At 47.4% G+C, this 57,671-nt stretch carries 46 protein-coding genes, 1 pseudogene and 2 riboswitches (2 of these 49 cut by a window edge); of the genes and pseudogenes, 37 read left to right on the top strand and 10 right to left on the bottom strand.

What is annotated here, in order from left to right; translation table 11 throughout:
- The 8 genes from ruvX to NKT06_RS24340 all read left to right on the top strand — a co-directional run.
- Positions 1-280 carry the 3' portion of a Holliday junction resolvase RuvX gene (gene ruvX / locus NKT06_RS24375; RefSeq protein ID WP_036616953.1) on the top strand. Its footprint begins 137 nt before the window's first position, so the window shows 280 of its 417 coding nt (coding positions 138-417); its start codon lies beyond the left edge, outside the window; the stop codon is at positions 278-280.
- A 12-nt stretch (positions 281-292) separates the two neighbouring features.
- Positions 293-592 (top strand): DUF1292 domain-containing protein, encoded by a 300-nt coding sequence (locus NKT06_RS24370; protein WP_017686820.1) that lies wholly within the window; start codon positions 293-295, stop codon positions 590-592.
- On the top strand, positions 593-907 hold the full coding sequence (locus tag NKT06_RS24365; protein WP_253440164.1) for a DUF1292 domain-containing protein: 315 nt from the start codon (positions 593-595) through the stop codon (positions 905-907). It begins immediately after the preceding gene.
- A gap of 75 nt (positions 908-982) precedes the next feature.
- The gene (mltG, locus tag NKT06_RS24360; RefSeq protein WP_253440162.1) at positions 983-2,023 is read left to right on the top strand and encodes an endolytic transglycosylase MltG; all 1,041 of its coding nucleotides are present in this window, start codon (positions 983-985) and stop codon (positions 2,021-2,023) included.
- Positions 2,024-2,037: 14 nt separating this feature from the next.
- The gene (locus NKT06_RS24355) at positions 2,038-2,967 is read left to right on the top strand and encodes a peptidase U32 family protein (RefSeq protein ID WP_253440159.1); all 930 of its coding nucleotides are present in this window, start codon (positions 2,038-2,040) and stop codon (positions 2,965-2,967) included.
- 17 nt (positions 2,968-2,984) lie between these two features.
- Positions 2,985-4,313 carry a peptidase U32 family protein gene (locus tag NKT06_RS24350; protein WP_253440157.1) on the top strand — a complete coding sequence of 443 codons (1,329 nt, stop codon included), beginning with the start codon at positions 2,985-2,987 and terminating at the stop codon, positions 4,311-4,313.
- A gap of 235 nt (positions 4,314-4,548) precedes the next feature.
- The gene (locus tag NKT06_RS24345) at positions 4,549-6,837 is read left to right on the top strand and encodes a methyl-accepting chemotaxis protein (protein ID WP_483311595.1); all 2,289 of its coding nucleotides are present in this window, start codon (positions 4,549-4,551) and stop codon (positions 6,835-6,837) included.
- A 236-nt stretch (positions 6,838-7,073) separates the two neighbouring features.
- Complete coding sequence (locus tag NKT06_RS24340; protein WP_253440153.1) at positions 7,074-8,771, top strand: peptidoglycan D,D-transpeptidase FtsI family protein; 1,698 nt, start codon at positions 7,074-7,076, stop codon at positions 8,769-8,771.
- On the opposite strand, the gene NKT06_RS24335 is transcribed toward NKT06_RS24340, so the two are convergent.
- Positions 8,750-9,946, bottom strand: coding sequence for an AI-2E family transporter (locus NKT06_RS24335; protein ID WP_253440151.1), 1,197 nt, complete (start codon positions 9,944-9,946; stop codon positions 8,750-8,752). The genes NKT06_RS24340 and NKT06_RS24335 overlap by 22 nt on opposite strands.
- 175 nt (positions 9,947-10,121) lie before the next feature.
- Here NKT06_RS24335 and NKT06_RS24330 point away from each other — a divergent pair, with 175 nt between their 5' ends.
- Positions 10,122-11,525, top strand: a complete 1,404-nt coding sequence (locus tag NKT06_RS24330) for a polysaccharide deacetylase family protein (RefSeq protein ID WP_253440149.1) — start codon at positions 10,122-10,124, stop codon at positions 11,523-11,525.
- 117 nt (positions 11,526-11,642) lie between these two features.
- On the opposite strand, the gene ilvD is transcribed toward NKT06_RS24330, so the two are convergent.
- The 3 genes and pseudogenes from ilvD to NKT06_RS24315 form a co-directional block, all read right to left on the bottom strand.
- Positions 11,643-13,328, bottom strand: a complete 1,686-nt coding sequence (ilvD, locus tag NKT06_RS24325) for a dihydroxy-acid dehydratase (protein WP_074096200.1) — start codon at positions 13,326-13,328, stop codon at positions 11,643-11,645.
- 316 nt (positions 13,329-13,644) lie between these two features.
- A pseudogene (locus tag NKT06_RS24320) lies at positions 13,645-13,887 on the bottom strand (KGG domain-containing protein); the annotation flags it as partial.
- A gap of 123 nt (positions 13,888-14,010) precedes the next feature.
- Positions 14,011-15,051 (bottom strand): acyltransferase family protein, encoded by a 1,041-nt coding sequence (locus NKT06_RS24315; protein WP_253440148.1) that lies wholly within the window; start codon positions 15,049-15,051, stop codon positions 14,011-14,013.
- A gap of 222 nt (positions 15,052-15,273) precedes the next feature.
- Here NKT06_RS24315 and NKT06_RS24310 point away from each other — a divergent pair, with 222 nt between their 5' ends.
- From NKT06_RS24310 to mgrA, 6 genes are all read left to right on the top strand, one after another.
- Entirely contained in the window at positions 15,274-16,239 is a 966-nt protein-coding gene (locus NKT06_RS24310; RefSeq protein WP_253440146.1) for a sugar kinase, read from the top strand.
- A gap of 90 nt (positions 16,240-16,329) precedes the next feature.
- Positions 16,330-16,995, top strand: coding sequence for a bifunctional 2-keto-4-hydroxyglutarate aldolase/2-keto-3-deoxy-6-phosphogluconate aldolase (locus NKT06_RS24305; RefSeq protein WP_017686833.1), 666 nt, complete (start codon positions 16,330-16,332; stop codon positions 16,993-16,995).
- Positions 16,996-17,089: 94 nt separating this feature from the next.
- Positions 17,090-17,854, top strand: coding sequence for an alpha/beta fold hydrolase (locus NKT06_RS24300; protein WP_253440144.1), 765 nt, complete (start codon positions 17,090-17,092; stop codon positions 17,852-17,854).
- 64 nt (positions 17,855-17,918) lie between these two features.
- Complete coding sequence (locus NKT06_RS24295; RefSeq protein WP_253440141.1) at positions 17,919-18,686, top strand: HAD family hydrolase; 768 nt, start codon at positions 17,919-17,921, stop codon at positions 18,684-18,686.
- A gap of 42 nt (positions 18,687-18,728) precedes the next feature.
- Positions 18,729-19,469 carry an NAD-dependent protein deacylase gene (locus NKT06_RS24290; RefSeq protein ID WP_253440138.1) on the top strand — a complete coding sequence of 247 codons (741 nt, stop codon included), beginning with the start codon at positions 18,729-18,731 and terminating at the stop codon, positions 19,467-19,469.
- 77 nt (positions 19,470-19,546) lie between these two features.
- Positions 19,547-20,554 carry an L-glyceraldehyde 3-phosphate reductase gene (mgrA, locus tag NKT06_RS24285; protein WP_253442772.1) on the top strand — a complete coding sequence of 336 codons (1,008 nt, stop codon included), beginning with the start codon at positions 19,547-19,549 and terminating at the stop codon, positions 20,552-20,554.
- A gap of 80 nt (positions 20,555-20,634) precedes the next feature.
- Here the strand turns inward: mgrA and NKT06_RS24280 are convergent, their stop codons facing one another.
- Positions 20,635-21,609 carry an AraC family transcriptional regulator gene (locus tag NKT06_RS24280; RefSeq protein ID WP_253440136.1) on the bottom strand — a complete coding sequence of 325 codons (975 nt, stop codon included), beginning with the start codon at positions 21,607-21,609 and terminating at the stop codon, positions 20,635-20,637.
- A 153-nt stretch (positions 21,610-21,762) separates the two neighbouring features.
- Between NKT06_RS24280 and NKT06_RS24275 the strand changes: the two genes are divergently transcribed.
- From NKT06_RS24275 to ptsP, 11 genes are all read left to right on the top strand, one after another.
- A complete protein-coding gene (locus NKT06_RS24275) occupies positions 21,763-22,944 on the top strand; it encodes a galactokinase (protein WP_253440133.1) in 1,182 nt (393 codons plus the stop codon).
- A 1-nt stretch (position 22,945) separates the two neighbouring features.
- Positions 22,946-23,935 (top strand): UDP-glucose 4-epimerase GalE, encoded by a 990-nt coding sequence (galE, locus tag NKT06_RS24270; protein ID WP_091020409.1) that lies wholly within the window; start codon positions 22,946-22,948, stop codon positions 23,933-23,935.
- A gap of 14 nt (positions 23,936-23,949) precedes the next feature.
- The gene (locus tag NKT06_RS24265) at positions 23,950-25,548 is read left to right on the top strand and encodes a UDP-glucose--hexose-1-phosphate uridylyltransferase (protein WP_253440130.1); all 1,599 of its coding nucleotides are present in this window, start codon (positions 23,950-23,952) and stop codon (positions 25,546-25,548) included.
- A 149-nt stretch (positions 25,549-25,697) separates the two neighbouring features.
- Entirely contained in the window at positions 25,698-26,285 is a 588-nt protein-coding gene (locus tag NKT06_RS24260) for an MSMEG_1061 family FMN-dependent PPOX-type flavoprotein (RefSeq protein WP_253440126.1), read from the top strand.
- 93 nt (positions 26,286-26,378) lie between these two features.
- Entirely contained in the window at positions 26,379-27,542 is a 1,164-nt protein-coding gene (locus NKT06_RS24255; protein ID WP_253440123.1) for an iron-containing alcohol dehydrogenase, read from the top strand.
- Between the two features lie 280 nt (positions 27,543-27,822).
- Positions 27,823-28,359, top strand: a complete 537-nt coding sequence (locus NKT06_RS24250) for an NfeD family membrane protein (RefSeq protein ID WP_017686844.1) — start codon at positions 27,823-27,825, stop codon at positions 28,357-28,359.
- Between the two features lie 63 nt (positions 28,360-28,422).
- Positions 28,423-29,970, top strand: coding sequence for a flotillin lipid rafts scaffold protein FloT (locus NKT06_RS24245; protein WP_253440120.1), 1,548 nt, complete (start codon positions 28,423-28,425; stop codon positions 29,968-29,970).
- 166 nt (positions 29,971-30,136) lie between these two features.
- Positions 30,137-30,991, top strand: coding sequence for a glucose PTS transporter transcription antiterminator GlcT (gene glcT / locus NKT06_RS24240; protein WP_253440117.1), 855 nt, complete (start codon positions 30,137-30,139; stop codon positions 30,989-30,991).
- Between the two features lie 286 nt (positions 30,992-31,277).
- Positions 31,278-33,329, top strand: a complete 2,052-nt coding sequence (ptsG, locus tag NKT06_RS24235; RefSeq protein WP_253440114.1) for a glucose-specific PTS transporter subunit IIBC — start codon at positions 31,278-31,280, stop codon at positions 33,327-33,329.
- A 77-nt stretch (positions 33,330-33,406) separates the two neighbouring features.
- On the top strand, positions 33,407-33,682 hold the full coding sequence (locus tag NKT06_RS24230; RefSeq protein WP_036617010.1) for an HPr family phosphocarrier protein: 276 nt from the start codon (positions 33,407-33,409) through the stop codon (positions 33,680-33,682).
- Positions 33,675-35,387: a phosphoenolpyruvate--protein phosphotransferase gene (gene ptsP, locus NKT06_RS24225; RefSeq protein ID WP_047844045.1), complete on the top strand. Its 1,713-nt coding sequence runs from the start codon at positions 33,675-33,677 to the stop codon at positions 35,385-35,387. Before NKT06_RS24230 ends, ptsP begins: the two co-directional genes overlap by 8 nt.
- 835 nt (positions 35,388-36,222) lie before the next feature.
- Here the strand turns inward: ptsP and gcvPB are convergent.
- The 3 genes from gcvPB to gcvT form a co-directional block, all read right to left on the bottom strand.
- Positions 36,223-37,662 (bottom strand): aminomethyl-transferring glycine dehydrogenase subunit GcvPB, encoded by a 1,440-nt coding sequence (gcvPB, locus tag NKT06_RS24220; RefSeq protein ID WP_253442769.1) that lies wholly within the window; start codon positions 37,660-37,662, stop codon positions 36,223-36,225.
- 140 nt (positions 37,663-37,802) lie between these two features.
- Positions 37,803-39,158 carry an aminomethyl-transferring glycine dehydrogenase subunit GcvPA gene (gcvPA, locus tag NKT06_RS24215; RefSeq protein ID WP_253440112.1) on the bottom strand — a complete coding sequence of 452 codons (1,356 nt, stop codon included), beginning with the start codon at positions 39,156-39,158 and terminating at the stop codon, positions 37,803-37,805.
- Positions 39,155-40,291, bottom strand: a complete 1,137-nt coding sequence (gene gcvT / locus NKT06_RS24210) for a glycine cleavage system aminomethyltransferase GcvT (protein WP_253440109.1) — start codon at positions 40,289-40,291, stop codon at positions 39,155-39,157. Before gcvT ends, gcvPA begins: the two co-directional genes overlap by 4 nt.
- 217 nt (positions 40,292-40,508) lie before the next feature.
- Positions 40,509-40,609: riboswitch (glycine riboswitch) on the bottom strand.
- A 3-nt stretch (positions 40,610-40,612) separates the two neighbouring features.
- Positions 40,613-40,735, bottom strand: a riboswitch (glycine riboswitch).
- A 344-nt stretch (positions 40,736-41,079) separates the two neighbouring features.
- Here gcvT and gcvH point away from each other — a divergent pair.
- The 5 genes from gcvH (at position 41,080) to NKT06_RS24185 (ending at position 47,060) form a co-directional block, all read left to right on the top strand.
- Positions 41,080-41,472: a glycine cleavage system protein GcvH gene (gene gcvH / locus NKT06_RS24205; RefSeq protein ID WP_253440106.1), complete on the top strand. Its 393-nt coding sequence runs from the start codon at positions 41,080-41,082 to the stop codon at positions 41,470-41,472.
- A gap of 419 nt (positions 41,473-41,891) precedes the next feature.
- Positions 41,892-43,346, top strand: a complete 1,455-nt coding sequence (locus tag NKT06_RS24200; protein ID WP_253440103.1) for a PTS mannitol transporter subunit IIBC — start codon at positions 41,892-41,894, stop codon at positions 43,344-43,346.
- 38 nt (positions 43,347-43,384) lie between these two features.
- Positions 43,385-45,487 (top strand): BglG family transcription antiterminator, encoded by a 2,103-nt coding sequence (locus NKT06_RS24195; protein ID WP_253440100.1) that lies wholly within the window; start codon positions 43,385-43,387, stop codon positions 45,485-45,487.
- A complete protein-coding gene (locus NKT06_RS24190) occupies positions 45,484-45,918 on the top strand; it encodes a PTS mannitol transporter subunit IIA (protein ID WP_017686856.1) in 435 nt (144 codons plus the stop codon). Before NKT06_RS24195 ends, NKT06_RS24190 begins: the two co-directional genes overlap by 4 nt.
- Positions 45,915-47,060, top strand: a complete 1,146-nt coding sequence (locus NKT06_RS24185; RefSeq protein WP_253440098.1) for a mannitol-1-phosphate 5-dehydrogenase — start codon at positions 45,915-45,917, stop codon at positions 47,058-47,060. The genes NKT06_RS24190 and NKT06_RS24185 overlap by 4 nt, the downstream gene beginning before the upstream one ends.
- A 60-nt stretch (positions 47,061-47,120) precedes the next feature.
- Here NKT06_RS24185 and NKT06_RS24180 read toward each other — a convergent pair whose 3' ends face one another.
- Positions 47,121-47,372, bottom strand: a complete 252-nt coding sequence (locus NKT06_RS24180; RefSeq protein ID WP_253440095.1) for a cysteine-rich CWC family protein — start codon at positions 47,370-47,372, stop codon at positions 47,121-47,123.
- A 135-nt stretch (positions 47,373-47,507) separates the two neighbouring features.
- On the bottom strand, positions 47,508-49,514 hold the full coding sequence (locus NKT06_RS24175) for an endonuclease MutS2 (protein ID WP_253440093.1): 2,007 nt from the start codon (positions 49,512-49,514) through the stop codon (positions 47,508-47,510).
- A 526-nt stretch (positions 49,515-50,040) separates the two neighbouring features.
- Between NKT06_RS24175 and NKT06_RS24170 the strand changes: the two genes are divergently transcribed.
- The 6 genes from NKT06_RS24170 to NKT06_RS24145 all read left to right on the top strand — a co-directional run.
- Positions 50,041-52,377: a helix-turn-helix domain-containing protein gene (locus NKT06_RS24170; RefSeq protein WP_253440090.1), complete on the top strand. Its 2,337-nt coding sequence runs from the start codon at positions 50,041-50,043 to the stop codon at positions 52,375-52,377.
- A 282-nt stretch (positions 52,378-52,659) separates the two neighbouring features.
- Positions 52,660-53,613, top strand: a complete 954-nt coding sequence (locus tag NKT06_RS24165) for an ABC transporter permease (protein WP_076212382.1) — start codon at positions 52,660-52,662, stop codon at positions 53,611-53,613.
- Positions 53,614-53,658: 45 nt separating this feature from the next.
- A complete protein-coding gene (locus NKT06_RS24160; protein ID WP_062835838.1) occupies positions 53,659-54,531 on the top strand; it encodes a carbohydrate ABC transporter permease in 873 nt (290 codons plus the stop codon).
- A gap of 68 nt (positions 54,532-54,599) precedes the next feature.
- Complete coding sequence (locus tag NKT06_RS24155; protein WP_253440087.1) at positions 54,600-56,099, top strand: extracellular solute-binding protein; 1,500 nt, start codon at positions 54,600-54,602, stop codon at positions 56,097-56,099.
- 24 nt (positions 56,100-56,123) lie between these two features.
- A complete protein-coding gene (locus NKT06_RS24150) occupies positions 56,124-57,227 on the top strand; it encodes a glycoside hydrolase family 88/105 protein (RefSeq protein WP_253440084.1) in 1,104 nt (367 codons plus the stop codon).
- A gap of 108 nt (positions 57,228-57,335) precedes the next feature.
- A protein-coding gene (locus NKT06_RS24145) for an extracellular solute-binding protein (protein WP_253440081.1) crosses the window boundary here: on the top strand, positions 57,336-57,671 show its 5' end (the start). The gene runs 1,176 nt beyond the window's last position; 336 of the gene's 1,512 nt are visible here — the first part of the coding sequence; the start codon lies at positions 57,336-57,338; its stop codon lies off the right edge, out of view.

The raw sequence follows: 57,671 nt of genomic DNA, 5'->3' as shown, positions 1-57,671 counted from the left end.
TGTGCGTGAGCATGAGATTAGTGAGATCGTAGTCGGACTTCCCAAAAACATGAACGGCACCGTAGGACCGCGCGGTGAGATATGCATTGCTTTTGCCGATCGCCTGCGGGATGAACTGAATTTACCTGTTCACCTTTGGGATGAACGACTGACAACCATGGCAGCAGAACGTACGCTGATTGAAGCGGATGTCAGTCGGAAAAAACGCAAACAGGTTGTGGACAAAATGGCCGCAAGCTTGATTTTGCAAAATTATTTGGATGCCAATAGTAGAAGGTGAGGGGGATCAACAATGGCTGAAGATCAACTGGGTATGGAAGAAGAAGCGGAAATCATTTACATTGCGGATGACGAGGGTAATGAAGAGGAATTCGAAGTCATCATGAAGTTTGAAGTAGATGGTTCGGAGGCCAAGTACATGATGGTTGCTCCGGTTGAACCTGAAGATGGCGAAACGGATGTATATGCATTCCGTTATGAAGAAGAGGGCGACGATATCAAACTTTTCGTTATCCAAGATGATGCCGAATGGGATATCGTCGAGGAGACGTTTAATACATTTCTTGCTGAAGATGAAGAGGAAGCGAACTAAATGACGGAATATAGCCGCAAAGACCTGAAATGGACAGATTCACTGCGTCTGGCATTCGGTGCTCATGTTGAGCTCGAGGAAGAGAACGGTAAATCACAACCGTATGACTTGTTGGCTGAGTTCGAAGTGAACGGTCAACAGTACGCGGTGCTCCGCAGTTCGTTGCGACCTTATGACGAGGTTGAACTTCTGCGGGTATCACCTGGAAGTGAAGGCCAGATCATGCCAGAGTTAGTTACGATCGACGATGATGATGAGTGGGAGAACATCTCTGAACTGTATGATGAATGTACACTCCCCATTGACGAAGATTAATCAGCTTCAAATTGAAGAAACCGGGAGGGCGGAGAAGTCCGCTCTTTTTGGTTGTGTAAAGGAGTTGTTTCTTTTTTGAAAGGGAAAGTAATAGTAGTCATACTGCTTATCATTGTAGTTCTTGCCGGAGGCGCAGGCGGTTACGTATGGAGTATGATGCGTCCCGTGGAAGCTTCTACAGAACCGGTCGTATTCGAGATTAAGAGCGGATCGGGAACTTCGAAAATCGCGGATCAGCTTCAAGAAGAAGGCCTCATTCGAAGCGGGTTAACCTTTAAAGGGTATTTAAAGTGGAAAAAACTAGGGTCTAATTTCATGGCGGGTACATATTCTATGAATCCTGGCGTGACATACGATGAGATTGTTAGCAAGCTGAGTAGTGGTGAAGTAGTACCGGAGGAAATGGTGAAATTTACGATTCCGGAGGGTTATACTGTTCTGCAAATGGCGGGTAAACTTTCTTATGAGCATGTTGTCGATCGGGATGAATTCATCAAGCTGGCCAACGATCCTTCGGCCTTCGATGTAGATATCCTCAAAGATATTCCAGTGGATGAAGAACTTCGCTACGTATTGGAAGGGTACCTGTTCCCGGAGACCTACGAGCTGAAAAAGGGAAGTTCCGCGCATGATGTGATGCAACGGATGCTGGAAGAATTCCAGACCAAGATTAATTCCATTCCTGATTTGGAAGCCAAGCTCCAAGAGAAAAATCTTTCACTGCACGAACTGCTGACCATTGCTTCACTGGTGGAGAAAGAAGTTGTAGTGGACGAGGAACGCGCTCTGGTTGCAGGTGTAATCTACAATCGGATCAATCAGGATATGAAGCTGGAGATCGATGCTACCGTGCAATATCTGCTCGACAGGCCAAAGGAGCGATTGTTCTACAAGGATTTGAAGGTGAAAAGTCCTTATAATACGTATCTGAATAAAGGCTTGCCACCAGGTCCAATTGCCAGTCCAAGTCTTCCGTCCATTGAAGCAGCGCTAAATCCGGAAGCTTCGGAGTATCTGTTCTATGTGACGAAAAAGGACGGCTCGTCTGGACATCTATTTGCCAAAACGTATAAGGAACACCAGCAAAATATAGCCAAAAGTAAGGCTGCGCAATAAGCGGAGGGGATTATATGAGTAAGAAACATGAACTGCTCGTTACAGCAGCGAATGTGAAAGAGGCAGAAGTGCTGCTCCAGGCTGGAGCAGATGCTCTTATCATTGGAGATGATCGATTCGGCATGCGTCTTCCAGGTAGCTTCAGCGTGGAGGAGACAGCAGAGGTGGTTGCCATTGCAGCTAAACATCAGGCGCGTGTGTATGTATCCATGACTAATCTGATGTCCAACGAGCTGTTGAAAGAATTGCCTGAGTATGTTCAAGCACTTGGTAGAATCGGTATTGATGGTGTGGAATTTAATGATCCATCCGTATTGGCTGCGATTAAGGAGTACGCTCCACACGTGAAGCTGCACTGGAATGCGGAGATGACTTCAACGAATTATGCAACGGCCAACTATTGGGGAACGAAGGGAGCGAGCCGCGTTGTGCTTGCCCGTGAGTTGAATATGGACGAGTTGACGGAGATGGTTCCTTTTCTGAAGGTGGAAGCGCAGGTTCAGGTGCATGGCATGACGAATATTTATCATTCCAAACGCAGTCTGGTGCAAAGTTATATGGCTCATCAAGGACGGCCAGTCGAGGGACATCTGGGGAAAGAACGTGGATTGTTCCTGATCGAGGCTGAACGCCGGGATGAGAAATTCCCGATCTATGAGGACATGAATGGCACGCACATTATGAGTTCGGAGGATATCTGTATCCTCGAGGATCTTCATCTGTTGATGGAGGCGGGTGTACACAGTTTCAAAATTGAAGGTATCCTAAAATCACTAGCCTACAATGAAGCTGTTGTACGTGCATATCGGACAGCGATTGACAGTTATGTTGCCGATGCTGATGCATATGCGTTCTCTGAAGAGTGGCTCAATGAGGTGCGGGAGTTACAAGACCCTGAACGTGAATTATCGTTTGGATTTTTCTATAAAGAACAAGTGTATTAATAGATGAGGTGAACAGAATGGAAACAGTGGCGGTACAGCGGAAGTTCTCGGGTAAACGTAACCGTCTGGACAAACCGGAGCTGTTAGCTCCGGCGGGTAATCTGGAAAAACTGAAATTTGCAATCCATTACGGTGCAGATGCCGTATATATCGGTGGACAGGCCTATGGACTGCGTTCCAACGCGGATAACTTCAGCTTCGAAGAGATGCGTGAAGGTGTGGAGTTTGCCAAGAAGTATGGAGCCAAAGTGTTCGTAGCGACGAACATCTATGCACATAATGAGGATATTGAGGGTATCGAAACATACCTGCAAAACCTCTATAATGCGGGAATCTCTGCGATCATCGTAGCTGATCCGGCTATTATTGAAGTAGCCCTACGTGCTGTGCCAGGTCTTGAGGTACATCTGAGTACGCAACAATCCACACTCAACTGGCAAGCTGTGAAGTTCTGGAAAGATGAAGGACTTCCACGGGTTGTTCTCGGACGTGAGACCAGCTTCGAAGAGATTGAAGAGATCAAGGCAAATGTGGACATTGAAATTGAAGCCTTTATTCACGGGGCGATGTGTTCCTCCTATTCCGGACGTTGCGTGCTCTCCAACCATTTTACGGATCGGGACTCCAACCGGGGCGGCTGTTGCCAGTCTTGCCGCTGGAAGTATGATTTGTTTGAAGATGTGAGAGAAGATACGGTGTGGGTTAGCGAAGAGGACATGCAGATGAAGGCACCTGCGCCATTCAAACTGGGTGAGAACCAGCTTCCTCTGTTCCAGGAACAGGATAATTCATTTTCGATGGGATCAAAGGATCTGTGCATGATTGGCCATATTCCCGAGTTGATTGATGTGGGTGTGGACAGTTTCAAGATCGAGGGACGTATGAAATCGATTCACTACGTGGCAACCGTGGTTAACGTATACCGTCAAGCCATCGATGCCTATATGGCAGATCCGGAGAATTATGTTCTGAAACCTGAATGGGTTGAAGAAATGAACAAAGCGGCGAATCGCCCGCTGAATACCGGATTTTTCTATGATACACCAGACCATGAAGATCATATCTATGAACCGGAAGAAAAGGCTGTGCCTTTTGACTTCGCTGGATTGGTCATGGGGTATGATGCTGAAACAGGCATGGCAACCATTCAACAGCGCAATCACTTCAAACCAGGACAGGAAATCGAATTTTTTGGTCCGGGTGGTCACTTTTTCAAACAGGTGGTCGGCGAAATACAGGATGAAGAAGGCAATATTCTAGATGCTGCTCGTCACCCTTTGCAACTGGTTAAAATGAAAGTGGATCAGCCGGTTTCCTATTTCGATATGATGAGAAAAAAGAAGTAGGCTCAAATACCTACAATGTGTCAATATTGTATTATGATTTAACAAAATAGTGTTATGAAATCAACATGTAGGGCCTCCGTTTATCGGCATATGGGGGTCTTTTTTTTATAGAAAAATAGGAATAAAGTTGTAAAATATTTCTGGGATATGAAAGGGGAACGAAGAAAACTGTCGAATACTACATATTTATAGGGGAGAGAAAGAAAAATCCAACAAGTAAATAACTGGCAGGTGAATGGGAATGGTTCAAAAGAAGCAGAAAGACAGTGGGGAGCAAGTGACAAAATCCGATCAGGTTAACCCTGAGCAGGTTCAGAAAGTAAAGAAAGAAAAAGAAGGTAAAAGTAAAATTACAGGGAATGGGAAAAAATTACTTAAGTTTGACCGTAGTAAATTAAAGCTGGGCTGGATCAAGACCGATTGGGTAAAAAAACAATTAAAAAACCGGGATTGGAAAAACCTTGGAGGGTCTTCTTTCAAACAAATTAGGAAGGCAAATCCTGTTAAATCCGTAGGGGTTAAACTGTTCTTGATCTTTTTTGCGGGGATCATGATTTTTGTAGTGAGTTTAGGTCTATTATCCTATTCAAAAGCCAAGGGTACGATAGAGAAAAATGCTTCGCGTGCCAATCAGGAGACCATTGATCAGACCAAACAAAAAATGGACATCATTTTGGAGAGATTTGTGGATACATCCACACAGATTTTCTTTGATCCAGAGATGCAGTCCTTGCTACAAAAAATGTCAGATAAGAATTTGACTGCGTATGATACATTCATAAACTCAAGTTCAATCAACAAGCAACTGTCCAATGTTGCATTTACAAATAAATCTATGGAAGCGATTTATTTGGTACCTACGGACGATACAAAGTCCATTATGGGTACAGGTAGCAACAGTTCATCCATGGGCAATATTCGCCAGGAAGCATGGTATAGTGAGTTGATTGAGGCGGGCGGTTATCGCTGGCTTCCAACAGAGGTCAAGGAAGATGGCTCAACGCCAACGTTTAAAATCGCACGTTCAATGAAAAACCTGCAGGGAACGACCCAGTCGTATGTTCTGGTTATTGAACTGAAACTGGAAGTTCTGGAGGAACAATTGAAATCGCTTGATCTGGGTTCAGGAGCTGTTCTTCAACTGATTGCTCCCGATAATAAAGTGGTTGCATCCTCCATCTCGGATCGTACGGGACAAGATACAGAGCTTGCATTTGTCAAAGAGTTGACCGAACCAGCAGGTAGCACGAATACGGAGTATACGGTAGATGGCAAATCTACGGAAATGTTGGCTGTATACAGTACGATGGATACATCCAATTGGAAACTGGTTGGTATGATACCTACCTCTGTTTTGGTTCAGGATGCAAAAGGCATTCTGACCCTGACCCTGTGGATGGCGCTGATTGATGCGGGGATTGCAGTATTGATCGGGGTTTGGATGGTGCGTATGATCGCTCGTCCACTCGGCAAATTGAAAGACCTGATGCAGGAAGGTTCTAAAGGTAATCTTAAAGTTCGTACACCATACAGATCCCAAGATGAAATCGGTCAGCTCTCAACCGCCTTCAATCTGATGATGGAGCAGATCACGAAGCTGGTTGAACAAACGAATCGTTCTGCGCAGGAAGTATTGGATACGGCCTCTGAGCTGAGCAGTGCATCCAAGAAAACGGCTGTATCTGCCTCGGAGATCGCCGTAGCTACAGAAGAGATCGCAGGCGGTGCAGGCAGTTTGGCAACCGAAGCGGAACGTGGTAACGAATTAACTGACAATATCTCTCGTCAGATGCAGAGTGTAATTGCTGCTAATGAACAGATGGGTGATTCTGCTCGTCATGTAGAGAAGTCCAGTCAGACAGGAACACAACATCTGAATCAGTTGATGACCAAAACCCAGAAAACAGAAGAAATGATTGGTGCACTGGTGAATAAAGTTGATTCGCTGAAAGAGAGTACGTCTTCTGTTCTGAAAGTGCTTGAAGTGCTGCAAAACATAACGAAACAGACGAATATCCTTTCCCTGAATGCGACCATTGAAGCAGCACGTGCCGGTGCAGCCGGACGCGGATTCATGGTGGTGGCTGATGAGGTTCGTCAGCTTGCGGCTCAATCCAGACAATCCATTGAGATGGTTGGAGAGATCACTGACAAAATCATGACCGAAATGAATGAGACCGTGGATGCTTTGTCTGCAGCCTATCCGTTATTCAAGGAACAGATGGATGCGGTTAAAGATACCAACGTCATCTTCGCTTCCGTACAGGAACAGATGGGGGCATTTGTGGAACGTTTGGGCATGGTGACAGGTTCTATTGGAGATTTGAACAAATCTCAAGGTACGTTGTCTGAAGCCATGAGCAATGTCAGCGCTGTAGCTGAAGAATCTTCTGCAACGTCTCAAGAAGTAGCTTCCTTGAGCAGTGAACAGCAAAATATCAGTAACCAGCTGGTAAATCTGTCTGGCAAGCTGGAGAATGTATCCACTGAACTGAAAGAAACCTTGTCACGCTTCACGGTGTAACAAGCCAACATTGAAATGAGGAGAACCTGCCCCGTACATGGGACAGGTTTTCTTTTGGTTTACCGGATAATTCCAAGCCTTATCAGCAATAATATGTCAAAACGACAAAAGGTGAGATTTGGATGCATCTCCTTGCGAAACGGCGAATCTATATAACTTGTATTCTTCTAACTCTTGTCTTTGGATTGCTTATATTGCGATTGGGATGGGTCCAGATCGTTCAGGTGAATCAGACCATGCCTGGATTTCAACGAACGGTACGTGAAATGTCCGTATTGCAGCGTGAACGCGGGGTGATGCTTGATACGGGCCGGGGGCAATTTACAGATTACAAGGGTGAGGCGTTGACCGGTAAGCTGCAATGGGGCTTGGTTCTTTTTCCACAGGAAGTGCCTTTAGTGAAACTACGCAAGCAAGGAGCATTAGAAGGCTCAGAGATGACAAAGTTGGCAGCTATATTACATACCGATCTGGATCAATTGAAGAAGGAATGGAATCAGGAAAATGTACCTCATTTCTGGACAGCAGGTGCAACTCAGCCTGTTCATTTGAGCGCTGCTCAGGTGGAGCGGCTGCGTAATTTGCACCTGCAAGGAGCTGGTATCTATCCAATGATGACACGGTATCTTCAGGGGCATACGGGAATGCAGTGGATGGGTTATCTGGCTGAACAGCCTGAGTCCTCCAAAGTTCTAACTGGACATCAGGATGAAGTAAAACAGCCATTTGCCATGAAATCAGGGGCAGCTGGACTGGAGAGGACACTTGAACCCTTGTTAAGGGGAATAGGTCCTACGCTTGTATCACGTATGGTCTCGGGTGGTGGTGAGATTATCCCGAATATTCAGCCGCACGTCATTGCACCGGGCAATAGCCATTATCCTTTACGAGTAGAAACCACTATAGATGCCGGGTTGCAGCGTGGGTTGGAGCAGTTGACAGAAGAATCTGGATTACAAGAAGGGGCCGTGGTTGTGTTAGATGCCGCTAACGCAGATGTTCGCGCCATGATCTCCCGCCCTTTCTATCAGCCACAACATGTAGACCCTAGAGAGTCATCCTGGGGGAATCGTGCAGTACAGGGAGCCGTACCGGGTTCCATTTTCAAAATTGTCACTGCGGCCGCTGCATTGGAATACCATGCGGTTTCGAATGGAGAAGAATTTCATTGTGGTGGTGAGTATGGAAAGTATGGTTTGTCCTGCTGGAAAGAGCATGGGCATGGAAACCTGAATCTGGAACAAGGATTCGCCGAGTCTTGCAACATCGTATTCGCGGAAACGGCGCGCAGGCTTAGTATGGAGCAACTGGAGAATACGGCAGATCGTCTGGGACTGGCGCGTCCTGTTGGTTGGGAGGGGAAACAGATGGCTGGGATGCCCGTCTTACGACACTTTGATCATGAAGATTACGGACGTGTGCGAACAGAGGCTGTGTCTTCTGGTGATGAAGGTGCGAAAATACAGACAGCCATCGGTCAGCGAGACGTCTTGGTCACACCGCTGCAAGCCGCCAATCTGATCGTGACACTGTTACATGATGGAAAGGTTAGTGCCCCACGCCTCGTTGAACGGATCCGATATGCGGATGGTGGCATCATGTTGGAGATGCCCTTGCATGATTCTCCTTCAGCCGCAGGACAGATTGCTCCTGCAACTGCGCATAAACTGTTATCCTGGATGAATAAGGTAGTCCGTGAGGGAACAGGAAAATCCCTGCAGCGTGCGCGGTGGCATGTTGCAGGGAAATCAGGTACAGCTCAGGTACAGAAACATGGGGAGAAGCGTAATCATCAATGGTTCATCGGTTATGGACCGATAGAACAACCCAAGTACGCTGTAGCTGTTCTTGTTCAAAATGTCTCTCCAGGTAGCCAACATCAGGCGACAGCTCTCTTCAGGAAGGTCATGGACTATTTGGCTGGGTCCTCGTGATCCTTCACAGGAACAGGCGTATGCATCGCGGACTCGGCAGAACTCGCTGAGGCCGTGCTAACGGGTGAGTCCATAACCAATGGAGAAGATTCAAATTCATCTTTTGGCAGGTGAATCCACTTTTGCAGGTACCCTTGTTGTAACAGTTCTTTCAGAAGGATCAGAAGCACTGGAGATAACACTACACCAGCCAGGCCGAAGATCGAAAGGGAGATCAGCATGAACGAAAGCATTAAGTACGCCGAAGATACACCAATCGAGTTACCCGATATCTTCGGTTCCAACAATTGTCGTGTCAGCATCGTCACTGCAAGAATCACAATCAGGCCGATGGCCAGGCTACTATTACCTATAATGAACAGGTAGACGATCCATGGAATGAATACAACAGGAACGCCAAGCAATGGTACCAGATCAAAAACCGCACAGACCGCTGCAATGGTAAAGGCGTTAGAGGTTCCCAAAATTAACAAACCTGCATAAATCAATACGAACGTAATGAGCATCATGATCATCTGCGCCTTCAGATACGAACGGATCGTCTTGAACACGTGATTACGCATGAATTCAATAGCTAACTTCAAGGTTTTGGGTGTCTTCGCACGGGCGAACTTGCGCCAGGATTCAATCTCGATACTGAGAAAGAAGGCCAGAATAATCGCAATTCCGAAGTTCGTAATAAACGAAGAGAATGAACTGAGGAAACCTACAATGAATTGCGCTCCGCTCGTTACCCATTTGGATAGGAAGCCGGTCAGTGTTGCAAAATAATCATTCGCTTTACCCATAATCCCATCTGGGAGAGCGTCTGACTTGTCCTGAATGAATAACACCAGATTGGTAAACTCACGCTGTATCATCTCAATGTATACAGGAAAATTATCTTGAAGATTGGATATCTGTGAGATAATAATCAAGCCCACACCAAAAAAGGCTGCGATAATTATCGCGAGAAATAACAGGACGGATATGGTAGCTCCAAGCGTTTTGGGCAGCCCTTTGCGATGTAGAAATTTGGCTAATGGCTCAATCATCCAGTACACAATAAATGAGAGAAAAACCGGTGCAGCGATTTGATATAATTGGCTAAAACTGTACATGATGACGTACACGGTTAATACGAGCAAAGCGATATCAAAGACAGTTCGCCCGTATTTTTTGTAAAGCGGTAGCATGGACATGGCTCCTTTGCAGGCAGATCAGTATAATGTATTTATTGTACACGATAGCTATCTTTTTGGGAAAACAGGATTCAAGAAAAGTCTGAACTATGATAAAATTAAAGGCGGTTTATTTTAGATAGTGCCAGAGCGCACCGTAATTCAGCAGGAGAAGTGGGGAGCATGCAACATGACAACGATACTTCAGAGTATTCTACTGTGGTTATTGTATCTTTCATCTTTTTACGCCTTTATTCCAAGTTTGATCAGCAGGCTTTTCGGTTTTCGTGTATTCCGACGGGGGAGAAGTGATACACAATTTGCATTAACGTTTGATGATGGGCCAGATCCACATTATACGCCGAGATTGCTCGATCTGCTTCGTCAGCATCAAGCAAAAGCAACATTTTTTGTCGTTGGAGAACATGCCGCGAGTCATCCTGAACTCATTCAGCGCATACATGACGAAGGCCATCTTATTGGCATTCATAATTATATTCACAAAACGAATTGGCTCATGCGGCCGCGTACGGTTCGTGACCAGATTCAGCGAACAGGTCAGATTATCCATGAAGTAACCGGCGTGAAGACTTGTTATTATCGTCCACCATGGGGGATTATGAATCTGTTTGATTTTTTCAGCAAGAAAGAACGAAAAATTGTATTGTGGTCTTCCATGTTTGAAGACTGGAGAAGCCGAGTAGGTGCCCAGAGATTGACCGAACGGATGCTGAAGGAGCTAAGAGGCGGAGAGGTTATGCTGCTGCATGATCGAGGAACGACCCTTGGTGCTGATGCACACGCGCCGGAGCAGATGCTTCAGGCGCTGGAAGTCGTATTACAGGAAGCTGAACGTTTGGGTCTGCAAAGCGTACGCGTTGATACGTTGATGGGAGGTGTTACAGTGAGCGAATCTCAGAACAAGAATCAACCACAGACAACGTTGAAGTTATGGAAGCGAATCGTTGTTGCCTTATGGCTGGGCTGGGAGAAGTTGTTCCACTGGGTATATCATCTGCGGACGGCTTCGCCAGAAGATCCAATGTTACACTTTCGATCTCGTGTATATCACGGAGCACGAATGGAGATGAGTGATGGCCATGTCATTCAAAACGGAGATCCGGTCATTGAACTGCATTTTGACAATCAGAAGTTGTTCGAACTTGGGGTGACTTCGCGTTCCAGCATGCATCTGGCTATTCGCATGATTCGGACGATGGAACAGCAATTGCCGGATTTGGCACGCATGGTAGCACTCGAACCTGAGTTACGCTCTGCCAAAGCCATATACGGTGTTAGTATGATTAACAGAGGTCCGGAAAAATTCGGATTTACCATACAAGAATTGCCCCCTGGACCGTTCAGCGCTGCATCCAAAGTATACCTGAAACTGCTCTTAAGTGTGATCCATCCGGCAGGAACCAAACGTCTGAAACAGCGTACAGAACAATTGGTACCCAAGATGATTGCCATGCCGCTGGATATACTGTTGGAGCGTTACGGTCAACATACGACGCAAGTGGCAGCAACGATGGAAGAATCCAGAGATGAATCGTTGTTAATTGATCAAGAGATATTGCCAGAGCGGAACTAAACGGACTAATTATACCATCCAGCAAAAGAAAAGGGTTGCCCTTCGCCAGATTTGGCAGAAGAGCAACCCTTTATTTATTAGATTGTTTCCAATAGCTCCAGTAATGGATAGCGTAAATTAGATACTCAGTACGCCACCGTTGCTTGCATTGGTAACCAGTTTGGAATAACGAGCTAGGTAACCGGTTTTTACTTTCGGTTCAAAGCCTTTCCAACCTGCGCGACGACGTTCAAACTCTTCGTCACTGATGTGCAATTCGATGATACGGTTGTTCAGATCCAGCTCGATGATGTCTCCTTCTTCAACAAAGGCGATTGGACCACCTTCAGCTGCTTCTGGTGAGATATGTCCGATACTGATTCCGCGGGATGCGCCAGAGAAGCGTCCATCGGTGATCAGACCAACTTTGGCACCCAACCCCATACCAACGATTTGGGAAGTAGGGGCTAACATCTCAGGCATACCTGGTCCGCCTTTTGGTCCTTCATAACGGATAACAACAACATGTCCTTCTTTTACTTTGCCGTTAGCAATACCTTCGAGCGCTTGCTCTTGGGAGTCAAAGCAGATGGCAGGACCTTTGTGGTATCCGCCAACTGATGCATCAACCGCACCAACTTTAATGATAGCTCCTTGTGGTGCAAGGTTACCAAACAATACAGCCAGGCCGCCTTTTTCAGAATGCGGGTTATCCAGATGGTGAATGACATTTGTATCCTGGATTTCTTTTCCTTCAACGTTCTCACGGATTGTTTTACCAGTAACCGTAATACAGTCTCCATGAATCGCGCCTGGTTTCTTGAGCAATTCGTTCAGCACTGCGCTTACGCCGCCTGCATTGTGTACGTCTTCGATGTGAAGATCGGAAGCAGGTGCAAGTTTAGCAAGATGCGGAACGCGGTTAGCTACTTCATTGATACGTTCAATTGGGTATTCAATGCCCGCTTCATGAGCCAGTGCCAGCGTATGCAGTACTGTATTTGTAGAGCCGCCCATCGCCATATCCAGTGCAAACGCGTTATCGATCGCTTCTACAGTAACGATATCACGTGGTTTCAGATCCATTTTGATAAGTTCCATCAGTTGTTTAGCAGATTGTTTAACAAACTCACGACGCTCAGGAGCAACAGCCAGGATGGTTCCGTTGCCTGGCATAGCCAGTCCCATCGCTTCAGCCAGACAGTTCATGGAGTTTGCTGTGAACATACCGGAGCATGATCCACAAGTTGGACAACCGAACTGTTCAAGTTCAAGCAAGCTCTTATCATCGATTTTACCTGCTTGGTAAGCGCCCACGCCTTCAAATACGGAAGTCAGGGAAAGAGCTTTACCATTGCTGTCACGACCGGCTTTCATTGGTCCACCGCTGACAAACACGGTAGGGATATTACAGCGGAGTGCACCCATCATCATGCCAGGTGTAATTTTATCGCAGTTTGGGATACATACCATGCCGTCGAACCAGTGAGCAGATACAACGGTTTCCACGGAATCCGCAATAATGTCACGGCTTGGCAGCGAGTAACGCATACCAATGTGTCCCATGGCAATTCCGTCATCTACACCGATGGTGTTGAATTCGAATGGAACGCCACCGGCTTCACGAATAGCATCCTTTACAATTTTACCGAATTCCTGCAGGTGAACGTGGCCGGGTACGATATCGATATAAGAGTTACATACGGCAATAAATGGCTTGCCGAAATCCTCTTCTTTAACGCCCGCTGCGCGGAGCAAACTCCGGTGCGGTGCACGGTCAAAACCTTTTTTGATCATATCGGAACGCATCTTCTTGGCTGACATGGTGTGTTTCCCCCCAAATATATAATATTGAGCAACATGAATGGAAAAGTAAATGGCAGTGCATCTGTCGTTTAATTTCATCCGTACTCTAAAAAAAGATCGGTTTGCCGGTGTCGAGCTCCCCGTAGTTTGTGAAATTCTTTGCTGCTTTAAACCCGTGAACACCCGGTTTTTCTATTGAGTCTATCACAACCGTCGTCATATTTCTACAATCAATAGAAAGAAGCCTCAAACCATTTTCATGGAATTAGACTTCTTGATTTGCGGGAAAGCTATGATCATGTTTCGATGTGGCGAGCGGAATTCATTAGTTGCTTCCGCCTTTGCGTCCAATCTCACGATAGAATTCCTTATTATGGGTTTCCGAGGTTGCTTCGCCGCCCTTGCGACCAATCTGCTTGTAAAAGTCAGTGTCATGGGCATCTGAAGTCGCTTCTCCACCTTTTTTTCCAATCATCTGGTAGAAGCTTCGATCATGGTTCTTGGACGTGGCTCTACCACCTAATCTACCGGCTTCCTCACGGCTCATCTTGCGTTCTGACGTCGGTTGACGTGCCATTACAAATCACTCCTTACAACAATAAGTTGTTTTTTGTAGCGCGTATCCCTAATTTACCACATCATTTCCAGCCTGAAACAACAAACCAGGATAGAATCGATGGCGAAGAGATCCGTCAGAGTGTTAGGCCGACCGTTTAAACACCTCATGCCGATTGAAAGAAAAGCGGGATATATCCGGTTCAATCAAGGGTTTGAACGTGTGACGTACAGCCGGCAGAGCCAGTGTGACTGCGAAGAGTACAGCGATGACAAGTACGACTGGAATATACGCCGAGCTTCCCATATAAGTGTAGACTCCAGACCAGATCGCGAGACGAACGAGAAACCCATGCAGCAGGAATACATAGAGTGTGCGTCGTCCAAGGTCCGTCAGTCTGGAAGTCAAGGATGGTACCCAGGCCAGGAACAGTGCTGCCGATGCGATTTCCAGCAAGTAGACGCCAAGTCGGAAGATGCCGGCATACCATTCGTGGTGGCCCAATTCGGCGTATGTCATGCTGCCGAGTAACCATCCCGATGTAATATTCAAACCGCCATACCCAATCCACACCAGCAGTGCAGCGGAGAGAATTGCTGCGGTTCTTCGCCCCCAACCGGATAATAAACGAGAACGGATGGATGCCCCATAGTCATAACCGATGACAAAGAACGGCAGGAACACAAACGTACGGCTGAAGCTGAGCCAGAATCCGTCGATGGGCAAATACCCGGCAAGTACACCGAGCGCAATCGATCCAATCAGCCGATATATCGGTTTCCATGAAATCGTGAGACGAAGCAACAGTCGCCAACAGAAATGACTCGCGAGAAACCATAACAGCAAGTATGGTGCAAAAAAGGATAGCCGCATATGGGGTGTGTGGAACACGGTAAAGTCCATTAATGCGTATAAGGACTGAAACAGGACATATTGCAAGGCAATCTGTTTCAGGACGTTTCGCCCCGAGGCACCTTGAAGTGAGTGTGTCGCAAAATACCCGGTTACCCATACAAATAGTGGCATGTGAAACGTATATATCCACAGGAACAGAGCTTCTGCTCCTGCAAAGCGTGTGATGAGTGGTTCCAGTGCATTACCGGCAAGGACGCAGACGATAAGCATAAAGCGCAGATTATAAAAGAAAGATTCCTGATCATCCTGGATCAGCGTCTGATTTTTCATGATGTAGCCCCCTTATAGACCCTAGTTGCAAGGTCATTTGCATCTGTAATAAGGGTAATACGGATGTACATTATCTATTGTGATTTAATTCACATTAGTAAGCGTTATCTTTTCTCAAAGCTGTGACAACAAAATGAACGCTCCGGGATTGACAACGGTTGCATAGAGGATGACAATAGTAACAGAAGATGAGGAAATGTAACGATAAGGAGGGAAGAAATCATGTCAACGAGTCCCAATCCAAGCCCGGAAATTATTACGTTTGGGGAGAGTATGGGTTTGCTGACTGCCAAAGATACAAGAGGGCTGGAATATGCAGCCACACTGGACAAGTCGTTTGGGGGTGCCGAGAGCAATCTGGCTATTGGTGTATCCCGGCTCGGGCATACCAGTGGCTGGTTTGGACGTTTGGGCAATGATCCGATCGGCAACATGATTCTGAAAGCCATTCGTGGTGAAGGCGTAGATGTATCACGTGCAAGGTTAAGTGATCACGAGCCCACTGGTTTGATGATTCGTGAGAACGCTTCCGGGAAAGCCTCGGTACATTATTATAGGAAGCTTTCGGCAGCAAGTGCGATTACACCAGATGATCTGGATCCCGCATATATTGCCGGAGCTAAGATATTGCACGTTACAGGTATTACAGCCGCGATTAGTTCGTCTGGACTTGAAACGGTAGAAGCTGCCATACATATTGCCAAACAGGCAGGTGTGAAAGTAAGCTTTGATCCAAATCTGCGTCTCAAACTGTGGTCAGCGGATGAGGCCCGTCCGGTTATACTGCGTCTGGCTGAACTGGCGGACTACTTTTTACCGGGTCTCGACGAGATGAAACTTCTATACAACGAAGAAAATGATCAAAAAGTACTTGAGCGTTTATCTTCCATGAATGCTGTGTGCATCGTGAAGGGTGGCCCTGATTTGACCTACGTATTGGCGAATGGTACCCTAACGGAAGTTCCGTACTTTAAGGCGGAGCATGTTCTGGATACGGTAGGAGCAGGAGATGGATTTTGCGCGGGATTTTTATCGGGTTTGTTAAAAGGATACTCCCCGCAGGAAGCAACCCGTCTCGGCAATTTGACCGGTTCCATGGTTATACAGGCTGTTGGCGATTGGGAAGCGCTCCCGACGTGGGGGCAGGTCGAGGCCAAGCTGAACAACGTTGCCCATGTTGAGCGCTAGTCGCTGCTGAAATCATATATGGCTCATCTTCGTTCTTCAAAATGTAAGGCTTGTACACACAACCACCACATTGACAAGGGAGAGAATGAAATGAAGAAGCTTCAGTTGTTGCAAAAGATTACGGACAATGGGGTTGTGGCAGTTCTGCGTGCAGATTCTGCGGATCAAGTCATTGCCATGGCCGAGCAAGCGATTGCGGGTGGCATTAAAGTTATCGAGATTACGATGACCGTACCCAGTGCACTCAAAGCCATTGAAAAATTAAGCCGTGTATACCATTGGAACACACAAGATCCAGAGAAATTCGCAATTATTGGTGCGGGAACGGTGCTAGAACCGCAAACGGCAAGAGCGGCCATCATGTCGGGTGCCGAGTTTGTTGTCGGACCTTCCCTGAATCCGGATACCGTTCAGATCTGCAACCTGTATCGAATTCCGATTCTGCCCGGTGTGATGACGATTGCTGATGTTCAACGCGCATTGGAACTTGGTGTGGACATCGTGAAGTTGTTCCCGGGTAATCTGTACGATCCTTCAATTATCAAAACAATGAAGGGTCCTATGCCGCAGGCGAATTTTATGCCAACTGGCGGAGTATCTTTATCTAATCTGGGGGATTGGATCAAGGGTGGAGCAGTGGCTGTAGGTATCGGCTCTGACTTGACATCGGAAGCTGTGAAGACGGGTGACCTGAGTCATGTCCGTCGCAAAGCGGAACAATATATGGATGCTTACCGCAAGGCCAAGGCTGAATAATATTTTTTCAATTCGGAGAAGGGGAGCCTGATTAACGAAGGCTCCCAATTCTTTGAGCCGCGGCACCTGCGGAAGTGGAGAAAGGTGATTAACGTTGAGAAATCGGTATAATACAGGGCGCAAGAAGAGGGGCATCGGGAAATTCCTGCTCGTACTTCTGGCGCTCATTGTCATTGGATGTGGATTTGTTGCGTGGAAATTATTCACACCATACGGTCCACAGGAAACAGCTCAAACGGCCATGGAAACAGCCAACCAGGTGACGGTGAGCGAACAAGAGAACTGGATTGATTTTGTGCCAGACAAACCGGTTGGCAAGAGTGTTCTTTTCTACCCTGGCGGACTGGTGAAACCGGAGAGTTATGCACCACTTGCCCATGAGCTGGCTGCTGCCGGTCATCACACGATTATTGCCAAGATGCCAGTTAATCTGGCAGTGCTCAAGCAAAACCTGGCAGATGAGATTCTGGCCGCATATCCAGATGAACAATTCGTCATGGGTGGACATTCTCTCGGTGGGTCCATGGCTGCACGTTATGCAGCATCGCATCCTGATGCACTACAGGGCATCTTCTTCTTGGCATCCTACCCGGATGAAAAAGGAAGCGTAAAGTCACTTGGAATACCTGCTTTATCTATTCTGGGTACCAAAGATGAGGTCGTGAATGCCACGAAATACCAGAGTGGACGGATGTATCTTCCGGAAGACACGGTATATTACACCATTGAAGGTGGTAACCACGCCCAGTTTGGTGATTATGGTCATCAAAAAGGGGATGGCGAGCCGGAAGTGAGTGGAGAAGAACAGCTGAATCAGACCGTCAAGACGGTTCTGGGTTGGTTAAGTACCATTAAGTAGATTTTGATTATTCTGCATTAAGGGCTGTATGCATTTATAGCATAACTTGATGGAGGTGATGCGGATGACCATGCTTCAAGTGAATGGAGCGCAGATCCCATGTAAAGGTATCCTGTTCGATAAAGATGGAACACTGCTGGAATTCCTCCAGTTATGGGGGCCGTGGGCAGAGAGGTTACTGGATCAGTTACAATCACGTATGAACGAACTTGGTGCTTCATTTACGGTTGAACGGGATTACGTTCTGGGCACCACCCATAACTCACAAGGTCATATTGTTGGATATGATCCGCAAGGCCCGCTGGCCATTGCAACTGTGGATGAGTGCACGGGATTGCTTGCCGGGCAGCTATATGCAGCAGGCATGCCGTGGAATGAAGCGATCACAACGATACGCCAATTTTCAAGTGTAGCCATGCGAGAGGTACGAGAGCGCAAATCGGCTGAACCCATGCCAGGATTGCTGGCTTTTTTGCAGAGTTGCCGGGCAGCGAACATACCTCTGGCGGTCGTCACTTCAGACAGTACAGCGGCAGCTGAAACACATTTGAATTGGATGGGGATCCGTTCCTTTTTTACATCCATTGTAGGCTGTGATCGGGTGACCCAGGGCAAACCGGATGGAGAAGCAGCACTCTTGGCTTGCCGCGAATTACATATCGATCCTGCGGAGGCCGTTGTCATTGGAGACAGCAATGGGGATATGCAGATGGGACGGCATGCAGAGGTATCCTATACGCTTGGTTACTGTCCGCAGTTAGATCAAGGATCGCACCTGGTTGATGCCCATGCCATTATTCGTCATTATAATGAGCTAAGCGTGATTATATAAGTCACTCTGGTCAGATTGAACTATATAAAAGGAGGAGAGAGGATGAACGCAACAGAACAACTGGCTGCCTGGATTCAGGAAAGTTCCCGTATTGTTTTTTTCGGAGGGGCCGGGACTTCAACGGAAAGCGGGATTCCCGACTTCCGTTCGGCTGCGGGTCTGTATCAGACGGAGCAGCATTCGCCTTATCCACCGGAAGAGTTGTTAAGTCGGCATTTTTTTGATCAACATGCCGATATTTTTTATGATTTTTATCGAGGCAAAATGCTTCATCCAGATGCGGAACCGAATGGGTGTCATCGACTGTTAGCCCGTCTGGAGCAGGAGGGAAAACTTCAGGCAGTGATCACGCAAAATATCGACGGACTGCATCAGAAGGCAGGCAGCAGCACTGTCTTGGAGCTACATGGCTCAGTTCATCGTAATGCCTGCATGGATTGCAAGCAGTTTTATGCGCTGAATGATATTATACAATCCCAATATACCGTACCTCGCTGTACCACATGCGGTGGTGTTATCAAGCCGGATGTTGTGCTGTACGAGGAGGAGCTGGATCAGACAACATTGTATCGCTCCATTGATGCATTGTCTGCTGCAGATCTGTTACTCGTGGGCGGCACATCACTTACGGTATATCCAGCAGCACAGTTAATTACGTATTTTCAGGGAAAACATACCGTTCTGCTCAATGCTACACCTACCGCTTACGACAGCAGGGCGGATTTGCTGATTACAGAGCCGATTGGTGAGGTAATGAATCATGTGGACCAGCTTCTTGGTTAAACGTATGGACTGAATAACCGCATTCGCCGGTGTTGACCGGATCAGGAGGCGGAACCTGGGGAAAGAAGGGATTCATGATGGTCTACGTAGCAAGCGATACTCGCTATGAAACGATGAAATACAACCGCGTTGGACGTTCAGGTTTGAAACTGCCAGCGATTTCACTGGGGCTGTGGCATAATTTTGGTGGTATCAATAACGCTGAGAATGGCCGTAATATGATCACCCGATCATTTGATCTGGGTATTACCCATTTTGACCTTGCCAATAATTATGGCCCACCGGCAGGTTCGGCAGAGCAGTTGTTTGGACAGGTGCTTGCCCAGGATCTGAAACCTTATCGGGATGAACTTGTGATCTCCACCAAAGCGGGATATTATATGTGGCCCGGGCCGTATGGCGAGTGGGGCTCACGCAAAAATCTGGTATCCAGTCTGAATCAGAGCTTGAAGCGGATGGGCCTGGATTATGTGGATATTTTCTATTCCCACCGTTATGATCCCGAAACGCCTTTGGAAGAAACGATGATGGCACTGGATCATATTGTTCGCTCGGGTAAAGCCCTCTATGTAGGAATCTCCAACTATCCCGCAGACCAGACGAGAGAGGCCGCTGAGATTCTCAAAAGTTTGGGTACGCCGCTGTTGATCCATCAACCGAAATACTCGATGCTGGATCGCTGGATTGAAGATGGTTTGCAGGACGTGCTGGATGAGTATGGAACGGGCAGTATTGCTTTCTGTCCACTGGCACAAGGTGTACTCACGAACAAATACTTGAATGGGATCCCGGAAGACTCACGTGCCAAAGGACCGTCAGTATTTCTGAATGAGAGCAACATCTCTCCAGAGACGCTCCGCAAAGTGCGTGCGCTGAACCAGATTGCAGCAGCCCGTGGTCAGAGCTTGGCCCAATTTGCACTTTCATGGGTTCTGCGTAATGGCAGGGTAACATCTGCGCTGATTGGCGCGAGCCGTCCTTCCCAGATTGAAGAGAATGTGGCTGCACTCAGCCAATTAGACTTCTCTACAGAGGAATTGGAACGGATTGAGTCCATTCTGTCTCCGAAGCCTGATGACAAATAAATAAAGTGCAAAAGGTGCATCTTAGCCATAATGGCGGAATGCACCTTTTTTGTCGTATGTGGTTCTGTCCAATATATTGCTTACCGTTTGTTTGGTTGAGCATTCTTCTGTAACCCCTGATGTCGTGGACGAGAGAGGATTTTCTCTCGATACAAGCTGGGCGCTTCACCGTGAAATCGTTTGAACTGTTTGGAGAAATACAGTGCATCTGGCAGTCCGACCGATGCAGATACCTGTTCGATGGACAGATCTGGGCGTTCTCTTAGGAGTTGGCGCGACTTGTCGATCCGCAGTTTTAGCAGATAAGTGACTGGCGAAAGTCCGGTTTCCTGTTTGAAAATGCGGGAAAGATACGCACGATTATACCCGAGACTCGCAGACATCTGTTCAATGGAGACAGGATAGGCATATTGGGTGGACATATATTGAATCATCTGTTTCACCGTACGTCGGATGGATGATTCACCTGGAATTAAGGTTTGCCCCTGCGAAAGGTGATTCTGTGCTTCAGCTAGAATCATATATAACGTACCCAGTGATGTGAAATGGGAGCTTTCTTTGCGCTCGGCAAAAGCATCCTGCATCACGGATAACCAATCGGATATTCCACAAGAGGGTCCGGCATGAAAAACGGACTTCTCCGGGCGGAATCCTGCCTCCTCGGCATGCTGGGCAGCCTGGCTGCCCGTAAAGGCGATCCAGCGGTATTGCCATGGGTTACGGGCATGTGACTGGTAGCTCACCAGTTGCCCGGGGTGAATGAGGAAACAATCACCTGCGGATAACTCGTAGGTGTGCAGTTCGGTACGGAACGTACCCGCCCCTTTTTCTACATAATGCAGCAGATAATAATCAAACAATTTAGGTCCAAGGGCGTGACCTGGAAGCGTCTGGCTTGCTCCGGCAAACAGGACATGCAGTGCGCCTTGCTCATAATAGACCGGATTGGAGGCAACCGAATAACTGAGTGCTCCACTTTTACCGGAAGGTGATTCCTGTATTTTTTCTATTGAAGATGCAAGCGGGTCTTTCTTGGCGTTGGATTGATCTGCCATAGTTGTTTCCTTCTTTCCGGGATGCTCTGATCATTATACGTCTTAAGGTCACATTTATCCATATGAAACACACATGGTTGCATTACATGAGGCACCGCTTTCTTATATAATAACATTAAGAAAACCACAACAACGAGGCGAGGTGCAGCAGCAGTGAACGTAACTGAATTGAAACAAAAGTTTATTGAGAAGTACGGAGAGAGTGGAGCGGACATCCGTGTATTTCATGCCCCTGGGCGTGTGAATCTGATCGGTGAGCACATTGACTATAATGGTGGATACGTGCTTCCGGCAGCACTTGAATTCGGAACAACATTAATAATCCGTGAGCGTCAGGACAACAAGCTGCAACTGGCATCCACGAACATGTCTTATGAAGGAGCACTGGATACTTCCACTATTGGTAAGGAGAAAACGGGTGAATGGACCGACTATCCTGTTGGTGTCATGGTTGAATTGCAAGGCAAAGGTGTGAATGTAACGAAAGGGTACGACTTCCTGTACCACGGAGAGATTCCAAACGGGGCAGGACTTTCATCGTCTGCGTCTCTGGAGGTACTTACCGGTTTCGCGATTCAGTCTCTGGAGGGCGTGTCGGATATTGATACGGTTCAACTGGCACTTCTGTCCCAGAAAGCGGAAAATGAGTTCGTAGGCGTCAACTGTGGAATCATGGATCAGTTCGCTGTGGCAAACGGTGCGCAGGATCACGCAATCCTGCTGATGTGTGACACACTGGAGTATGAAAAGGTTCCTTTCCGTACAGGCTCTTACAAATTGGTCATCGGGAACACAAACAAACGCCGCGGGCTGGTGGATTCGGCGTACAATGAACGTCGCTCCCAATGCGAGCAGGCACTTGCCATCTTGAAGGAACAGCTGCCTGCACTGAATTACCTGGCTCAATTGACGCCAGAGCAGTTCGTAACACTACAGGATCAGATCAAGGATGAGAAAGTTAGACAGCGTGCGCAACATGTTGTGGAAGAGAACGCGCGTGTGCTTGCATCTGTCGAAGCATTGCAGCGTAATGATCTGGAAACCTTCGGCCAATTGATGAACGCTTCTCATGAATCGCTTCGCGACTTGTACGAAGTAAGCTGTGATGAGCTGGATGTTATGGTTGAAGAAGCTCAGCGGATTCCTGGCACACTTGGTGCCCGAATGACTGGCGCAGGATTTGGCGGTTGTACCGTATCGCTGGTGCATGAAAATGATGTCGAGCGTTTTGTAAGCGAAGTGGGCGCTGCATATGAAGCGCGTACCACTCTCAAAGGTGATTTTTATGTGTGCGGTGTAGGCGACGGTGTTAAAGAATTGAAGGAGGCGAAGTAAAATGGCAATTTTGGTGACAGGTGGAGCAGGGTATATTGGATCTCATACGGTAGCGGCTTTGTTGGAACGTGGAGAAGAGGTTGTCGTACTGGATAACTTGCAGACAGGGCATCGTGAGGCGCTGCTCGGTGGTAAATTGTATGAAGGAGATCTGCGTGACAAAGAAATTCTGGCTAAGCTATTCGCTGAAAATTCAATTGATGCAGTCATTCATTTTGCAGCCAACTCACTCGTAGGCGAAAGTATGAAAGACCCGGTTAAATATTATGACAATAACGTGTTCGGTACACTGTGTCTGTTGGAAGCGATGAATGCAGCAAATGTACGTCGCATCGTCTTCTCTTCTACGGCAGCGACCTACGGTGAACCTGAGAAAGTGCCAATCGAAGAAAGCGATCGTACAGAGCCGACCAACGTATATGGTGAAACGAAACTGATGATGGAACGCATGATGTCATGGTTCGATAAAGTTCAGGATATCAAGTACGTTTCTCTGCGTTACTTCAATGCAGCTGGTGCTCATGAGAGCGGCAAAATTGGTGAAGATCACCAGCCGGAGAGTCACCTGATCCCACTCGTACTGCAAACGGCTTTGAAACAACGCTCGCATATCGCTGTGTTTGGTGACGACTATGCAACCGAAGATGGAACATGTATCCGTGACTATATCCACGTGAGCGACCTGGCTGATGCACATCTGCGTGCAGTAGATTACCTTCGCAAAGGTGAGAACAGTAACGTGTTTAACCTGGGTAACGGTACAGGGTTCTCGGTAAAACAAGTGATTGAAACAGCTAAAAAAGTGACTGGCCTCGATATCCCGGTTGTACAGGAGCCACGTCGTGCAGGTGACCCTGCAGTGCTAGTAGCTTCATCTGCAAAAGCGAGATCCGTTCTGGGCTGGAATCCAAAATGGACCAATCTGGAAGATGTCATTCAAAGCGCTTGGAGCTGGCACCAATCACGTCCTGACGGCTACGGAAAAAACTAGGAGGCGAACACCTTATGTCACAGACTCATATTGCAGCAGGTGCCACAGAGCGGACACCGGAGCAGCAGGAAGCACTGCATGCCATTGAACGTCTGGTTGCATTTGCCTTGCAGAAACAACTAATTGAGGAAGCGGATTGGGATTATAGCCGCAACCTCCTGCTTGAACAATTCGGATTCTCGGAGCCTTATGCCGGCGAGTTGGACACAACTGTGCCCGCTGGTCCACAGGCGATGCTGGATACATTGATCGATTATGGATTTACCATTGGACTCATTCCTGAAAATAGCGATACGTTCCGTGATTTGCTGGATGCCAAAATCATGGGTCATTTGATGGCACGCCCATCCGAAGTGGTACGCGCATTCCGCCACACCGAGCAGACGGAAGGCATTGAGGCGGCCACATCCCAATTCTATGACTTATCCATTAACTCCAACTACATTCGGATGGATCGCATCTCGAAGAACGTCTATTGGACGCAGGATACGGCTTATGGGGAGATGGAGATTACCATAAACCTCTCCAAGCCGGAGAAAAGCCCGAAGGAAATTGCCATGGCGAAATTGCTACCGCCACCGGTATATCCAAAATGCCAGCTGTGTCGTGAAAATGTAGGCTACGCTGGTCGGGTGAATCACCCGGCCCGCCAGAATCTGCGAGTCATTCCGTTGAATCTTAACAACGAGCCTTGGTTGTTCCAATACTCGCCGTATGTGTACTACAACGAGCACTGCATCATTTTCCATCATGATCATGTGCCGATGAAACTGACCAAAGATACGCTGCGCAGGCTGCTTGCCTTTGTTGGGGAGTACCCGCATTACTTTATCGGGTCTAATGCAGATTTGCCGATCGTTGGCGGTTCTATCCTGACACATGACCATTTCCAGGGCGGACGTCATACGTTTGCGATTCAAAATGCACAGCCAGAGGCGGTCTTCCACCATGCGGATGCCCCTGGACTTACATTGAGTCTTGTGAAATGGCCAATGTCCGTCATGCGTCTGGCCTCACACGATCCTGCAGAACTGCTTGAAGCCGGTAACGCTGTATATGAAGCGTGGAAGGTCTATAGTGATTCGGCTGTGGATATCGAAGCATTCAGTGAAGTAGACGGTGAGCAGGTACCACATAATACGGTAACACCAATCGTTCGTCGTAGTGCAGACGGTGGCTACGAGATGGATCTCGTATTGCGTAACAATCGTACGAATGATGTGCATCCTGAAGGGATTTTCCATCCTCACCGTGAAATGCACCATCTGAAGAAAGAAAACATTGGTCTGATCGAAGTGATGGGACTTGCCATCCTGCCTGGCCGTTTGAAGGAAGAGCTGGACAGTATCGCAGATATTCTCGCTGGAGATGCCAAACTTGCTGAAGCCGCCAAAGCTTCTGATCATGTGTTGAACAAACATCTGGGCTGGGCTGAAGAGCTGGTTGAACGATTTGGTCCTAACCTGGACAAAGAACAAGCCATTTCCATCGTACAGCAGGAAGTCGGCTTAAAATTTGCCGAGATTCTGGAACATGCAGGTGTCTACAAATATGATGAAGCGGGCCGCCAGGCTTTCCGTCGTTTTGTGAGCAGCATGGGATACACGGAATAACAGTCAACAAACAAGAACACCCGCCCTATCTTGAGCGGGTGTTCTTGTTGTTCTTGATATTGGTGTGCATTGGAATGAGCTTCCGAGCCAGTTATAATGGAGTGAATTCCTAGAGTACCACAATGAATTGAGGAAATGGGGTTAATAACTTGGAAAAGCATGCATTGGATATTCCATTGATTACAGATGCTGAGGAACTGCAAGGCATGGTGGGTGAACCGCATGAACATGTGCGTAACAAGGCAATCTCATTTGTGGATTCACATGTTCAGAACTTTATATCCATGTCACCATTATTTTTCCTCTCCACGTCCGATCATGATGGAAAAAGTGATGTGTCACCACGGGGCGACGGAGCGGGATTCGTAAAAGTGTACGATACATATCGACTCGTTTATCCTGAGCGTCCGGGTAATCGGCGGATAGACTCGTTGTTGAACATGTTGTCTAACCCTGGCATCGGTATGCTCTTTTTGATTCCGGGAATGAATGAAGTGCTGCGTATTAATGGTACAGCATCCATCACCAAGGATGAAGAATTCATCGCAAGCATGGGTTGGAGTGGTAAAACTATAGGTGCAGCTGTCATTGTGGATGTGGAAGAGTGCTTTATTCATTGTCCGCGGGCATTCAAACAGGCTGGGTTATGGGCCCATGAAACATGGGTAGCATCTGAAGATTTGCCTTCTACAAGCGAGATGTTTAGGGCACATTTGGAGATTAACGGATTGTTATAAAGTGAGTGGCTATCGATTTGTTTTTCTATAAACGGGGTACTATAATTGGAGTTGCACTAAAAATTCTAAACTCCCTTGGAGGCGACAATAGATATGAGATCTTTCCAATTCTATAATCCAACCCGTCTGATATTCGGTAAAGGACAACTGGAAGCATTAAAGACAGAAGTACCGAAATACGGTAAACGGGTTCTGCTTGTATATGGTGGCGGTAGTATCAAACGCAGTGGTCTGTACGATCAAGTGATCGGATTGCTTAAGGAAGCTGGAGCAGAAGTGACTGAACTGGCAGGCGTTGAACCTAACCCACGTCTTTCTACGGTGCATAAAGGGGTAGACCTTTGCAAAACGAATAACATTGACCTGATTCTCGCTGTAGGTGGCGGTAGTGTACTGGACTGCTCCAAAGCGATTGCTGTAGGTGCTAAATATGATGGCGACATGTGGGATTTTGCTCAGCGCAAAGCCGTTGCACAAGACGCTCTTCCGCTTGGTACCGTATTAACGATGGCAGCAACGGGTTCGGAGATGAACTCCGGTTCGGTTATTACGAATCAGGATACACAAGAAAAATTGGGCTGGGGTAGCGCATATTCATTCCCTGCATTCTCCATCCTGGATCCAGTGAATACATACACGGTTCCGCTGGACCAAACGGTATACGGTATGGTGGATATGATGTCCCACGTATTAGAGCATTACTTCCATCTGGATGAGAACACGCCGGTTCAACTCGGCTTCTGTGAGACAATTCTGCGTACCGTGATGGAAGCAGCCCCTCGTCTGGTTGAGGATCTGGAGAACTATGAACTGCGCGAAACGATTCTGTATTGCGGAACGATGGCATTGAATGGTGTGCTGAATATGGGTCTCGCAGGAGACTGGGCAACACATAATATCGAACATGCAGTATCTGCAGTGTATGATATCCCGCATGGTGGCGGACTGGCGATCTTGTTCCCGCACTGGATGAAGCATAATCTGGATGTCAATGTGGATCGATTCAAACGTCTGGCAATTAATGTATTCGAAGTGAATCCTGAAGGCAAGTCGGACAGACAGATTGCCGAAGAAGGTATCGATGCGCTCAGCAAATTCTGGACATCCATTGGTGCCCCTAACCGTTTGGCTGATTACGATATCGATGATAGCCAGATCGACGTAATGGCTGATAAAGCTATGCTGTTTGGCCCATTTGGTAACTTCAAGAAACTGCAACGGGAAGATGTTGTATCCATCTACAAGGCTTCTCTATAATTCTATACTAATTACTGACAAGTGAACGGACACATTCTGTTGTCCAATAACCGCAAGTCTCCTTTATGGGGGCTTGCGGTTTTTTCTATGTCTAGGATGCGTGCATGAATGAGGGAGGATCTTGAAGCATGAACTAAAGAATGTCGTGATAATATCCATTATCGGCTCCAGAATACATTTGAGGAAAGATTTTGAAACATTTTGATGTTAGCTACGTATTTATTTACATGTGGAATGCCCAGTTAGGATGAATTTGCGGCAGAGAGAGGAGGAACAGGGGATGGAGACGATTTATTGGGGGTGTCTGATCGGAGGGGCCATATTTGCGGTTGTCAGCCTTGTGCTGGGTGACTTGATTGACGGCTTGCTGGACGGAGCTTTTGAGATGCCAGGTCTTGATTTTTTCAAACCCGTTGTGTTAGCTGGTTCCATTACAACCTTTGGTGGGGCAGGCATTATGCTGACACGTTATAGTTCATTAAGTGCAATGTCCGGTCTAATACTATCCCTGCTTATAGGTATTGCTGCAGCCATGCTGGTATTCTTCGCATATATCAAACCGATGCGTAACAGCGATGTTTCGATTGCATTTTCAATGAAAGAGTTATCTGGAAAAATTGGGGAAATTACCATTCCGGTGCCGGAAAAAGGTTTTGGCGAAGTGATGATCCGTTTTGCATCCGGTAGTACGATTCAAACGGCATCCAGTTTTGAACACCTCCCCATTGCGGCGGGAGCCCGTGTTGTTGTGGTGGATGTTGTAGATGGCGTACTGCGTGTGTCGGAATGGGATGAAAATGTACTTAAAGATTTATAAAGTATTTTTATCGCCTAAGTAGTTTAAGCACTCATCATGAATGAATAAGGGGAGAGATGTGGAATGAATTTAGATTGGGATGTGTTGTTGATACCTGCCGTTGTTGTTGGTGTGATTCTGATATTGGGATTGGCTTTTTGGGCGAGATACAAAACGGTTGGACCGGATGAGGCGATGATCGTTACGGGGTCTTTCCTAGGTAGCAAGAATATCTCCGATGATGATTCTGGCCGAAAAATTAAGATTGTTCGTGGTGGCGGTGCATTTATCCTGCCCGTGTTCCAGCAATCTGAGTTTATCTCCTTGTTGTCCCACAAGCTGGATGTCTCCACACCTGAAGTGTATACGGAGCAAGGTGTTCCAGTAATTGCAGATGGTGTCGCTATTATCAAGGTCGGTGGCGCTGTAGAGGACGTTGCTACGGCAGCTGAGCAATTCATCGGTAAACCTGTAGAAGCGCTGAGAAGCGAAGCACAGGAGGTACTGGAGGGGCATTTGCGGGCCATCCTCGGTACAATGACGGTGGAAGAAGTATATCGGAACCGGGATCGGTTTGCGCAAGAGGTTCAAGGCGTAGCAGCTAGAGATCTGAAGAAAATGGGACTGCAGATTGTCTCCTTTACCATCAAGGATGTTCGTGACAAACAGGGCTACCTGGATGCTCTTGGTAAACCAAGAATTGCTGCTGTGAAGCGTGATGCCGAGATTGCCGAAGCCGAAGCGATGCGTGATGCACGTATTCAGAAGGCCAATGCGGAAGAGCAAGGTCAAAAAGCAGAGTTGCTGCGTGATACCAATATCGCCGAGGCAGCCAAAGAGAAGGAACTGAAAGTAGCCACGTTTAAGCGGGATCAGGATACAGCCAAAGCGGAAGCCGATCAGGCATACCATATCCATGAAGCCCGTGCAAGACAGACCGTGGTGGAAGAAGAAATGAAGGTTGAACTCGTTCGTAAAGAACGTGAGATCGATCTCCAGGAAAAAGAAATTGTCGTACGTGAGAAGCAATATGATGCTGAAGTGAAGAAAAAGGCAGAAGCAGATCGTTATGCGGTGGAACAGGCTGCTGAGGCGGATAAAGCCAAAAGAATGCGTGAAGCCGATGCTGTACAGTATTCCATCGAGACACATGCCAAAGCAACAGCTGAACAGAAGCGACTCGAAGGTCAGGCGATGGCGGATGCGGAACTTGCCAAAGGTACAGCGGATGCAGAAGTTATTCGTTTGCGTGGTCTTGCCGAAGCGGAAGCGAAGGAAAAACTGGCCGAGGCGTTCCAGAAGTTTGGCGAAGCGGCTGTACTCGACATCATTGTCAAAATGCTGCCTGAACTGGCTGGCAAAATTGCAGAGCCAATTGCATCTATTGATAAACTGACGGTGGTAGATACAGGTAAAGGTGAAGGTGCAGCGCGAGTGAGTAACTATGTTACTGAACTTATGGCTACGGCTCCAGAGATGCTCAAGAGTGTATCCGGCATCGATGTAGAGCAGCTTATTAAAGGCCTTACCAAGTCCAAAACACCTGCGCCAGTTGCCATTCAACAGAGCGAGGCTGTTACAACTCCTTCTATAATCGACAAGATTGTGGAAAGAGCTGGAGTTGACGAGTAAAGAAGTACTTAAATCTTGCATGGTTGCTCTATTGACCTTAAGGCGAATTTTTGTTACTTTTTAAGCGAGACGTCCGGCGCGGATTGCCCGCTCCGGGTGTCTTTTCGTTCGTAATAGGGTGTGACTTAATCACACCTAAGATGGTGTGAAAAAAGAGGTGCAAACAATGAGCAGCCTGCATGTAGATAAAGCGCTAAATAATAATGTAATCATTGCACAGCATCCTGAACACGGGGAAGTCGTTGTTATTGGTAAAGGCATTGGCTTTAACCGAAAACCGAGTGATCACATTCCATTGATGGCTGTGGAGAAAATGTTCATTTTGAAAAACCAGCAGGAGCAAGAGCAGTACAAACAGCTTCTTCCACAGGTGGATGAAGCACTGATCGAGATTATTAACGAAGTTATTACGTATATTGCAGAGCGTACGGATGTTCCTCTGAATGAACATATTCATATTGCATTAACCGATCACATTTCTTTCGCGTTAAAACGCAAAGAGCAGGGTATCGTCATACAAAATCCTTTTTTATATGAGACTCGCGAGATTTATCCGGAAGAATATCGAATGGCAGATTACGCTGTTCGTCTGATCAAGGAGAGAATGGGTGTAGATCTCGGGATGGACGAGATTGGTTTTGTTGCGCTCCATATCTATAGTGCAATGACCAATCAAAATATATCCCAAGTACGTGAGCATTCTCAATTGATCACGGATTTGGTGAATCTGGTATCCAATCAACTCGAGTATTCGTTTGAAACGGAATCGCTGGATTACTCTCGTTTGTTGACTCATCTTCGTTTCGCCCTTGAGCGTGTTCGCCGTGGAGACAAAGTGGAAGAGCTTCATAAGTTGGATTCCCTGCTGAAGTTGGAGTATCCTGAAATGTACTCGCTTGCATGGAAACTGACCAAAGTGATGGAGAAAAGACTGAATCTGCCTGTTTATCCTGCGGAGGTAGGCTATCTGACCATTCACCTGCAACGGCTGAATCAACGGAAGGAAGAAGAGAGTAAGTGAGATCATTCCAGTGATAGAATGCGGAATTTATTTTTTTGGTGTAAAGGCTTGCAATAGATTAGAACTGGTGCTACAATGATTTCCGTAATCAAGCAACTGAATAAACATAAGTGACGTGTTACTGACTCGATCAGGCATGAGTTAATTAAAGTGTGATTGTTCTTTCCTTGTACAGGGTATGCTATACCCCAAGGTTGGCACAGTTTACTTTATTAATTCATGCCTTTTTTGTGTTCCCTTGCTTGCATCACAACATATAACTTAGACGAAAGGGAGATACGACGCGATGTTTAAAAAGCTTTTTGGTGTATTGCAAAGAGTAGGTAAAGCCCTCATGTTGCCTGTAGCCATTCTACCAGCGGCAGGATTGCTGCTCGGAATCGGTAACATGCTGGTTAATCCAGATTTCTTGCAATATGTAACGGCGCTCGACACCCCTTGGGTGAACTCGATCGCAACAATTATGATGAACGCAGGTCAGATCGTGTTTGATAATCTGGCATTGCTGTTCGCCGTCGGTGTAGCCGTCGGATTGGCCGGTGGCGAAGGGGTTGCGGGTCTTGCAGCCATCATCGGTTATCTGGTCATGAACGTCACACTGGGTACAGCTGTAGGGGTTACACCAGCAATGATCGGCGAAGTACCGGGTTATGCCAGCATCCTGGGTATCCCAACATTGAGTACAGGCGTATTCGGAGGTATTATCATAGGTATTGCCGCCGCGCTCTGTTACAATCGATTTTTCAAAATCGAACTGCCGTCCTACCTGGGATTCTTTGCAGGTAAACGTTTTGTTCCGATTGTCACTTCGGTTGTTTCCCTCTTGCTGGGATTAGTTCTGGTGATTATCTGGCCACCGATTCAAAATGGATTGAATGCTGTGTCTCACTTCATGGTCGATACAAGCCCGACGTTGTCGGCATTTATCTTCGGTGTCGTGGAACGGTCATTAATTCCGTTTGGTCTTCACCACATTTTCTACTCCCCATTCTGGTTTGAGTTCGGTGAGTATGTGAACAAAGCTGGAGATGTCATTCGTGGTGACCAACAAATCTTCTTCAATCAATTGCGTGATGGTGTTAACCTCACAGCGGGAACATTCCAAGTTGGTAAATTCCCGTTCATGATGTTTGGTTTGCCAGCGGCCGCTCTTGCGATGTACCATGAAGCAAGACCGGAACACAAAAAGTATGTTGCAGGTATCATGGGTTCAGCTGCGCTGACCTCATTCCTGACAGGTATCACAGAACCACTTGAATTCTCGTTCCTGTTTGTAGCACCAATCCTGTTTGCAGTACACTGTATCTTTGCAGGTTTGTCTTTCATGACCATGCAAATTCTGGGTGTGAAGATCGGTATGACCTTCTCCGGTGGGTTCATTGACTTCCTGATCTTTGGTATTATTCCAAACCGTACACCATGGTGGGACGTAATTATTGTCGGATTGATTCTTGCGGTAATCTATTACTTCGGTTTCCGGTTTATCATCCGCAAATTCAATCTCAAAACACCAGGACGTGAAGATGCAACACCTGAAACTGAATCTGGCGGAGGCTCAGGTTCAACGGATGACCTGCCCCATAACATTCTCGAAGCTTTCGGTGGCAAGGAAAATATCAAACATCTGGACGCTTGTATTACTCGTTTGCGGATTGAAGTCAATGAGAAATCCAATGTGAAAAAAGATCGTTTGAAACAATTGGGTGCATCCGGTGTGCTTGAAGTGGGTAATAATGTTCAAGCCATCTTCGGAACACGTTCCGACACGATTAAATCTCAAATGCAGGATATTATTGCAGGACGAACACCAGCACCAACGCCAGTAGCAGCCAAACCAACTCCAGAAGAGGAGAAGGCACAAGGTGAACAAGGCGAGCGTATTGTTGCTGAGGACATCGTCATGCCAGTCAATGGTGAGTTGATGGACATTACGAATGTACCTGATCCAGTCTTTGCTGAGAAAATGACAGGTGATGGATTCGCAATTTTGCCACATGATGGTACAATAACTTCTCCTGTGTATGGTAAAGTGTTTAATGTATTTCCAAGCAAACATGCCGTGGGCATCATGTCCGACGGAGGCAAGGAAGTGCTTGTTCATATAGGTGTCAATACGGTGAAGCTGAAGGGTCAAGGCTTTAACGTACTGGTACAGGAAGGTGATCTGGTATCGGCTGGTCAGCCGATTATGGAAGTGGATCTGGAGTATGTGAAAGCAAACGCTCCATCCATCATTTCGCCAGTTATTTTCACCAACCTGCCAGAGGGCTCCACGGTAACCCTGAAGAAGAGTGGAGTGCTGAAAGTTGGCGATCAGCCAATCATTGAGATAAAATAAGAAGTGTTACGACGATGGCAAGCTAGTGTAAATATATGCAATGCCAAAACCAAATTACTGAAAGTGAGATGATTGTAATGCAACAAACATTCAGAATTACAGACGAAGATGGTATCCACGCACGTCCGGCGACAGCCCTGGTTAATACAGCAAACAAATTCAAAGGTGCAGAATCCTTTGCAGAAGCAAACGGTAAAAAAGTAACGTTGAAATCCATTCTGGGTGTTCTTTCCCTCGGATTGGAACAAGGCGACACCATCAGCATTATCGTTGAAGGCGAAGGCGAAGCTGAAGCTCTTCAAGCTTTGACTGACGTTATGGTTAACGAAGGGTTGGGCGAAATTAATGCTTAATGTCTCCGGGATCGCGGCTTCGGCGGGTATTGCTATCGCCAAGGCGTTTATCTTGGAGCATCCTGACTACTCTGTAGAAAAACGCCAAATTAACGACGTTGACGCAGAGATCGCAAAACTCGACTCAGCTCTGGGTAAATCCCAGGCTGAGCTTGAGGCGATCAAAGAGCGTACTTTACAAGAGCTTGGCGAGAAAAAAGCTGAGATTTTTGCTTCGCATTTGCTCATTCTGAATGACCCGGAACTGATTGATCCGGTTAAAGCTAGAATTGCAGATGACATGATCAATGCAGAATTTGCTTTGAACGAAACGGCATCGCAATTTATCTCCATGTTTGAGAACATGAAGAGTGCATACCTGCAGGAACGTGCAGCAGATATGCGTGACGTTACCAAACGTGTGCTAAATCACTTGCTTGGTATCGACTTCATGAGTCCGGCTGAGATCAATGAAGAAGTGATCGTGCTTGCGGAGGATCTGACGCCTTCCGATACGGCTCAATTGAATCGCCAATTTGTTAAAGGTTTCGCAACCAACATTGGTGGACGTACTTCTCACTCAGCGATCATGGCTCGCTCTCTTGAGATTCCAGCTGTCGTTGGAACCAAGGACATCTTGGCTCAAGCGAAACAAGGCGATATGATCATTGTTGACGGTCTGGATGGTCACGTGCTGGTTAACCCTACTGATGAAGTTATTGCTGAATACCGTGCCAAACAGGAACAGTATGATGCACAACGTGCAGAGTGGAGAAAACTGCGTGATGAGCCAACGGTAACTGTGGACAACGTTCATGTTGAACTTGCAGCCAACATTGGTACACCAAATGATGTAACGGGTGTTCTGGAGAATGGCGGCGAGGCAGTAGGCCTGTACCGTACCGAGTTCCTGTACATGGGCAGAGACAAGCTTCCTTCCGAAGACATTCAGTATAATGCTTACAAAGCGGTACTGGAAAAAATGGAAGGCAAACCTGTTGTTGTTCGTACACTCGACATCGGTGGAGACAAAGAGCTTCCATACCTGGATCTGCCAAAAGAAATGAATCCATTCCTCGGCTTCCGCGCAGTTCGTCTGTGTCTGGACCGTCTGGATATCTTCCGTACACAATTGCGTGCATTGCTGCGTGCAAGCGTACATGGAAACCTGCGTGTCATGTTCCCAATGATCGCAACACTGGGTGAATTCCGTGAAGCAAAAGCTGTCTTGCTCGAAGAGAAAGAGAAGCTGGTTGCTGAGGGTATTGCTGTTTCTGACAGCATTCAACTCGGAATCATGGTCGAAATTCCTTCGACTGCAGTTCTGGCGGATCAGTTTGCCAAAGAGGTGGATTTCTTCAGTATCGGAACGAACGATCTGATTCAATACACAATGGCAGCAGACCGTATGAACGAACGTGTAGCTTATCTGTACCAACCTTACAACCCAGCCATTTTGCGTTTGGTTAAAATGGTTATCGATGCAGCACATCGTGAAGGCAAATGGGTTGGCATGTGCGGTGAGATGGCAGGAGACGAAACAGCAATTCCATTGCTGCTCGGCCTTGGATTGGATGAGTTCAGCATGAGCGCAACATCCATTCTGCCAGCTCGTAGTCAGATCACGAAGCTGTCCCGTGCGGATATGCAGGAACTGGCTGCTAAAGCTCTGGATATGCAAACGGCTGAACAAGTCGTTGAATTGGTTCAAAGCATTCAAGCGTAATGTAATTTTACGGGGTTTCCACCCGATTTTAAGGGTTTCTTTTTCCGATAAAAAGCTGCAGTCGTGCAGCAATTTTGCCGGTATCCGCGATTCATTGTGGATATCGGCTTTTTTTGTTATCAACAGGATAATGTGATTCGGACTCACGTGTGTAAACAAACGGTTCTTTAAACCTTGGTCTGCGAACTGAAGGGAGACTGAACGTGGCTAAAGTAGACAAATATGCTGTATTCTGAATTGCAAGGCGGCGTTCTTGAGTGGAGAATGCGTAATTCATAAGTGAAAGTGCAAAGAACTAAGAGAGGAGAGCTAAGGATTAAAGCTAAAGGACAAAAGCTAAAGTATAAAAGCTAAGGGATTAGCACTGTGGGGGAACTGGGGGATGAGCTTTGGGCATTAGGCGCTGTGCTGCTAAGGAATCTGAGACATCTTAGTCCGGGATTTGAAGCACCAGCAGAAATCTAAAGAACCTGAGACACGTTATGTCGGACTATACAGCCATTTTTAGCATTATTGTGAGGGTATCTATAGAAATAACGTGTCTGATGTTCCTAAGAATTGAAAGAGTGGCCTGTGGAGGCCAAATAAGACATCCTGGATTCGTTAGAACATGTTCTGGCTTGGTACTATCCGTCTCAGGCATCCGAAAGTCTGGGCTTCCAGACCTCAGACCTAAGATGCTGGCATACGTCGGAGCATGACTTGCCTGCGTTGAGACATGCTCTAGCAGGATGATGGTGAGTAATAACAGTGGCATCTTTAAAAGGGAAGGCAACTCGAAAAGCTCTTGCTGATTGGAATGTCAGCAAGAGCTTTCGTGATAACAATGATTTGATTAATTGCACGCGCAGTTCAGTACAGGTTTGCGGGCCGCTGTAGTCTCATCAAGACGAGTGACCGGTGTTCCGTAAGGTGCGTTGAGTACCAATTCTGGCGTCTCTTCCGCTTCTTTGGCAATCCGTATCATCGTATCAATAAACCCATCCAGTGTTTCTTTACTTTCGGTTTCCGTCGGCTCGATCATGATGCATTCCTCAACGTTGAGCGGGAAGTACACCGTTGGCGGGTGATATCCAAAATCAAGTAATCGTTTGGCAACATCCAGTGTACGCACACCATATTGTTTCAATCCCCGACCAGACATGACGAATTCATGTTTGCATACCCCTGGATACGGAATCTCGTAGTAAGGTGCGAGACGGGCCATCATATAGTTGGCATTCAGTACCGCACACTCAGATACACGGCGCAAGCCTTCCGGTCCATAGGTGCGAATGTAGGCATAGGCACGTACCAAAATACCGAAGTTGCCATAATAAGCTTTGACCCGACCAATGGATTGATCTCCTTCACGGTCCAGTGAATACACACCATCATCATTTTTGATCACCATCGGTTTAGGCAGGAACGGGATCAGACGGCTCTTCACCCCGACGGGTCCGGCACCAGGTCCACCGCCGCCATGAGGCGTGCTCATCGTTTTGTGCAAGTTCAGATGCACCACATCAAAGCCCATATCACCCGGACGGGTAATGCCCATAATGGCATTGGAGTTCGCGCCATCGTAGTACAGCAAGCCACCAGCCTGATGTACGATGGATGCAATCTCCTGAATGTCTTTCTCGAACAAACCAAGTGTATTCGGGTTCGTCAGCATCAATGCTGCTGTATCCGAGCCAACGGCTGCACGGAGTGCGTCCAGATCAACCAGTCCGTCTGCGCGGGATGGAATCGTCACGGTCTCAAATCCTGCAACGGTTGCACTTGCCGGGTTGGTGCCGTGAGAAGAATCGGGCACGATGACTTTGGTACGCTGTTCACCACGACCTTCGTGGTAGGCACGAATCATCATAAGTCCAGTCCATTCTCCATGGGCACCAGCGGCTGGTTGTAAGGTCACAGCGTCCATACCTGTCAGCCCCGCAAGGTCATTTTGCAACGTATACAACAGTTCAAGTGCACCTTGAATGCTGGATTCATGCTGGTACGGATGGATTTTGGCAAAACCATTATAACGTGCAACATCCTCATTAATCTTGGGATTGTATTTCATTGTACAAGAGCCCAGTGGATAAAATCCGTTATCAACGCCGAAGTTGCGGCGGGACAGCGCGGTATAGTGCCTGATAACATCTACCTCGAACACTTCCGGTAGTGCGGCTGCTTCCGAACGGAGCATTTCCCGGGGAATCAACGTGTCGGCAGCCTGACGAGGAACGTCACATTCTGGCAGAGAATAAGCGACACGTCCAGGGCTGCTGAGTTCAAAGATCAATGATTGTTCCGGAGCAGGAGATAAGGTCTGTGCGCTGAATGTTGTAGCTGTCTCAGATTGAGCCGGAGTGGAGACAGAGGCACCCGTTTCCGATTGTCCTTGTCCTTGTACCGATGTTGTCGTTGTTGTCGTTTCCTGAGTCACAGCGATCCCTCCAATGCTCGTGCGAATTCGTCGATCTCTTCTTTGCTTCGTCGTTCAGTTACAGCGATCAACATATGTCCGGCAAGCTCCGGGTAATCACGTCCGAGTTCATAGCCACCAATAAAGCCCGCATCCAGCAGTTTCAACTGAAGAGCATCCACGTCTGTTCCTTCAGGAAGCTTAATCACAAATTCATTAAATGTTGGTGCATTAAACGTCAGGCTAACACCGGAAATCGCAGTTAATGTACTCAGGGTGTAATGACTCTTTTGCAGATTCAGATCCGCGACATCGATCATTCCTTGTTTACCCATGATGGACATATATACAGATGCGCTGAGCGCAAGCAAAGCCTGGTTGGAACAGATGTTGGATGTCGCTTTTTCGCGGCGGATGTGCTGTTCACGCGCTTGCAGTGTGAGTACAAATCCACGCTTGCCGTTGCGGTCCGTTGTCTGGCCTACAATTCGGCCAGGAATTCGGCGCATATGAGGCTGGGATACGGCGAAATATCCGCATGTCGGACCGCCGAGTGAAGCGGCAATACCGAGGGGCTGCGCATCGCCAACGACGATGTCGGCACCCAGCTTGCCTGGGGCTTCCAGCAGACCCAGCGATAGCGGGTTAGCACTTACGACGAGCAGGCCTTTGTGCGCATGCACGAGGTCGGCAGCTTGCTTTACATTTTCCACGGCACCAAAGAAGTTTGGACTCTGAATCATGACAGCAGCGGTATCGTCCGATATGGCGGCTTGCAGGGCATCCCAGTCCGTGACTCCATCCTTATATCCGATCTCGACAATCTCCAGACGGAGTCCGTGCGCATATGCCTGCAGTACCTGACGGGCTTCCGGATGAACGGTGCGGGATACGATGAGCTGTTTGCGACGAGTTGCCGCTGCGACCAGATTCCCTGCTTCTGCAAAGGCTGTTGCTCCGTCATACATGCTGGCATTGGCCACAGCCATACCGGTTAATTCACAGATGTAGGACTGGAATTCGAAAATGGCCTGTAGTTCACCTTGGCTGATCTCAGGCTGATAAGGTGTGTAGGCAGTGTAGAACTCGGAACGGGAAATGACGTGATTGATGACGGAAGGAACATGATGATCGTATATGCCTGCGCCGAGGAAGCTGGCGTGTGTTTCGAAATTGGCGTTGGCACCAGCTTGCTTGGACATGTGACGTGTCAGTGCATATTCATCAAGTTTCGAGGATACGGGCAGCTCGCCCTGATAACGAATCTCTTTGGGAATGTCCTGGAACAGTTCCTCCAGCGAATCCACACCGATGGTTGCGAGCATGGCGCTCTGATCCTGCTCGGTCATGGGAATGTAACGGTGCTTGCTCATGCTTGATCAGCTCCTTGAGTAGGTGTCTTTGACGTTCGTGTCCGTTTATGAAAAGGGGTCTTTACGACCTCGGCTTTCAGTTTCTTACCTCGGATCTCAATCTCAAGCGGGGTTCCGAGCGCAGTGTATTTGCTGTCGATAAGGGCAAGCCCCAGATTACGCTTCAATGTAGGTGATTGCGTGCCTGTTGTCACTTCGCCAATCTGTACGCCTTCGGCGTAAATCGGATAGTGGGGGCGAGGGATACCGCGTTCCAGGACTTCGATGCCAACCAGCTTGCGGGCAGGCCCGTCATTTTTTTGCTGTAACAAGGCTTCATGTCCGATAAAAGGTCCGGCATTCAGCTTCACAAACATGCCAACACCAGCTTCGAGTGGAGAGATGGTTGCCGACAATTCCTGTCCGTATAGGGGAAGCTTTGCTTCAAAGCGCAATGTATCTCGGGCACCAAGTCCGGTTGGCACCAGTCCGTGACCTTCACCAGCTTGCATTAATCCATTCCAGACCACAGCGGCCTGATCTGCAGGAACATATAGTTCAAAGCCATCTTCGCCGGTATAACCGGTACGGGACAACAGCAATTTTGCTCCACAGACTTCGGCATCCTGCACAAAACGAAACGGTTCAATCGCCGATACATCTGTATCTGTAACTTTTCCGATAATATCTACAGCCAGTGGACCTTGCAGGGCGAGTAGCGCTGTCTGCTCCGAATCGTTGGTCATGCTCACGCCAGGGATCAAGTGCTCTTGCAGCCACGCCCAATCCTTGTCGATATTGGAGGCGTTAACGACGAGCATATAATGCTGATCTTCCAGCTTATACACGAGCAGGTCATCGACCACACCGCCATCTGGATAACACATCAAGGTGTACTGGGCTTGACCGGGGACCAGCGTGGTTACATCATTGGTGGTCATTTGTTGCAAAAAAGCTTCAGCCTGCTCACCCTGTACCGTGAATTCGCCCATATGGGATACATCAAACAGTCCAGCACGCTCACGTACCGCTTCATGTTCTTTCTGGATTCCGCTAAATTGCACCGGAAGCTCCCAGCCTCCAAAATCAATGCACCGTACGCCTTCATATTGCTGATATAGGGGGAAGAGTGGTGTTCTTAGCAAATTGGACATCAAATCACCTCGTCATGAGCCGTCAACCGGCCGGATATACAATCGTGGATCAATGAACCAGGGTATTTTTAAATTTTTCAGCTAGAGATCTTTCGTAGATAAGTATGGTAAGGCAGCTATGACAGCGCCGATCTGAATCCTGTTTTTCGTTTTTTGGGAAAAAGGAAAAGGACAGGCCAAAGAATCGGCATGCCAAGTAGCACGCTGTATTCTAAGGCTCTGTCCCTTGTACCTGAGAGTTACCCCGCTGAGTTGTGCAGCAGGTTTCCCCTTGGGTGATCATAACGCCCGCTCAGGGCGAATAGATGCTCTCCAGAGTTGCGTCCCGTAAAAGTCCTTTTGCCTGAGAGATTCACCCCCGCTTATCGGTGGTTTACTCCTTCGGCGTTACCTCATGTACATCCCGAATCGGGTGTCACGGGTAATCTCTCCCTTTACATTCATCCGCGGGTATAACATAGTCCAATAAACACATTTACTCCTCTCATTAAAACGTGAATCCACTGCCGATGTCAAGAACGATATCATAGATAATGATTAAAAACCGAATGTTTGATTTGGTTTTAATATTATTGTTCGTGTATTTATAAAGACTGCGCTTACTATTTGATTTTTTACCAGTATATGAAGAAAGAGTGAAATCCGGTTACAGGATTTTAAGGTGCTCAGTAAATAAATTGTAAGGTATCTTGACATTTGATTCAAAAATATCATACGCTATGTTCTGGGAAAAAGGTTAAAGGTCAAAGAACGCATGCACTCATTAATGAAAAGCGAGGCGGATATCGATGAGCGAATTGAAACGTGATTTCCTGTACAGTGAAGAGCACGAATGGGTGCAAACCGTAGGGGAGGATACTGTACGTATTGGCATTACCGAGTTCGCGCAGCATCAGCTGGGTGACATTGTGTTTGTGGAATTGCCTGACCTTGAATCCAATGTAAAAGCAGAAGACAGCATTGGAACGATCGAATCGGTCAAAACGGTCTCGGATTTGTTCTCTCCCGTCACCGGTTCAATTATTGCAGTGAATGATTCGTTGCAGGACTCACCTGAACTTGTGAACAGTTCTCCTTACGAGGAAGGCTGGATGATTGAGATCCGTGTTGAAGGAGATCTGACAGCAGCATTGTCTACATTGATGAATGCAGACGCGTATCGTAAACATACGGAAGAATAGTATCAACGAACTTGTACTTATTAACTTATATTTTATAACAAAATGTAATAAGCTTCATATTGTTTCGACCTGTGTGAGCCGGATGCTTGCACAGGTTTTTTGTGCTTTTCAAGAATGGTTTGGAATGCGGATTGAAGCTGATTGGGGATGTAAATCACCTGCTTGGACCAAACTATAGGTTGGAAAATGATTTTGGAAATGACAAAAGTCATAGGCAGGAAAAGCCTTGTGTACCAATGGGTTCAGCCATTATGCATCGGTTAAAACGATTACATAACCTAATGTTGTCATCATTGTTCATGACGAAAGTACGCTTTCATTTCATTGAACAGGAGAGCATTCTCGCTTAGGATTACAGCAGGGGAGAAATGATACCCCTTTCATAAGTCATAATCACTTGATCCAAGGAGGATAATACAATGAGTAATTTGGACCAATCGTCCAATTCCAAAGGTGGGCTACGGGTAGGTGTGCAGCGTTTTGGCCGATTCCTGAGTGGTATGGTCATGCCGAATATGGGAGCGTTCATCGCCTGGGGATTAATTACGGCCATGTTCATTCCAACAGGCTGGTTCCCTAACGGGACACTAGCACAGCTAGTCGATCCAATGATTAAATATTTGCTGCCACTGTTAATTGGTTACACCGGGGGTACGATGGTGCATGGTCAGCGTGGTGGTGTCGTAGGTGCCATTATGACCATCGGGGTCATCGTGGGTAGTGATATTCCGATGTTCCTCGGCGCCATGATTGCCGGACCACTGGCAGCATGGATCATCAAAAAGTTCGATAAATCCATTGAAGGTAAAGTTAAAGCTGGATTTGAAATGCTGGTTAATAACTTCTCAGCCGGTATTATTGGCGGGATCTTGGGGATTATTGCTCTACTGGGCATCGGGCCTGCTGTAGAAGCGATTAGCAAAGTATTGTCTGCCGGAGTACAAGGTCTGATGAATCTGGGCTTGCTACCGCTGGTCAACCTGATTATTGAACCAGGTAAAGTATTGTTCCTGAACAATGCAATCAACCACGGGATTCTGACACCAATTGCAACAGATCAAGCAAGAGAATTAGGGCAATCTGTATTATACATGCTTGAATCGAACCCGGGTCCTGGACTTGGTATCTTGCTTGCTTACTGCTTCTTTGGACGCGGAATGGCCAAATCTTCTGCACCAGGTGCCGTTATCATTCATTTCTTCGGGGGAATTCATGAGATCTACTTCCCTTACATTTTGATGAGACCAATTCTGATTCTTGCCGCAATCGCGGGTGGCGTTGCAGGTACATTAACATTCATGCTCACCGGAGCAGGACTTGTTTCGGCACCATCACCGGGCAGTATTATCGCGTATTTCCTCTTAACACCAAAAGGTGGATACCTGCCGATGCTCGCAGGGGTGCTTGTAGCAGCAGTTGTTTCTTTCTTGATTGCAGCAGTGTTGCTGAAAACGGGTAAACAAAAGGACGAAGATCTGGAGTCCGCATCCAGTCGGATGAAAGACATGAAGAGTCAAGGAACCGTTCCAAATGCTGGCATTACGGCTAATCATCGTGAAGCAGACAGAGCCGCAGATACAACTCCTTCTACAGTGAAAACAGATGTGAAGAAGATTGTCTTCTCCTGTGATGCAGGCATGGGGTCGAGTGCCATGGGTGCTTCCATTCTACGCAAGAAGATGAAGGCAGAGGGGATTGACGTTACTGTGACCAATACGGCTATCAGTGATATCCCTCCGGATGCAGATGTGGTAATCACACAACAAATATTAACGGATCGTGCCCGCTCTGTTGCGCCGAACGCAGAACATATATCCATCGACAACTTCCTAAAAAGCCCGGAATACGATGCGCTCGTTGAACGTCTAAAGTAATTGCGCGCATTCGTTTTCCCTGAGCCGGAGGCCGAGATATGAGTATTACCAAAAGACAACGTGAAATCGTGGAGTTTCTGCTGGAGCATCCACATGAAGTCACTGCCGGTGAAATCGCCGTTGAAGTCAAGGTCAGTACCCGAACGGTTCACCGGGAGCTGCAGATGATTGAACAATGGCTTGAACCTTTGGGCATGAGGCTGGAAAAAAAATCAGGAACCGGTATCCGAATTGATGCCAGTTCCGATGATCTGGCTGTATTGCGCCAGCAACTAGAGGGTAAAGAATATGTAGAGTTTACGCCGGAAGAGCGTAAGCTCTTCATGCTTTGCATCCTGCTTGATGAAGCGGAGCCTGTAAAGTTACTCGCTCTGGCTTCGGATCTAAAAGTGACCGTATCCACCGTAACCACGGATCTGGATGATCTGGAGTCACGGATTCGTCAGGCGGGACTGAAGCTGGTTCGCAGACGTGGATATGGCGTCAAGATTAACGGGAGTGAGACGATTCATCGCACAGCCATAGCCGCACTTGCTTTGGAATTTCTGGATGAATCCGACCTGTTCGGAAGACAACCTGAACAAGGCGGCTCCATCGTAAACCAAAAATTGCTGGATATGATTGGACACGGTGATGTGCTTACGATCGAAAATGCGTTATGGCAACCAGATATCGAATGGCTGGAGAACATCCCGGAACGCCAATACATGAAGCTGCTGATTCAATTATCCGTCGCAATTGTACGTATTCGTAAAGGCTTCGGCATTGGCCGTATTTCTCCACGAGAGAACACGGAAGATGCAGCTGCTGAGCAGGATGAGATAAAGGTTCCGCCATATATGGCTTCCCGCTTATGTGGTGTGTTATCGACCCAGCTGGGGCTGACATTCTCCCAAGATGAGCAAGCTTATTTTCACAGACTATTAGTTGAGACAGAGCAGCGGATTCACTCTTCGCGGCTGCTGCCAATAGACGACTTGATTTTACTGGACAGGGTACATTCACTGATTGATCAGATGCAGGCGAGAACGCATTACACCTTTCATGAGGATCGATTGCTTCGTGAAGGTCTGCTTGGTCATATGCAACCTGTTATGGAGCGAATTGAAGGGCAACAGATCATTCGTAATCCGCTACTGCAGCAGATTCGCAAAGATTATGACTCCCTGTTCGAAGAGGTCAAACAATCTGTGGGGCAAGCTTGGCCAGGCACAGACGTTCCGGATGAGGAGATTGGTTTCTTGGTCATGCACTTTGGGGCTTCCATCGAGAGGTTACGTACATTGAAACGGGAGATCAGGGCGATCATCGTGTGTACAAGCGGAATTGGATCATCACGCATGCTATCCAGCCGATTGTCCAAGGAGATTCCCGAGATTCGAATCATGGATAGCGTGTCCTGGTATGAAGCTGCCCGGATACCTACAGATCAATATGATCTGGTGTTATCGACGGTCGATCTGCCGATGGATGAGCATCAGTATTACAAAGTGAGTCCACTGCTTACGGCAGAAGAGAGCGAACGTCTGCGTCATTTTATCCGAACAACAACATTACAACGACAGCATAATAAGCCCCGTGAAGCAGAGGTTCAGACAACAAGTCGTTACTCGGACCCTGATGGAATGGAAGCTATTTTAGTTGAAATCGTCCGAATTATTGGCAAGTTTCAGGTGTACCCGCTGGATAATCAGGATATCGGGTTCTATAAAACGGTGTATGCGATGTGCAACGTACTCCATGGTTCTGGTGTGTTGAAGGAACCAGAGGAGATCGCAAAACGGTTGGAGGCACGTGAAGCAGTGGGGAGTCAGAAGATTCCCGGCACAAGACTTGCACTGTTTCATACACGAAGTGAGGGGATATACAGGCCGTCTATCAGTCTGTTTCAGCTCACGGAGCCACTCCTTCGTACGCCGGATGATCCGGCTGGAGTTACCCATGTTCTTTTGATGCTGGGTCCTCGAGAATTATCCAAGGAAAGCCTGGAGGTTCTCAGTGAGATTAGCGCTCTGTTATTGCAGGAAGAAATGATTACATTACTGGAAAAGGGAATCAGGGATGAACTCATTCATTACCTGTCCCAGGAACTTGTTGGATTTTATCGTAGTAAAACCGAAATTGGAGGTCAACCATTATGAGTATGTTAACAACAGATAAAGTCATCATGAATGCGACGGCTCAGGACAAATACGAAGCGATTCGCATGGCAGGGCAGATTCTGAAGGATGCGGGACATATTACCGCTGATTACATTGAGAAGATGATCGAACGTGAAGAGATTGTCTCGACCTATGTAGGGAACGGCCTGGCTATTCCGCATGGTACGAAGGAATCCAAAGCTTTCATTTTATCCACAGGTATCTCTGTCATTCAGTATCCACAGGGTGTTGATTTTGGCGAAGAAAAGGCTTATATGGTCATTGGTATCGCGGCTCAAGGCGGGGAACATATGGAGATCCTGACTAGCATCGCGGTGATCTGTGCTGAGGATGAGAACATGGAGGCCCTGCGTCTCGCGAAAACAGCCGAAGAAGTTATCGCTATTCTGGAAAGTGAAATGGAGCTATGAAGGCCCTACACTTTGGCGCAGGTAACATTGGACGCGGGTTTATCGGATTAATCCTCTCCCGGGCAGGGTATGAGGTGATTTTTTCAGACGTGAATCAGACCTTGGTAACCGCTCTCCAGCAACGGGGGCAGTATACGGTGGAACTGGCTAACGAGAGCAAGGATCAGGAGACTGTCACAGGCGTAAATGCAATCGATGGAACCCAGCTGGAGACGGTTGCCCAAACCGTTGTGGAAGCTGATCTGATCACAACCGCAGTGGGTGTGGGCGTACTGAAACATATTGCACCAGGTATTGCGAAGGGACTTGAAAAAAGACTGAATTCCGGTCCTGCACAAAACGCTCTTCACATTATTGCTTGCGAGAACGCAATTGGAGCAAGTACACAATTGAAAGAGCATGTATATGCTCTGCTCAATGATGAGACACGTTCCCTTGCGGATCAGTATGTTTATTTTCCAGATTCGGCCGTAGACCGGATCGTGCCTATTCAGCATCATGAAGATCCTCTGCATGTACAGGTGGAACCTTTTTACGAGTGGGTGGTGGATCGTTCCCAGATGGCACCTGCATTCAAACCGGTTGAGGGCATTCTATATGTCGATGATCTGGAGCCGTATATCGAACGGAAGCTGTTCACGGTTAATACAGGACACTGCGTTGCAGCATATATCGGTCATGTACACGGGTATGACACGATTCAGAAGGCTATTGCCGACGAGAGAGTGAAATCGATTGTCTACGGTGCTTTGCAGGAAACCGGAAAAGTTCTGGTGAAGCGTTTTACATTTAACCCTGAAGAGCATGAGCAGTATATTGTCAAAATATTGGGACGGTTCGTCAACCCGTATCTCACCGATGAGGTTACTCGTGTTGGTCGTTCCCCACTGCGCAAATTGTCTCCGAATGATCGTCTGGTTCGCCCGGCCCTTCAGGCCTATGCGGATGGAACCGAAACGACCTATCTGGCTATGGGCATGGCAGCAGCCTGCAAGTTCGATGTATCCGATGATCCGGAAGCAGTTGAACTTCAGGACATGATTCGCCAGAAGGGAATTACAGCTGCGCTCCACCATTATACATCCATGGATGAGCATCATCCGGTGCTTGAACAGGCTGTTGCCCAGTATAACCAAATGTAAGAGCAGTGGTAGCCAGCTAACAGTATAGATGAGGCATAATGAAGAAGAGCCATACAGTTGTTAACTGTGTGGCTCTTCTTTGGGTTGGCGTTTGTCGGCATATTCATCCAAACAGCGTTGACATATGCACGATTTTCGGCGCTGTTCTGCCGGAATGCGGTCGAATACACCTTCGGGGAAAGTAGCCCGGTTACACCAACATTCCGAATGAGGACGTCCTGCCGCATAGAAACAGCGATTAGCTTCGCCGCATAACGGGCAGACAAGAACATCGATAGGGATGTGCTCTTGATTGTCTTGTTCTGCAGACATGGGTTCTTCCCTCCCTGTGGAATAGCTACGAGCTGAAGTTGAACATACTGGTCCCAGTATAACAGAAATGCGCCGGTGATCATGGAATTCACGATACATATCAATACCATTTCACTAGATCTGTTTCACCATTGACTATTCTTCCGGCGGTAATTCGATCTGTAGGCCTTCCACATGTTTGCGTCCCATCAACTTACGTTTCTTTCGATTTTCCTTTGTTTCTAGCACAATGTCCAAGTCATAATCGTCACCCGGATATAGCTCATCGGCAGATATATGCAGGGTCAGGCGTTTCTTATGGATTTTGACTTTGCGTCCTCGTAGCATGACCCCGATATTTCCCCGGCTGTCCTCCACATCACATACGATACCCGACTGATTGAGATAGGCCGCATACACCCGATCCCCTTTACGAAACGTTTTGGCAGGAGCAGGAGAATCCGACTCTCTGGTTATTGTCTTTTTGTGGAGACCGATTGTATCCTTTGACTGCTTCTTCATCTGATTCCGTTTGGATAACTCTGCCGGGTCGTCTGCCTCCTTAACGGAACGCTTAGGCGTCAGGGCCGGAGTTTCCAAAGGAGATGACGTGAACACGAATGTACGATCTCTCGAAGTACTTTGATCTGACAGGGACTTGGATCGCTCGATAATTCGCTGTGGCATGCCCAGCTTTAATGCGATGGAATAAGCATAGCTTTCACCTGCTTCTCCGATACGCAATCGATACAGCGGCTGGAGAGAAACAGTGTCAAATTCCATACGAGCATTTTCGAATCCTGGCGTGGCCGCAGCAAAATGTTTGATTTCACCAAAGTGCGTTGTCGCCACAACGGTTGCTCCGCGGCTATGGAGCTCCTCCAGCATGGCGATGGACAGTCCGACACCTTCACCGGGATCTGTGCCGGAGGCCATCTCATCAATGAGCACCAGGGTTGACGTATTGGCCTGTTCCAGTATGCCAATCATATTGCGAATATGTGCTGAGAATGTACTAAGCGCTTGTTCCATACTCTGTCCGTCACCAATATCAACCGCTACTTCGTTATAAACAGCCATCTCGCCACCTTCCTCGACAGGAATAAGCAAACCGGATTGCATCATCAGGGTTAGCAAACCAAGGGTTTTGAGTGCGACCGTTTTTCCCCCGGTATTCGGGCCCGTAATAATGAGCGACGAATACGTCCTGCCAATGGCAAAATCAAGGGGAACCATGGAAGAACCCATGAACGGATGACGTGCACGTTGAAGGCTGATATGGCCCTGAGTATTGACTCGAACGGTACGTCCGTCCATGGTGGCCGCATATTTGGCTTTGGCAAACAGGAAGTCCAGTACACCTACCGTTTCGGTGTTCAGGGCGATTTCACGGTTATACGATTCGGCCAGGGAGGTTAAATCACCGAGAATCCTCATCTCCTCTCGGGACTCCTCCGCTTGTAGAGCGGCCAATTCCATCTGCAGACTTACTAACTCAACAGGTTCAATATATACGGTTTGCCCGCTTCCGGATTCATCCAGCACACTGCCTTTCACCTGTTTACGGAACTCTTTCTTAATGGGCAGAACGGTTCTTCCTCCGCGTTGGCTGATGACATGCTCCTGCATAATGGAACGATGTTTACTCACCAGAGAATCAAGCTTTCGTTTCATACGCTCCTCATTCACCGTCATTTTTTTGCGAATACGAGTCAGCTCCTTGCTTGCTTGATCCTGAATGCGTCCACTATGGATACAACGCTCGATCTCACGCAGCAAAGGTTCGATCAGAATCATGGATGCAGCATAACGACTAACGGTGGGAGCGGCGCCAGATTTGCCCTCCATGTACTTCATGAGTTGTGCACAGCTCCGCAGGAACTGAGCAAGATGACTGAAGTCACGTTCACTGAATAGATAACCGGTGCCAAGCAGATCCATAATCGTTTCCATTCCGTCGAGTGAAGGGAGGGGGATACTGGCCCCGAAACGAATCAACGCAGCCGCTTCTGCTGTTTCTCCCAGGCGCAGCTGGATCAGGTGAGCATCTACCATCGGTTTTAGTTCTCTGGCATAACGTTTGCCCAGATAAGACAGGGCGCAGTCTGCAACGTTTTTTTGAATTTGTGGATAGCCCAAACTGTTTAATGTGTTCTCATTCATGCGTAATCTCTCCTTGAATTTGAATTGGGATTTCAGTTGATGCGCTGAAACATATTCCTGGAAAACGCAAAAAGGGCGGAGAATGAACAAACGTCATTCTCCGCCCTAAATATATGGGAAAGCAAAGTCCACTAAAGGTCTATAATAAAAAATCCGCGCTGAACTCAGCGCGGAAATAGACCCGGACAATGACAATCCCGAAGGCGATTTATGATATCCGCTGTTCTTAACTAAGTACAGGGATCTGGCGCATCATGAAATACACGTATGCCATATGGGCACAAACGCAATGAAAGGCCAAACTCCTGAATATGAAACTTGGTTAGTTAAGAACATTCACCGACATTAAAAATCTCTCCTTTGATTGAGGAATATGCAACCAATATATACTGGAAATTGGTTTGAAGTCAACCTTAGAATAAATGAGTGGACTTGAATAAGAATGGGTTTTAAAATAACAATAGTAAAATAATCCAATGAAAGCGATTTAATTTAATAAACATACGTATAAAGGAGGATGCTCTTCTTGCCTAAGTATTTACTGCGTTTGCTCTGCTTTACCCTGATCCTCGGAGCCCTTCCAGTCATTGTTATTGGTTCGGTCTCGTATACGATTGCATCACGTGACATTGAACAGAAAGTGCGTGAAAGCAACCTTCAGATATTGCATCAGACCCAAATGCGGGTAGAACAAGTTCTGCGCAGCCTGCAATTATCATCCATCCAGTATGTTAATTCGCCCTTGGTACTTCAAGCGATGAAAAAACCGCTGGACAGCAGCGAATTTCAGGAGATTCGTGACCTGACGTCAGGATTTAACAATTTGCAAGCGGTTACGAACATTGACCAAGCCTATCTGGTTAATCTGGACGAAGATTGGGTTGTTTCGATGCGTTCTTTTGGCAAATTGGATGATTTCAGCATTCGGGACCGGATTGGTTCTTATCTGACCTACACTAACAGCCTGTTCTGGGTTACTCAGAATGCCAGTTCAGCTAAAGAAAGTGTACCCGTTTCAGCTGGCATGGGTGAACTGACACCCGAACAGGCACCTGCCCTTATATCATCGGATAATGTGGTCAGTATGGTATTCAAAATCCCGATGATGCCAACCAATGTGAAACCAAAGGGATTTCTTGTGATTGATATCGCCGATACGGAACTAAGTACATTTTTGAGCCGAAATACGAATTCCGGAGATATGTATGTTCTGGATCGGGAGCAGAAGTATTTTCTGAACGATATGCAGCAAGACGGGAAATATGACGCGCTGAATAAGGAAATTCATGAAATGGTGCAAACGACGGGGGAGCCAGAAGGTTTTTTCAGTGCAGAGGTGGAAGGCAACCAAGTGGCGGTTAGCTATAGGCAATCTCCACTCAATGGCTGGTTATACGTGTCCGTTGTATCTCTCGGACAGATCACGGCCCAGTCACAGAAAATTGCATTGGTTACCGGTGTTGCTACACTGGTCATGTTATGTGTAACGGGATTGGTCGCCATATACGGCAGCCGGCGGATGTATTCACCGATCTCCAGACTGCTGCAATTTACGAAGGGGTTGGATTCTCCAGTTACTCCATCAGGACGCCGTCAGGATGAATTTATCTATATTGAGGAGCAATTGTCAACACTGTTCAGTTCGGAGAAAACGATGCGTGAGCAGATGAAGGGGCAGCATGTGCATCTTCAAGAGTTTTTTATGACCAAACTGCTAACAGGTAAAATCTCGGAAGAAGATTTCAGATATCAGGGAGAATTGTATGATTTCCCGACAGGGTGGGTGAGTCTTGGCGTACTCATGCTCCAGATGGATACCTTGGAAGGGACCCGATATGAGGAACAGGATCGGGACCTGCTGCTGTTTGCTATCAACAATATGGTAGGTGAACTCCTTCCTTCGGCAGTTCGGTTCACCCCAGTCATGCTGGATGATGCTCAGGTCACCGTACTTGCCTCCGAACTCACGGATGAGGTGATGCTGAAGGAATGGATGCACACCCAGGCAGACTGGATTCGCGAACGTGTCGTGACCTATCTGAATCTGCCCGTAAGTATCGGCATCAGTCGTTCTTACACTTGTATTGGTGATACGCCAAGAGCGGTTCAGGAGAGCCGAGAGGCTCTGCAAGGCCGGGTAAGTCTGGGCAGCCGTATTATTTTGCATTACGAGGATATACAGCCACGTGGTCAGATGGAGGCTGCGTTGTATACTCAGTTACGCATGATTGAAGATCAGCTGGCTTCGGCGCTCAAACAAGGGGACGAGGAGAAGACGGACGCCTATTTTACGCAATATTTGGGGCTGCTCGCCGACAAGAAGCTTCATTTCAGTGAATACCCCGTCATTATGGTTCAGTTATTGTCTCGTGTATATCAGCTTGTGCAGGAGCAAGGTGGAGATGTGGCTGAAGTACTGGGTGAAAAAGCATCCATGTCCCATTTGCTGAAGTTGTCCACATTGGACGAAATGACCAATTGGTTTCGCAAGCGGTTGTTCCAGCCCGTCATCCGTTTTTGGCGAGAGCAGGAAGAATCCCAATACATGAATATTGCAAGGCGCATGATTCGTTTGATTGAGGAACGTTATGATCGTGAATTGTCGCTGGAAGCCTGTGCCGCTGAGCTTAATTTTCACCCTGTTTACCTAAGTCGGGTATTCAAGAAGGAAGCAGGAGTCAATTTTACGGAATATCTTGCAGAGTACCGTATGGAAAAAGCGAAGACCTGGCTGCAAACAACAAATCTTAAAATATCGGAGATTGCCGAGAAATTAAACTATACCAATCCAACCGCATTTATCCGAACGTTTCGCAAAATCACAGGAACTACCCCCGGCAAGTACCGGGAGCAGCAGCGATAAACCAAGTCTGCTCTGCCTGCCATGGCAGGCAGGCTTTTTCATGTTCGGATGAAGGAAGAAGACCGCTTTTCTCAATGAAGTTAAGACAGGAATATGGAGGTTGAAAGCAGTTCATTGCGCCTTTGAATTCTGTGATGGAAATGAGCTAAACCCTTGCTGCATAAGGAAAAACAAAAGGCTAAAACGAGACGATAGCCAGTCATTCGTTTATCCTCCACAATGAAGACATGAATTCAGGAAGTGATATTATGTAATCGTTTCCAATGTGGGGAGGAAGACACTATGAAAGCCGAAACGGCGGCTCGAACACGGCCCGCTACCCGCAGTGACAAAAACCTGCTGTGGAGGGACATTATCAAAAACCGGTGGCTGTATATCATGTTAATACCGGGAGTGCTCTACTTTGTTATTTTCAAATACATACCCATGTATGGCATCACGATGGCTTTTCAGGATTACACGCCTTACAAGGGCATCTTGGGAAGTGACTGGGTAGGCTTCAAACACTTCCAGCGTTTCTTCGGAGAACCGCAGTTCTGGACATTGTTTCGAAATACGTTTTTACTTGCCATTTATAACATTGTGTTCTTTTTCCCACTGCCGATTGTACTGGCACTCATGATGAATGAGGTTCGCCGTGAACGCTTCAAACGATTTGTACAAACTCTAGTTTATGTTCCACACTTTGTTTCCTGGGTTGTTGTTGTCGGTGTATTCTACATGCTGTTCACAACCGAGGGTGGTGCGATTAATGAATTGCTCTATAACCTGACTGGTCAAAAAGTGGCGTTCCTGCTTGAACCAGGTTGGTTCCGAACCATGATTGTCGGACAATCCATCTGGAAAGAAGTCGGTTGGGGTACGATTATCTTCCTTGCTGCACTTTCCGGTGTTGATACCCAGCTCTATGAAGCTGCACGGATTGATGGTGCCAATCGCTGGCGCCAAACCTGGCATATTACGTTGCCGGCCATTCGCAGTACAATCGTCATCTTGCTGATTCTGCGTCTGGGCAATTTCCTGGATACAGGCTTTGAACAGATCTTCCTGATGCTGACTCCGACGAACCGGGATGTGGGCGAGGTATTTGATACCTACGTGTACACGAAGGGTCTTACACAGGCACAGTACAGTTATAGTGCTGCTGTCGGGTTGTTTAAATCGGTTGTCGGGCTGGCGCTTGTCCTTGGTGCCAATACGATGGCCAAAAAATTCGGGGAGGAAGGCGTTTACTAACCCTCGGGAGCAGACGTTCTTCACCAGACAGGAGTGAACATTAAGATGCAACAGGATAAAACGTGGGGCAACCGGATCTTTGATTTTGTGAATCACGGCTTGCTGCTGTTGATTGGAATTGTGACGGTCATCCCGTTCATTTATATTTTGGCCGTCTCGTTTACCAGTCCACATGAAGTGGCTAAGGGAGGATTTATTCTTTTTCCAAAAGAGTTCTCTCTGGCTGCGTACCGTTACATTTTCTCTACAGATACCTTGATACGCAGTCTGGGTGTATCGGTCTATATTACGGTGATTGGTACCTTCATTAACCTGCTGTTTACGTCCCTTATGGCGTATCCGCTCTCCAGAAGATATTTGCGTGGGCGCCAGCCCATTTTGCTGGGTGTATTGTTCACAATGCTCTTCAGCGGCGGGATGATTCCAACATACTTTGTCGTGAAATCCTTGCACCTGACGGATACGTTATGGTCGCTGATGCTGCCTACTGCTATTAGTGCATTTAACTTGATTGTACTGAAAAACTTCTTCCAGGCCATTCCCGATGAACTGGAGGATGCAGCCAAAATTGATGGATGTAACGATGTCAGCGTATTGTTCCGGATTGTTCTGCCTTTGTCCATGCCAGCGATGGCGACATTTTCACTCTTTTACGCGGTGGCCCACTGGAACAGTTTCTTCAGCGCTGTGATCTATATTAACGATAGTGAGAAGTGGCCTGTGCAAGTCTGGCTGCGTGAGATTGTCATTCTGGCACAGAGCCGAATCGGAGACACGAGTATCGAAGAGACCGAGATCCAGCCGCTCACCATTCGTATGGCGGTTATCGTATTCTCGACGATCCCGATTATGCTGGTGTACCCATTCCTGCAAAAGCACTTTGCAAAAGGCGTGATGCTGGGTTCGGTGAAAGGTTGAGTCGTCACATGCTTCAAAGTCAGTTTAATATGACAATATGACTGCATAAAAAGGGAGGTTCTCATGTTATGAAAGCAACAAAAAAGAAAGCCGTAGCTGTTTTGAGCTCACTGGCACTTGTAACAGGTTTGCTGGCAGGATGCGGATCAGACGAGGGTCAGGCTGCCGAGGGTGGCGTACAAAATGTGTCCATAGCCATTGCACAGGTGGGTGATGTGCCAAGCAAAGGCAATGAAGTTCAGCAAAAGATTGAAGCGTATACCAATACCAAGCTGGATATTCAGTGGATTCCGGCTTCGGCCTATAATGACAAAATTAACGTGATGATCGCTTCAAGCGATATGCCGAAAATTGTGAAGGTGCAGTATAACCCTACCGTGACCAGCGCAATGCGTAATGACGTGTTCTGGGAAGTGGGGCCTTTGCTGAAAGACTACAAAAATCTGTCGGCACAGAACGAGCGTTTTTTTGACAACATCAAGGTAGAGGGCAAAATCTATGGGGTTCCAGTTTTCTCGGATATCGCGCGGGCTACAGTGATCTATCGCAAGGACTGGTTCGAGAAGCTGAATCTTAAGGTGCCAACCACACCCGATGAATGGTATGAAACGATTAAAACACTGGCAACCTCCGATCCGGATGGAGATGGTCAGGATAATACGTTTGGGTTGATGCTTTTCAAAAAATATAATGAGGACCAATATTCCTTCACGACGCGGCTGGGCGTAAGTTTTGGTGCACCTAACAAGTGGAAGGTCGAGGAAGATGGCAGCTTCACGCCTGAATTCATGACGCCGGAATATATGCAGGTGCTGGAGCTGCTGAAACGGTTGTATGATGAGAAACTGCTGAACCAGGACTTTGCCGTATTCGACTCTACGGAAGCGGAGAAAAAGTATGATTCCGGTGTTGTGGGTATCCGTGTTGGTGTCGCCCAGAATGGAAAAAGTCAGCAAGAGCGTCTGTCTAAAAACAATCCGGATGGTGTGGTAGACATCGCTGGTTTGCTTGGACCGAACGGAGATCGTGTTGCAGGACAGACGGGTAATTCGGGAATTCTGGCATTCCCTAAATCGACGGTGAAATCGGAAGAAGAACTCAAGAACCTGCTCTCCTTCCTGGATAAACTGATGGACCCTGAGATGGCTACCCTGTTGATGCGTGGTATGGAAGATAAACATTACACCAAAGTGAGCGAAGATCAGGTGGAGATGAGTGACTTCGATGCATTCCAGCGTGAAGTGAAGCCTTACCGTGACAACCTTCCTTATGTCGAAGGGTATAACGTACCGAAATTGAAGGATACCGAACTGGGTGAAAAAGGTACGGCGCTTGCGAAGGAACTGGCGGAGCACGCTGTGCCAAACCCTGCGCTGACGTTATATTCTCCAACATATGGTGACCGCGGGGCCGATCTGGATCAGGTCATTGCAGATGCGCAAACCAAATACATTATGGGCAAGATCGATCTAAGTGGCTGGGAAAAGGAAATCGAGAATTGGGGCAATGCGGGTGGAAACAAGATTCGTGAGGAATATGCCGAAGATTATAAAAAACAGGCTCAATAAAGAGCCGGAAGCGGAGGCTTGATCATGAAAGAAACACTGCAATTCACATCGGTGCGCATGGCACAGCAATTCATGGAAAGTTATCGCAACCATGAGCTGTACTCCACTTGGCATTATGAGAATGGTTGCTTTCTGAAAGCACTGGAGGAGCTGTACACGCAAACCGGGGAGCAAAAGTATTTTGACTACATTCGTGAGCTAATGGATCACTTTGTTCAGGAAGATGGCTCGATTCGTTCCTATACGGTTGAGGAATATAATCTGGATCAGATCAATCAGGGAAAATCACTGTTCCTACTGCATGAGAAAACGGGTGAAGAAAAGTACCGCAAAGCTGCGGAGTTGCTTATGATTCAGCTCAAGGGACAGCCACATACGAGTGAAGGTGGGTTCTGGCATAAGAAGATTTACCCTTTCCAGATGTGGCTGGATGGATTGTATATGGCCACTCCGTATCTGACCCAGTATGGCGCGGTGACGGGTGAAGAGAAGTGGTTCGACAAGGCGGCTCTGCAGCTCTTGCTGGTGGAGCAACGTACACGTGATTCGCGTAGTGGTCTCTTGTACCATGCCTGGGATGAGAGCAAAGAGCAGCGCTGGAGTTCGGGGGAGACGGGATGTTCTCCGCATGTCTGGAGCCGGGCGATGGGCTGGTATGTGATGGCGGTTGTGGATACATTGGATCATCTGCCGGTAGATCATCCGCAGCGCGGGCAGATTGTGGGCATCTTCGAACGGGTAGCAAACGCTCTGCTGCATGTGCAGGACCAACAGACCGGACTATGGCCACATCTGCTGGATCAGCCGGGACGTGAGCGAAACTATCTGGAGGCTTCCGGCACCTCAATGTTTGTCTATGCATTGGCCAAAGGTGTACGTAAAGGATATCTAAGCGGCAAGTTCAAAGCGGTTGCGGAAAAAGGGTACCAGGGTCTGCTACAGCATCTGCTGCAAACGGATCGTGAAGGCGTGCTGTCCTTGACGCAGTGTAATGGCGGAGCAGGTCTTGGAGGAAGCCCGTATCGTGACGGGTCCTATGAGTATTATGTGACCGAGTCCATTCGGATCAATGATCCGAAGTCGGTCGCTCCGTTCATTTTGGCAGGGGTGGAGATTGAACTGGCGTAATGCTGGTTCTTTTCTTCAGATCATTTATGATAGCGCATACATCGTTGATTTGAGTGAAATGAGGCAAGATTGCTGAACAATTTGGCTATCAAAAAGGAGAGATGGTTCATGAGTCCAAAAGGTCCAATGTCCCGTTTAGGCGGAATCGTTGTAATTGGTGCAATGTCCGCTGGGTTGCTTGCAGGTTGTGGGGGAGAAAAAGCGCCTGCTGCAGGGGAAGGTAAACTTCCCATTTCCATCTCTTTAATGCAGGTAGGTGATATACCGGCCAAGGAGAACGGGATTGAACAGAAGATTGAGGAATATACCAATACGGATGTTAATGTACAGTGGATTCCACAGTCTGCTTTTGATGATAAAGTGAACGTTATGGTTGCTTCAGGCGAGATGCCGACCATTATGCGTGTGAATTATGTACCGACAACATTTAATGCCGCCAAAACG

The organism is Paenibacillus sp. 1781tsa1 (assembly GCF_024159265.1).
Taxonomy (GTDB): Bacteria; Bacillota; Bacilli; order Paenibacillales; family Paenibacillaceae; genus Paenibacillus.
The sequence above is the reverse complement of the archived record's forward strand: the minus strand, read 5'-3'. Positions and strand labels throughout refer to the sequence as shown.

What these genes read in the sequence shown, in the direction of transcription:
- NKT06_RS24310 (WP_253440146.1), top strand. Translation starts at nt 15,274, where the DNA reads ATGTCAACGAGTCCCAATCCAAGCCCGGAAATTATTACGTTTGGGGAG.
- NKT06_RS24190 (WP_017686856.1), top strand. Translation starts at nt 45,484, where the DNA reads ATGAGTATGTTAACAACAGATAAAGTCATCATGAATGCGACGGCTCAG.
- NKT06_RS24160 (WP_062835838.1), top strand. Translation starts at nt 53,659, where the DNA reads ATGCAACAGGATAAAACGTGGGGCAACCGGATCTTTGATTTTGTGAAT.
- NKT06_RS24370 (WP_017686820.1), top strand. Translation starts at nt 293, where the DNA reads ATGGCTGAAGATCAACTGGGTATGGAAGAAGAAGCGGAAATCATTTAC.
- NKT06_RS24155 (WP_253440087.1), top strand. Translation starts at nt 54,600, where the DNA reads ATGAAAGCAACAAAAAAGAAAGCCGTAGCTGTTTTGAGCTCACTGGCA.
- NKT06_RS24200 (WP_253440103.1), top strand. Translation starts at nt 41,892, where the DNA reads ATGAGTAATTTGGACCAATCGTCCAATTCCAAAGGTGGGCTACGGGTA.
- gcvT (WP_253440109.1), bottom strand. Translation starts at nt 40,291, where the DNA reads ATGTCCAATTTGCTAAGAACACCACTCTTCCCCCTATATCAGCAATAT.
- NKT06_RS24250 (WP_017686844.1), top strand. Translation starts at nt 27,823, where the DNA reads ATGGAGACGATTTATTGGGGGTGTCTGATCGGAGGGGCCATATTTGCG.
- NKT06_RS24315 (WP_253440148.1), bottom strand. Translation starts at nt 15,051, where the DNA reads ATGAAAAATCAGACGCTGATCCAGGATGATCAGGAATCTTTCTTTTAT.
- NKT06_RS24245 (WP_253440120.1), top strand. Translation starts at nt 28,423, where the DNA reads ATGAATTTAGATTGGGATGTGTTGTTGATACCTGCCGTTGTTGTTGGT.
- NKT06_RS24365 (WP_253440164.1), top strand. Translation starts at nt 593, where the DNA reads ATGACGGAATATAGCCGCAAAGACCTGAAATGGACAGATTCACTGCGT.
- NKT06_RS24350 (WP_253440157.1), top strand. Translation starts at nt 2,985, where the DNA reads ATGGAAACAGTGGCGGTACAGCGGAAGTTCTCGGGTAAACGTAACCGT.
- galE (WP_091020409.1), top strand. Translation starts at nt 22,946, where the DNA reads ATGGCAATTTTGGTGACAGGTGGAGCAGGGTATATTGGATCTCATACG.
- ilvD (WP_074096200.1), bottom strand. Translation starts at nt 13,328, where the DNA reads ATGTCAGCCAAGAAGATGCGTTCCGATATGATCAAAAAAGGTTTTGAC.
- NKT06_RS24175 (WP_253440093.1), bottom strand. Translation starts at nt 49,514, where the DNA reads ATGAATGAGAACACATTAAACAGTTTGGGCTATCCACAAATTCAAAAA.
- gcvPA (WP_253440112.1), bottom strand. Translation starts at nt 39,158, where the DNA reads ATGAGCAAGCACCGTTACATTCCCATGACCGAGCAGGATCAGAGCGCC.
- NKT06_RS24295 (WP_253440141.1), top strand. Translation starts at nt 17,919, where the DNA reads ATGACCATGCTTCAAGTGAATGGAGCGCAGATCCCATGTAAAGGTATC.
- NKT06_RS24230 (WP_036617010.1), top strand. Translation starts at nt 33,407, where the DNA reads ATGCAACAAACATTCAGAATTACAGACGAAGATGGTATCCACGCACGT.
- gcvH (WP_253440106.1), top strand. Translation starts at nt 41,080, where the DNA reads ATGAGCGAATTGAAACGTGATTTCCTGTACAGTGAAGAGCACGAATGG.
- ptsP (WP_047844045.1), top strand. Translation starts at nt 33,675, where the DNA reads ATGCTTAATGTCTCCGGGATCGCGGCTTCGGCGGGTATTGCTATCGCC.
- NKT06_RS24265 (WP_253440130.1), top strand. Translation starts at nt 23,950, where the DNA reads ATGTCACAGACTCATATTGCAGCAGGTGCCACAGAGCGGACACCGGAG.
- NKT06_RS24255 (WP_253440123.1), top strand. Translation starts at nt 26,379, where the DNA reads ATGAGATCTTTCCAATTCTATAATCCAACCCGTCTGATATTCGGTAAA.
- NKT06_RS24335 (WP_253440151.1), bottom strand. Translation starts at nt 9,946, where the DNA reads ATGCTACCGCTTTACAAAAAATACGGGCGAACTGTCTTTGATATCGCT.
- NKT06_RS24180 (WP_253440095.1), bottom strand. Translation starts at nt 47,372, where the DNA reads ATGTCTGCAGAACAAGACAATCAAGAGCACATCCCTATCGATGTTCTT.
- NKT06_RS24185 (WP_253440098.1), top strand. Translation starts at nt 45,915, where the DNA reads ATGAAGGCCCTACACTTTGGCGCAGGTAACATTGGACGCGGGTTTATC.
- glcT (WP_253440117.1), top strand. Translation starts at nt 30,137, where the DNA reads ATGAGCAGCCTGCATGTAGATAAAGCGCTAAATAATAATGTAATCATT.
- NKT06_RS24355 (WP_253440159.1), top strand. Translation starts at nt 2,038, where the DNA reads ATGAGTAAGAAACATGAACTGCTCGTTACAGCAGCGAATGTGAAAGAG.
- NKT06_RS24305 (WP_017686833.1), top strand. Translation starts at nt 16,330, where the DNA reads ATGAAGAAGCTTCAGTTGTTGCAAAAGATTACGGACAATGGGGTTGTG.
- ptsG (WP_253440114.1), top strand. Translation starts at nt 31,278, where the DNA reads ATGTTTAAAAAGCTTTTTGGTGTATTGCAAAGAGTAGGTAAAGCCCTC.
- NKT06_RS24280 (WP_253440136.1), bottom strand. Translation starts at nt 21,609, where the DNA reads ATGGCAGATCAATCCAACGCCAAGAAAGACCCGCTTGCATCTTCAATA.
- NKT06_RS24165 (WP_076212382.1), top strand. Translation starts at nt 52,660, where the DNA reads ATGAAAGCCGAAACGGCGGCTCGAACACGGCCCGCTACCCGCAGTGAC.
- mgrA (WP_253442772.1), top strand. Translation starts at nt 19,547, where the DNA reads ATGGTCTACGTAGCAAGCGATACTCGCTATGAAACGATGAAATACAAC.
- NKT06_RS24195 (WP_253440100.1), top strand. Translation starts at nt 43,385, where the DNA reads ATGAGTATTACCAAAAGACAACGTGAAATCGTGGAGTTTCTGCTGGAG.
- NKT06_RS24345 (WP_483311595.1), top strand. Translation starts at nt 4,549, where the DNA reads ATGGGAATGGTTCAAAAGAAGCAGAAAGACAGTGGGGAGCAAGTGACA.
- NKT06_RS24290 (WP_253440138.1), top strand. Translation starts at nt 18,729, where the DNA reads ATGAACGCAACAGAACAACTGGCTGCCTGGATTCAGGAAAGTTCCCGT.
- NKT06_RS24150 (WP_253440084.1), top strand. Translation starts at nt 56,124, where the DNA reads ATGAAAGAAACACTGCAATTCACATCGGTGCGCATGGCACAGCAATTC.
- NKT06_RS24340 (WP_253440153.1), top strand. Translation starts at nt 7,074, where the DNA reads ATGCCTGGATTTCAACGAACGGTACGTGAAATGTCCGTATTGCAGCGT.
- NKT06_RS24330 (WP_253440149.1), top strand. Translation starts at nt 10,122, where the DNA reads ATGACAACGATACTTCAGAGTATTCTACTGTGGTTATTGTATCTTTCA.